The following is a 57,671-nucleotide window of genomic DNA, read 5'->3' on the forward strand; positions in this document are numbered from 1 at the left end:
CCCGCAGCGCCTCGGGTCCGTCGGCGGCACCCACGCGCCCACCGTTGCGGCGCACGCCCTCATCCGTGGCAAAGCCGAGCAGCGCCGCCCCCGGGGCGGTCGAGGTATTGATGACCGAGTGCCAGCGCGCGTGTTCCGGTCCGGGTCCGTCGTTGCGGCCGGTCCATGCAGGAGCGGGAGTAAACAAGGTGCCTCCTTGGTCGACGTCATGGCCAGCTTAAAGTGCGCGTGCGCTGCGCGCACCGCCTGCGGGATCTAATCGTCTGAAATTTCAGACTCTACCGCTAGACTTGCCTTCCATGTCGTCTTCCCGCGTTCCCGCAGCCCGCCACGCACTCGACATCCTGCGGCTGCTGTCCACCATCGACGTGCCCATTTCTGCGAGCCGCATTCGTCGTGAACTCGACTTACCCCGTTCGAGCACGTATCACCTACTCAATGAGATGGTCGCCGCCGGCTTTGTCGTGCACATTCCGGAAAATCAGACCTACGGATTGGGCATGGCGGCGTACGCAATGGCCTCGGCATATACGACACAGCAGCCGCTCGTGCGCGCAGCAACGAAGCCGCTCGAGAAGATCGCCGCGCTCGTGCACGGCTCGGGACACCTCTCCCGCATGGCTGGCTCCGAGATTGTCTATCTCCAGGAAGTTCGCTCCCCTGGTGCGGTCTCGCTCGTCACCGAAAAGGGCGTGCGCCTTCAAGCTCACCGCACCGCATCCGGCCGCGCAATGCTCGCCCAGCTTCCCGATGCCGAGGCGCGCGCCGCGTACTCCACCTCCAGCGACGCCGGAGCCTTCCGGCAATTCCACGACATGCTCGCCCAGACTCGCGAGCGCGGTTGGGCCGAGGAGGTTGAGGAGGTCTCCCGCGGCCAAGAGTCCGTAGCCACCGCCATCGTCGATCACTTAGGCCGCCCGGCCGGGGCACTCGCCGTGACATTCCCACACGGCCGCGTCGATGCCGCCACACGCGCTGACGCCATCGAACAGCTCCGCGTCTCGGCTAAAAATATTTCAGCGAAAATGTTCGGATCGTAAACTTCTCCCTTACGCTGCGACGACCCCGTCGAGCCCACGCCATTTTTATGCAGGCTGCCACCCAGACAAACCCACAGGCCTTTCAAAAATGTGATAGCCATTACATTACACCGTTCAATCACATATCGCTGATTGACGGCACATCAGTTCCATCGAGCGAAAGGTATTCGCGAATGTCCAGTACAGGAAGCATTTCTGCATCACCCGATGGCCTGCTCATGGCCCTCATCCAGTACCGAGTTCCCATCGTCAACACCCCAGAAGATGTTCAGAAGAACGTCGACGAAATTTGCCGCCGCGTCGCCAGCACGAAAGCTGGGTACCCAGATCTCGACCTCATCGTGTTTCCGGAGTACTCGACTTCGGGCCTGAATACGAAAATCTGGTCGTACGATGAGTTCCTCATCGGGCTCGATGATCCCAAGGTCGATCAGTTCAAGCAGGCATGCATCGACAACGATGTGTGGGGCGTGTTTTCCATCATGGAGCCCAACCACGAGGAGGGAAAGCCGCCGTTTAACACGGCCATCATCATCGACAACGAGGGCAACATCGCGCTGCACTACCGCAAGCTGCAGCCGTGGGTGCCGATCGAGCCGTGGTACCCGGGCGACCTAGGCATGCCCGTCTGCGACGGCCCGAAGGGTTCCAAGCTCGCGGTGAATATCTGCCACGACGGCATGTTCCCCGAGCTCGCGCGCGAGGCCGCGTACAAGGGCGCCAACGTCTACATCCGCATCTCCGGCTACTCCACGCAGACCAGCGACCAGTGGATCATGACGAACAAGACCAACGCCTTCCAGAACTTGATGTTCACGGCGTCAGTCAACCTCGCCGGCTACGACAACGTCTTCTACTACTTCGGCGAGGGAAACGTCTGCAACTACGACGGCAATCTTATCGCCGAAGGCCACCGCAACCCAGACGAGATTGTCACCGCCGAGGTATTCCCCGCGCTCGCTGACAAGGCGCGCATCAACTGGGGACTGGAAAACAACATTTTCAACCTGGGCCGTCGCGGCTACGTTGGTTATCCCGGTGGTAAGACAGAGAATTACCTCACGTGGGTGAAGGATCTCGCGGACGGAAACTACCACCTACCGTGGGGCGACGATGTCCGCATCCGTGACGGGTGGAAATACTATCCAGACGGACCGCAGCTCGGCCCACTGCCGGACGAGTTCAAGCAGTAACGCACGCGCCACACACCCCTGGTACCGCATGGTCGAGCCATGCGGTACCAGCACTTTTTCTAAAATCCTCACGTCCCGGCACGTCGTGTGTGTAAGATAAACCCAACTCGTATCGGGCTGTCATACGAGAAACTCACCTTCCGCGATTCCGTGCATCGATAGCGCGGGATCTTCATTCCGCACGCATGCCGTGCGCTTTCGACTTACCCAAGGTGGCACACAATGACCGCAGCCCAGCCCGTCCCTCGCGAAGAACCCGCGTTAACACCAAAGCCGTCTGCCACGCAGAGCGTGCGCGCTTGGCGTCTCGTCCTCTACAGCGCCATTGGCTTATTCGTCTTCTTCTTTCCCATGACCTACCAGGGAAAACAATCCATTCCGCTCGACCACATGGTCACGGTCCTTCGCACTCACCTGTCTGCTGTGGTGCCGTGGATCATCGTCGCCCTCGCCGTGTACGGAACCTTGCGCGGCATCGTCACGAAGACGTGGGCACAAGGACCAGTGCAATTCGTCTTCGCCATCCTCAATGTGGTGGGCACCATCGTAGGACTCCTCATGGTCCTCGACCGCTTGCCGTGGGTTTTAGGCGACGAGGACCTCGTGCCGTTCCTATGGAATTCCATCGCCGTCCCCGTGGGACTCATCGTTCCCATCGGTGGTGCTTTCTTAGCCTTCCTCATTGGTTTCGGGCTCATGGAATTCGTCGGTGTGCTCATGCAGCCCGTTATGCGCCCGCTGTGGAAGACACCTGGTCGCTCCGCGATCGATGCCGTGACCTCCTTCGTTGGGTCCTACTCGCTTGGCATCCTCGTCACAGACCGCGTGTACCAAAAGGGCGGATACACTGCCCGCGAGGCCGCCATCATCGCGACCGGATTTTCCACCGTGTCCGCCGCGTTCATGGTAATCGTCGCCAAGCAGCTCGATTTGATGAATGTCTGGGGTCTCTACTTCCTCGTTACGCTCATCGTCACCTTTGTTGTCACCGCCATGACGGTATACCTCCCGCCGCTGCGCACTCTTCCCGACGAGTACTACGAGGACGCCCACCCGTCACCCGAGCGCCCCGTGTCGGGCAATCGTCTCAAGGAAGCATGGGCGCAGGCCAAGGAAGCACTTGTCAACGCCCCTCCGCTGGGCAAGTCCATCGCAGAAAACTTCGCTGACGGTATCCGATTGTCCGCGGCCATCGTCCCTTCGATTCTCTCTGTCGGCTTGCTCGGTCTGCTCCTCGAGCGCTTCACTCCGGTCTTCGACTGGATTGGGTACCTGTTTTATCCCTTCGCGTGGGTCGTGCAGCTGCCCGACCCCCTCCTCGCAGGGCGCGCCGCCACGATGGGCATCGCCGAAATGTTCCTGCCAGCCACCGCAGTCGCGGGTTCGGACGACATGGTGCTCAAGTTCGTCATCGGCGTCGTCGCGGTCTCCGCGATTATCTTCTTCTCGGCGCTCGTGCCGTGCATCATGGCCACGAAGATTCCAGTGAAGCTCTCGCACCTCGTCATCATCTGGTTCGAACGCGTGGCCCTTACCATCCTCATCGCAACCCCCATCGCCCACCTGCTGTTCTAACGAAGCACACCCAGCACCCCTGCCCTGTGCAGGGGCGCTGTCGTTTTTCACGCGGACCACCGCCGCGTGCGAGGAATGTTGTGTACTATAAGCGCCAACGCGTCTGGCTGTCGCGCGAGAAATCCATCCATTCCCTGCCGGGGTGCACTGGAGTGCATTCACCGGTGGTGCGTCCACGCACATCATCCGCGATAAGGAGCCAGATATGTCCCACGCTGCTACTTCCCAGACCGTGTCCGTCGGCATCGGCGCACTGACCATTGACGAGGTCGTCGCCGTCGCCCGCTACGGCGCGAAGGTAGAAATCACTTCCGAGGCGCTTGCTGAAGTCGAGGCGACGCGTGAGCGCGTCGAGGAACTCGCCCAGGATCCCACGCCGGTCTACGGCATCTCCACTGGATTCGGCGCGCTGGCGCGTCGCCACATCCCGGAGGAGATGCGAGCCCAGCTGCAGCTGTCGCTCGTGCGCTCTCACGCCGCGGGCACCGGACCAGAGGTCGAGGAAGAAGTCATCCGCGCGCTCATGCTCCTGCGTCTGTCCACGCTGTGTACAGGCCGGACCGGCGTGCGTCCCGTCGTCGCGCAGACGTACGCGGACGTGCTGAACGCAGGCATCGTGCCGGTCGTGCGCGAGTACGGATCGCTGGGCTGCTCCGGCGACTTGGCGCCACTCGCCCACTGCGCCCTGGCGCTACTCGGCGAGGGCGAGGTCCGCGTGAACGGCGAACTCCAGGACGCGGGCGAGGCCCTCAAGGCCGCAGGCATCGAGCCGCTCGTCCTGCGCGAGAAGGAGGGCCTAGCGCTCATCAACGGCACGGACGGCATGCTGGGCATGCTGTGCCTGGCCATTACCGATCTGCGCCAGCTCGCCAAGACCGCGGACATCGCGACGGCGATGACGGTCGAGGGCCTGCTGGGCACGCTCGTCGTCTTTGCCGAAGACCTCCAGGAGCTGCGCCCGCATCCGGGTCAGGCGGCCGCGGCGGCGAACATCCTCAAGGTCGCAGAAGGCTCGGAGATCCTCGCCGCGGCGCTCGAAGAGTTCAAGAAGAACCAGGTTCAGGACGCCTACTCCGTGCGCTGCGCGCCGCAGGTCGCCGGCGGCTTCCGCGACACCATCGAACATGCCGCCACCGTCGCGGGCCACGAGCTCGCCGCTGCCGTGGATAACCCCGTCGTCGCCAAGGACGGCCGCGTGGTGTCCAACGGCAACTTCCATGGGGCGCCGGTCGCTTACGTGCTCGACTTCCTCGCGATCGTCACAGCGGATCTCGCCTCCATTTCTGAGCGCCGCACCGACCGCTTCCTCGATCCCGCGCGCAACCGCGGCCTCAACGCCTTCCTCGCGGACGACCCAGGCGTCGACTCCGGCCACATGATCGCGCAGTACGCCCAGGCCGGCATCGTCAGTGAACTCAAGCGCCTGGCCAACCCGTCCTCGGCGGATTCCATCCCGTCGTCAGCCATGCAAGAAGACCACGTCTCCATGGGCTGGTCCGCCGCGCGCAAGCTGCGCAAGTCCGTCGACGGACTGCAGCGCGTGCTGGCCATCGAGATCCTCACTGCTGCCCGCGCCATCGACATGCGCGACGGCGCGCCCGCGAAGGGAACCGGCGCGGTCATCGAAAAACTACGTGAGACTGTCCAGGGTGCAGGCACCGACCGCTTCCTCTCCCCCGAGATCGAGGAGACGGTACGTCTGGTCAAGGCAGGGACGCTGCTGGACGCGGTAGAAGGCGGCATCGGAAAGCTGCGCTAGGCAGGAGGGCCCATGTGGGCCCTTTTTTGCGGCCCTCTGGGAGTCTCGTATCCCAGACACCCAACCCTGCAAGCGCCTCGTGCATCAACATCACAGACGCTACCTTTGTGAGACATGCGCCACGGTAGAAGGGGACAGCCCCGGGTAACCGGCCCTGCAACCACGCGCAGCTTACCTGTCGAAGAAAGGAACTCCCATGTCTGCACCCCGTGAAGTCCGCGCCCCGCGCGGCACGACGCTCAACGCCAAGTCTTGGCAAACTGAAGCACCGCTGCGCATGCTCATGAACAACCTGGACCCTGAGGTCGCCGAGCGCCCCGAGGACCTCGTGGTCTACGGCGGCACTGGCCGCGCCGCACGCTCGTGGGAGGCTTTCGACTCCATCGTCGACGCGCTCAAGGACCTGGAATCCGATGAGACCCTGCTCGTCCAGTCCGGCAAGCCCGTGGGCATCTGGAAGACCAACGAATGGGCGCCGCGCGTGCTCATCGCCAACTCCAACCTCGTGGGCGACTGGGCCAACTGGGAGCACTTCCGCAAGCTCGAGGACGAGGGGCTCATGATGTACGGCCAGATGACGGCCGGGTCCTGGATTTACATCGCCACGCAGGGCATCCTCCAAGGCACCTTCGAGACCTTCGCCGCCGTCGCGCGCAAGCGCTTTGGCGGCACACTCGCCGGCACGCTGACTCTCACCGGCGGCTGTGGCGGCATGGGCGGCGCCCAGCCGCTCTCGGTCACGCTCAATGGAGGCGCGGTGCTCATCGTCGATGTGGACGAGACCCGCCTCAAGCGCCGTCAATCCAAGCGCTACCTCGACGAAGTGACGACGGATCTGGACGAGGCCCTGAAGCTCGTGCTCGCCGCGAAGGAAGAAAAGCGTGCGCTCTCGGTCGGTCTGGTGGGCAACGCCGCCGACGTTTTCCCGGAGATGCTGCGCCGCCAGCGCGCCGGCGAATTTACCGTCGACATCGTCACGGACCAGACGTCCGCGCACGATCCGCTCTCCTATCTACCCACGGAGATCCGCGTCGAGGATTGGCACGCCGAGGCCAAGGCAGACCCGACGACCTTTACGAAGAAGGCCCGCGAGTCCATGGCCGCCCAGGTGCAGGCCATGGTCGAGTTCCAGGACGAGGGCGCCGAGGTCTTCGACTACGGCAACTCCATCCGCGACGAGGCCCGCCACGCCGGCTACCAGCGCGCCTTCGAGTTCCCCGGCTTCGTGCCCGCCTACATCCGTCCGCTCTTCTGCGAGGGCTTGGGCCCGTTCCGCTGGGCCGCACTGTCGGGCGATCCGGAGGACATCAAGGTCACCGACCAAGCTTTGAAGGAGCTCTTCCCGGACAACGAGCACCTCCACAATTGGCTGGATGCCGCCGAGGAGTACGTCGAGTTCGAGGGCCTGCCCGCACGTATTTGCTGGCTCGGCTACAACGAGCGCCACAAGGCTGGCCTCAAGTTCAACGAGCTGGTCCGCGAGGGAAAAATCTCCGCGCCCATCGTCATCGGCCGCGACCACCTCGACTCCGGCTCTGTGGCCTCGCCCTACCGCGAGACCGAGTCCATGCTCGACGGCACCGATGCCGTCGCGGACTGGCCGCTGCTCAACGCCATGACGGCCGTGTCCTCCGGCGCGACCTGGGTGTCGATCCACCACGGCGGCGGCGTGGGCATGGGCCGCTCCATCCACGCTGGCCAGGTATCCGTCGCCGACGGCACGGAGCTCGCCGCGGCCAAGCTGCGCGCCGTGCTTACCAACGACCCGGGCATGGGCGTTATCCGCCACGTCGACGCGGGCTACACCCGCGCCAAGGAGGTTGCAGACGAGCGCGGTGTGCGCATCCCCATGGAATTCAAGGCGCGCGATTAATATGTCCACGCTCTTTACTGGAATCAGCGAACTGCGCACTGTCTCTTCCGCTGGCACGCTTGCCGATGCCGCCCTTACCGTCGCCGACGGCGTCATCACCTGGGTTGGCTCGGCTTCCGATGCCCCCGCGCAGGCTCCCGCCTGCGAGGAGACCATCGACCTCGGCGGCCGAGCCGTCCTGCCTGGCTGGGTCGACTCGCACACGCACATGGTCTTCGACGGCAACCGCGGCGCGGAGTTCGAAGCGCGCCTGGCCGGCTCGTCGTATGAGGCCGGCGGCATCGCGGTGACGATGGAGGCCACGCGCTCGGCCGGCGCTGACCGGCTCCGCGCGCTCGTCCGCGACCGCATCGCCGCCGGCCGCGCCGGTGGCACGACGACCTTTGAGACGAAGACCGGCTACGGGCTCAACACGGCCTCGGAGGTGGAATCCGCGCAGATTGCCGCCGAGTTCGCCGACGATGTGACGTTCTTAGGCGCCCACCTCGTCCCGCCGGGTGCCGACGCCGACGAGTACCTCGACGAGGTCGTCGGTCCGATGCTCGACGGCGTGGCACCGTACGTCCAGTGGATCGACGTCTTCTGTGAGCGCGGCGCCTTCAACGAGTCACAGTCCCGCCGCATCCTGGAGGCCGGCATCGCCCGCGGTCTGGGTGTGCGCGTCCACGGCAACCAGCTGGGCGACGGCCCGGGCGTCCAGCTCGCCGTCGACCTTGGCGCGGCGAGCGTCGACCACGTCAACTACGTTACGGACGCGGACATCGCGGCCCTTGCGAATTCTGATACCGTCGCAACACTCCTGCCCGCGTGCGATTTATCCACGCGCCAGCCGCTCGCTCCGGGCCGCCGGCTCCTCGACGCGGGCGCGACCATCGCCATCGCATCCAATCTCAACCCAGGCACCTCGTATACCTCGTCGATGAACTTCTGCGTGGCCACCGCGGTTCTGCAGCAACACCTCACGCTCGACGAGGCCATTGCCGCCGCGACGACCGGCGGTGCCAAGGCACTGCGCCGCCACGACGTGGGCGACGGCCGCGACTCCCAGGGCCGCCCGGCCAAGGGAACACTGGTGCCCGGCGCGGCCGCGGACCTCCACGTGCTCCAGGGTGCCTCCGCCATCGACTTGGCGTACCGCCCCGGCATGCCGCAGACGTACCAGACCTACGTCGCTGGAAAGCTGGTCTAGCGTTCATAACTCGTATGAGTTGCCGAAAATTTTCTGGTTTTCGCGCGACTCATACGAATTTCATTCTTTTCTTGACCGCACGCGCACCACCCGTCGCTAATTTTTCGCCTTGCACCTATAGCTGCCCGTCTTTAGCCAACTGCCGCGGCAATGGCCTCCGCCATCGCACGCTGCCCCGCCGCCGTGGGGTGCATGGGGTACGAGCCCGTCGCCTCGCCCGTGAAATCCACCCACGGCTCCGCCGAGCACCCAGTGTGCTCCCCCGCGCCCGCCGGCATCACGTACGTCGCGCCATGCCTCTCGGCGGCCGCGCGCACTTCCCCGTTGATGCGAGTGATCTGCTCCGCGAGCCACGCCGCGTCGGGCACGTCCGTACATGCGTCGTTGAGCAACGGCATGTACCCCGTGGCGACGACGCGCGCACCCGGTGCTCGTTGTTCAATCGCCACGTACACATCGTCCAGCCGCGCTGGCAGCTCTTCAAGCTCGCCCGCCACCTTCTCGCGCAGCCCCGCCGGGCACGCGTTCTCGAAGCACCGCGTCATGTCGATGAAGCTCACATCATTGCCACCGATGCTCAGCGTCACCAGGTCCGTCTCTTCCCCCAGCGCCGCCACCTGCGGCGAGCCTTCCGATGCCGCCGTCCCCAACGCCGTCTTCTCCCCCACGTCCGCGGTCACGGCGCCTTGGCACGACGCGTTGACGAAATCTTCCACTCCCAGCGCGTCCGCAAGGAGAACAGGGTACGAATCCGCCGCGACGGCACAGGGGTCGCCGGGATCCGTGACAGCGCGCGAGCCCATCGCGGCATAGGAATCCCCGAGAGCGACATAGTGCACCGGTTCCTCGACCGGCGTTGTCAACGTCATCTGCTCAGACGCGGTATCTGAGCTACATATCTGAGCTACATGCGGCAAGACACCCTGCAAGAATTAAGAAAGCGAGACCGATGAGCAGGCGATTCATAATTCTCCCGAGTTTAAGTACAAAGTGACCGCCTAGAACAGCGGAATCCCCGGTTGCTCTGCAAGCTCCGCTCGCAGCGACGGATTCGCCATGATGCACAGCCCCGCAGCAGTAAAGCGCACGCCGCCCAGTGGACTGGACGAGGTAAGGAACTTCGCGCACTGGTCCACCTTGCCGAAGGCTCCTGGGTAGGTGTCGCTCGGCGAGCCCATCGAATACACCGAGGCCACCGACATCGCGACCGGGTCACCGCGGAGCGCATTCGAACTACTCTTAATACCGGTCCACAGCACGGCGCCCAGCGGATCGGTGCGCCACTGGTCGCGTTCCTGTTGCGTCATATCGGACGATTGAGCAGAGGCGGCCACGGGTGCGAGCATACTCAAGCACAGCGCAGCCGCGGCGATGAGAGCGAGACGTTTCATGCTGCATAACCTAGCACTACAGAGCACGCTCTACGTCTGGTTTCAAGACGGCCGCGTACAAACACCCTTGGCGCGCCGCGCATTGTGCCTACGATGAGATAAACGACGTCTACCTTCTCTCACTCATGACCACATTCTCACTCAATTTCAAGCGCTGGGAGATCGACTCCAACTCCCCTGTCGCTCCTCTCGTCGGTACGAGGTTCCGGCGCGGAATTTATATTCTGGAATTCACTAACGGGGAACGCTACGTCGGCCTTACCGAAAAACATCGTCCAACGTTTCCGTACCCACGCACATGGTTCGAAGCATCACCCCCGCATGGACGGATATTTCTCCGCTCCGATTCGCCCGCGTTCCCCAGAAAGAGGCCCTCAGCCCGCTCGAGAAAGCCATGATTGCCGAGCAGCTCAACGAGCAGCAACGCCTTCGAAATCGCACGTTTAACTTTGACTCGAGCGAACACAGACCGCTGGATTTCACCATTAGCGTTGAGGAGCAAAAGCACTGGATTCAAGAAACCTGGGTCCGCGAAGCCTATAACTTTAGCCAGTTGCCCAATCTCGGGCCGCTCCCAAGCCCTAAAGTCCAACGTTCCACCGACGCAGAAACGTATGCCAAGATCCTGGCCGATCTCTCCTTCGCGCTGTCCGACATCATTCCGCTCGCGCCGGATACCGAGAAAGAGTTCTGGACGCTGACCGATCTCCCTTCGACGAATCGCAACAGCCGGTACGCCGCTATCAATACTGGCGTGGTGGAAATGCTCGTCCTGCTCAACGAGGAGTTCTATCCGATGGTCGGCGTCGACCATCTACCGGGGCCTTCCGGTTTCCTCAACGTCTCGCCCGGTGACGAGAACACCACCGATTTCATCACGGCCATGCGCAAGGCCAAGAAGCCCGGTCAGGTCCCCATCCAGTTCTCGATTCATCGTTACAAGCCGATTGAAGCGGTGCCCGTCTACTATCCCCTCGGCAGGCTCAGCGACGTTATGCACGAGCGCCCCGAGTTGCTGCAGGCGGCGCGCGAATTCGCCGTGAAAAATATGCGCTATCGCAACGGTGAGCTCTTCCGACGCTTCCATAGCCGCGCGCTTACGGACGCGGTGTACCAGCATCTCATCGATGTCGGAGGGACAACAAAGCGCGGCTAGAACGAGGATGCACCAGCGCCGGCAACGCCTAGCACCACCAGCTCCGCGACCGCGATGGGATCGTCGAAGTCAATCTCGAGAATCTCGGCGGCGTCAGCAATGCGCTTGCGCACGGTGTGTCGGTGGGTCTTAAGCGCATCAACGGTGCGCACATAGTGCCCGCCGTTGCGCAGATAGGCCTGCGGCGTCTGTGCATACTCGCTGCCGTGGGCCTCGTCGTACTCGCGCAACTTGCCCCAGGTTTCGGCGAAGCGGTGGGCGACGGCGACATCAACGCCTTCGTCGCCTAGCCAATTGAGCGTGCCAGGTTGCAAGCCAAAGGCGACCTTCTCCAAGTCACGGACAGTACATTCGCGCAGGCGCGACCACTCGAGGGGTGAGCCGACAACCATGCCGCACGATGGCGTCAAGCACGTCATTCGACGCGCGACCCGCATTGAGCATGTGCGAGACTTCCAAAATCTTCGTCGACATGCGCGCCACGTGCGGTTGGAATCAATGGTGTTTTCCAACAAGCGCAGCGCCGAAAGCTCGTCCTCCTGCAAAGGCGCGAGCAAATGATCAGGGATGGTTACCGAGCTGTTGAGTCTGCGCAGGATTTCGCTCAATGCTGACACAGCGTCCTCCTTTTCCTTCGCACACGACTGTGATGTGTGTCCATCTTGGCACACGCGGGGACGACGCACTGGCGCTTTCGGCACATTCCCACTCAATGTCGACTTCATTCCGGTCGTAAAAAGCTCATCGAGGTAGCGACGTGTGGCGGAATTTCCATCCCCTTCAATCGAAGCCGCAAAACTCCCCAGATACGAATAATGCTCCAGCACGGTCTACGACAGGCATTCCGCCGTGCTGAAGCATACTACCGGCGTCTAGTATCCAGCGTGCTAATGCTGTGTAGCGCACAGCATCAGCACGTCACGATGAGAATCACCGCCCCTCTCAGCGCTCCACTACTTCATGGAGGAAGCAGCCAAGACGTCCCTCACAATCTCCGCGATATGCTTCGCCTGCGCACCAGTACCCTGTTCGATCTGGGTGCGGCACGAGAAACCGTCAGCGATAACGATGGAGCCTTCCTTCGTAGCCTTACGAACTTTGGGGAAGAGCTCTCGCTCGCCGAGCGCCATGGAGACCTCCGCGTGACCCTTCTCGAAGCCCCAGTTGCCGGCAAGGCCGCAACACCCTGTGGCGATTGACTCGTCGCTGATACCGAGGGCATCGAGAAGCTGCTGCGATTGAGACGGATCACCCAGCGACTTCTCATGGCAATGGACCTGGGTAAGTGCCGAGACATCGCCCGGAACGATCTTTCCTTCAGCAACGAGCTCCTTGATGCGCGGGACGACAAACTCGGAGAACTGCGTGGTCGCTTGCGCGAGGCGCTTGATGTCAGGGTTCGGGGAAAGCTCGGTCGCCTCAGAGCGCAACATGACGGTGCACGAAGGTTCCACACCGATGACGGGTAGACCACGGTCAAGGTAAGGCTTCATTACCTTCGCGGTCTGCTCCAGCACACGCTTGGTCATATCGAGCTGTCCGGTGGAGTGCCACGTCAAGCCACAGCAGACAAACTCCTGAGGAATTTCCACCGTGTAGCCCAGCGCTTCGAGTACCTCAACTGCGGCCGTAGCCGGCGACGTGCCGAGCGAAGAGTTGAAGGAGTCCGGCCACAGCACGACCGTCATCGAGTCATCCCGCTGGGGTTGTACACGCTTGGCATGCCACGTGCGCAGCGAGGTATGCGCGAAATGGATGAGCGGACGGTTGGGGTCGAGCCCACCCACACGTGCGATGAGCTTATCCAAGCCCTTCGTGGACATCGCCTTATCGATGAGCGTTGGTACCAACGGAATCTTGTGCGCGACATAGCCCAACAGCGGCAGCCAGCCCATGACGTAGTGCGCACCCGGGCGCAGCTTGCCCTTGTAATGCTCGTGGAGGAACTCCGCCTTGTACGTCGCCATGTCGACGTTTACGGGGCACTCGGAAACGCAAGCCTTGCAGGACAGACACAGGTCAAGGGCCTCCTCGACTTCCTTGGATTGGAATCCATCCTTGATGGATTCACCACGGAACATCTCGGAAAACAAGCGGGCACGGCCGCGGGTTGAATGGATTTCATCGCCGGTGATCTGGAAGGACGGGCACATGGAGCCGGTCTCAGAGCGACAGGCGGACACGCCCACGCAGCGATTGATGGCGTTGACCATCGATCCCTTGTCGTGACTAAAAGCATGGACTGGGGTGAGCTCGAAGGTGCGCTGGCCGGGCGCCATGCGCAGGCCCTGATCCGTGGCATCCGCCCACACAAGCACGCCGGGATTAAAGAGCTTGTCGGGGTCGAAGATGAGCTTGAATTCCTCGAAGACGCGACGCATTTCCGCCGAGTACATACGGTCTAGGAGCGCAGAACGTGCGCGGCCATCGCCGTGCTCGCCCGACAGCGATCCACCGTGAGAAGACACGAGCTCCGCGGCGTCCTCCATGAACGCCTTGAACTGGCGCACACCTTCCTCGGTACCGAAGTCGAAAGAGATACGCACGTGCACGCAGCCCTCACCGAAGTGACCAAACGGAATGCCGCGCAGAGAGTATTTATCCATGAGAGCGTAGAGATCGCGTAGATATTCGGCGAGATTTTCCGGTGGCACGGCAGAGTCCTCCCAGTTCGGCCAAGCCTCACCGCCATCAGGTAGGCGCGTGACGATGCCCGCTGATGCCTCACGGATACGCCACAACCCGCGCATCTCCGCGTGTTCATGGACGATGACGTGGTCCACAGTCTCAACGGACGCCGCGACGTCTTCGGCCAGCGTCAACGCTTCCTCGAGAGTATCGCCACCGGTCTCGCAATAGAGCCAACCGCCAGCTTCGATGCCCTTACGGTTACCAGGCAGGTTTTCACCGGCATGCTCTTGGCCGACCTTGGAACGCAGCGCCCCGAGTAGGTCACCACCCATGCCCTCGATGGTCGCTACACCCGGCAGGCGCAGCTTCGCGGCCGCAGCCGCTGCATCGAAGACTGTCTCAAAGGCAAGCACGGCCAAGGCCTTGACCTTAGGAACCGGGACAAGCTTGACGGTGAGCTTGGTGATGATGCCCGTGGTTCCTTCAGAACCGGCAAGCGCCTTCGCCACGTCAAATCCCTTGCGGTCCAGCAGGTAGTGCAGGCCGTAGCCAGAGACCTGGCGAGGGAAACGGCCGAGTTCCGCCTCGATGAGCTCAGCGTTGTCGGCTACGAGCGCACGCAGTTTGGTCTCCAGTTCCGGATCGGAGCAGCCACCTTCGCTGAAAGTCACCTCACGCCCGTCGGCCAGCATGATGGTGACATCAATGAGGTTCTCCGCTGCAGTACCAAAGGCCACGGAGTGGGAGCCACACGCGTTGTTCGCAACCATGCCGCCTACAGTGCAGCGTGAGTGAGTTGAAGGATCTGGTCCATACGTCAGGCCGAACGGCACAGCAGCGTCACGCAGTGCGTCGCACACTACCCCCGGCTCGATGGTCGCTGTCCGTGCTTCCGGATCAATATCAAGGATGCGATTAAAGTAGCGAGAGGTGTCAATTATGAGTCCCTCGCCAATGGCATTGCCCGCCACCGAAGATCCGCCCCCACGGCCCACAACTTTCCATCCACGCTCGCGTGCAACCGAGATACCGTCGCGCACGTCATCAACGGTCTTAGGCTCGAGCACAGCCGCAGGAACGCGGCGGAAAATCGAGGCGTCCGAAGTGTACGCCGCGCGCGTGGTCATATCCATGCGCAACCCGGAACGCGCAATCTTCGCGTACACACTGGGTTCAAGGCGATCAAACTTGATGGTGCTAGTCATGGTCAGATGCTCCAAATCTTCACGAGGGCAACTCAACGCCGTATCTTGGGTAACATGTTACATGTTTCGTGGTTTCTGTAGGTAAAATTCTCCGAATGACCCCCTCTTCAAGCTCCCCCACTCCCCGAGTCACTGCGGCGCCCAACATGGCCACCCAGGTCATGAACCACGTCCGCGACTGCATTCACGACGGCACGATGTCGACCGGCAACTGGTACAGCGTGTATCAGCTCTCCGAGGAGTTAGGTATTTCCCGTTCCCCCGTGCGCGACGGCTTACTGCGTCTCGAAGAAGTTGGTCTCATCGAATTCGTCCGCAATCGTGGCTTCCGTATCGTCGAGTCTCAGCCTTCCGATGTCGCGGATATCTTCGACCTTCGATTAAGCATCGAGCCCAACGCCGCAGCTCGCGCTGCACGCGACCGCAGCGCGGACGAGCTCGCACACATGAAGGACATTATCGCGGCAATGAAGGTCAGCTGTACAGATGGCGACGAGAACGTTTTCTTCACGTGGGACCAAGAACTACACGACGCCATTTTGGCCGCCGGACATGCCCGCCGTGGCCGCGACATTCTATCGAAGCTGCGGACACATACGCGCCTGCTTTCGGATTCAACGGTGCGACGCTATCGGTCGCTCGAGCAAGTCCACTCCGAGCACCTCCCTATCATCGAGGCCATTGCCGTACGTGACAGCGAAGCAGCACACACAGCTATGACCGAGCACATCACCGCAACCGGCCGTCTGCTACTCGAGCAGGCGGTGAGCAAGAAGCATCCCGAATACTCAGAGGACGAATTATCGACCGCAATCGAAGAGATCTGGCAACAGCAAGTCGCACAGTTTTAAAGCAGGTCACACACTAGGACTGAGAGGGAAGTACATAAAGCGGGCGCCCGTGGATTGCTCCACGGGCGCCCGCTTCCAGCGTTAAGGACCTAGTGCTTGGTGCTCTGCGGCTTCGGGCGATAAGTCAGCACGAACGCGCAGACAGCACAGAGTGTGGCACAGCTGTAGGTAACCGGAGCAAGCCAATTCTCCACTCCGGAAACCACGTCGCCACTACCAATAACGATGCCGAAGGTCTGGGTGAGAATGATGCACACGCCGCCGATAAGAAACAGCGCCATGAATACGAAGAACAGCACTTGAAATGCGCTAAAGACCATTTTCATTTTTGGTTTCCCTTTCTTACTGAGCGACGTAGATGGGCAACCAACCCATTCCGATGAGCCAGGACAACGCGATCATCGGCAACACAAAATAAACAATGAGCGGCACGAACATCTTCGGCGGATTAGCATCCGCCATAGCTGCCGAGAGATAAATGGGTGCGCCAACCGGCGGGGAGGCTCCCTCAGTGGAGGTACACAGCAGGATGGCGACAATGGCAACAGTCGGGTCGAGCCCCACAGCTATTAAAGCCGCCATAGCTGGCGCACCGATAGCCGCCGCAGTTGCAGTCGAAGACAGTGGCGTGGCGACGAGGACTGCAAGGACGCCGACGACAATAAGCATGAGCCAGCGCGGCAGACTCATCGAGTCAAGTAGGCCAGACAGCTGCGGTCCGACGCCGAGTTCCTCCATAATCTTCGCTGCAGCCAAGGCAGCAAAGAGGGAAATTCCTACCGTGGCGAACTGATGCGCGTCCTGCTTAAGCTGAATACGGAAATGCTCGTTGTTGTTACGGATATGTTTCGCACCTTCGAGAAGCGCGATGAGCGTAATAAGAATCGGCACCCACACGATGATCGAGATCGACTTCACGGCATCCTTGCCCAATTGGGACGTGAGGTAACCGGCAACCGGGCCGATCGTGAGAATAACTGGGATGATGATTCCCAAGAAGATAGACGGCGAGCGCCAGCCTTCCTTCATCGCCTGCGCGAATGACTTGAGGTCTTCACGCGGAGTGGCCGCGATCTTATCGGTACGCGTCCACAAGAACACGACCGCCAAACGGTAAAGGACCGCGTAGGCGCCACCACATGCTAGAGCGACATAGACGCTTGAAGCCGATGCACCAGTAGCTGCTGGCAGCGCCAGGATGATAAACATCGTAGAGTTCGGCGGCAACGCGACGCCGAGTCCGGAGTTGCCAGCGACGAGCGTCGCGGCGCGTTCCGAAGACCACCCAGCACGCTTCATCCATGGGATAGTCACCGAGCCAACCGTTGCAGAGTTTCCAGCGGTTGAACCAGCAATAAGGCCAATCATCGCAGAACCCAGTGTCGAGACGTACGCAGCGCCGCCACGCAACCGACCGAAGATGGAGTTCAAAATTTCAATGAGACGGTCGATGAGACCCGTCGACTGCACGACAATGCCCATGAACACGAAAGCCATACCTGCGAACGTGACCTCTGATTGCGCCGCACCAAAAACTGCTTTGCCCAGCATCGCGGGGGCATGGGTGCCGCCCAGCAATGCCGTGGCAATGAGGGCTACGACCAGAGACTCCGAAATCTCGCGCTTAAGGGCGGTGTTCATAATCACCGTCACCGCGATAAAGACCACAAGGGCTGCGATGCCCATATGCGCCTCCTTATAGTGCTCCAATTAAGTGATACGAGTCACCGTAGCATGTTACACGTCACACGTTTAAAGTTTGCTAATTTTCAAACACCCCCGAATACCCCACTTCTTCGGTGCTAAACCACGAAGAATGCACGGGTTCCCCTCCATCAGTGACTGAAAACAAAGAAAGCCGGGGCGGTGCAACCACACCCCGGCACAATAGATACAGAAACTAAATCTGATGCTCCCCACTCAACAATTGCTCCACCGATTTGGCGCCACCGGCGGCGGCAAACTCGGCACGGGCGGCATCGAGAAGCTCCGGGTCTGCCAGAACGTCGAAGGCGGTCTGGGCGAGCCCCACGGCGGCATCGGCAGCGGCGGTGCGGGCGTTGTCGCTGATAGACCATTCGCGGAAGGCTTCGGTATGCAGGACGACATCGTCGGGCGAGACCTTGATAACGGGGTGGATACCGGGCACAAGGTGCGAGATGTTGCCAAAATCCGTGGACGCAGCGAGGGTCTCCGGAACGACGCCGGCAGGCAAGGCAACACGGCCGCGCAGGGACTGCGTGCGCGCCCACCGCTGTGCGAGGACCTCGTTGTTGCGCACCGGCAGTGACATGGGATTGAGGTCCCACTCGACGCGGTAGCCGCAGCCAGACATGAGTGCGGCACCCTGCATGATGTCGTCGACGCGGCGGGACAAATCGAGGAGGGTTTCCACCTCGCCCGAGCGCACGTAGAGGTTGAGCGAGGCATGTCGCGGGATGACGTTGGGTGAATCGCCGCCGTCCTCGATAATCGCGTGGAGCCTATCCCCCGGCGGCATCTGTTGGCGCAAAAGTCCCAGGCCCTGGTATGCGAGTGTTGCAGCATCGAGCGCGTTGCGCCCCATGAATGGGCTTGCGGAGGCGTGCGCGGGCACGCCCTCAAACGTGATGGTGGCGCTGCGACGTCCCAGCCACACGTGTGAGGCGATGTCATAGCCGAAGCCGTGGACCATCATCGCGCAATCGACGCCGTCAAGGGCGCCGCCGCGAATCATGTATTCCTTCCCCGTATGCCCCTCTTCGGCCGGGGTCCCCAGCACGACGATGCGCCCCGCGGGCACCGTCTCTATCCGCTGCAGCGCCGCAGTGAGCGCGAGAAACGCGCCCACGCCCGCGGCCGCAATGATGTTGTGGCCGCACGCATGACCGATGCCAGGCAGAGCATCGTACTCAGCGAGGATAGCGACGGTGGGGTGCTTACTTTCGTCGAAATCGGGGCTTTGCCAGGACGCTTCAAAGGCGGTCCCGACGCCGTAGGCACCGCGCGTGACGGTGAAGCCGCGTTCTTCGATAATGTCCGCGAGCAGGGCGGAGCTGCGGTATTCCTCGAAGGCGGTCTCAGGATGTGCGTGAAGATCCGCCACGATGTGGTTAAGGGTGTCCGTGAGGTCCTCCACGCACTTTTCGATGAGATCCCACGCTGCAGTGGGTGCGGTGGGGGCGACGGCGGCCTCAATGACGCGCTCGATATCGCCCTCAAGCTGGCGATGCATCGCGTCGAGGTACGCCGTCGACGGCACAGTGGGATGTTCTTCAGGTGAATCAGCCATGCATTATCCCTCGATCATAATTCCGTTGCCCGGCCCCAGCGGCAGGTCCGCGTAGAACCAGATGGCGAGCAGGATGACCCATGCCGTGAAGAACGGGATGACGAAAGGAATAAGACGCGACATCAGCGTGCCCAGGCCCGCCTTCGGTTCGTAGCGCTGGAGCAGGCCCAGCATAACAATCATGTACGGGTTAAGCGGGGTGATGATCTGCGTCGCGGAGTCACCCACGCGGAACGCGGCCTGAATGAAGGCCGGCTCATAGCCCAGCAGCGCAAACATCGGGACGAAGACCGAGGCCATGAGCGTCCACATGGACGAACCTGAGATGATGAGCAGGTTGAGCAGCGAGGCCAGCACGATGAACGCGAGGACTGCCGGGAAGCCGGTGAGCCCGATGGATTCGAGGAAGGCCGCGCCATGGACCGCCGTGAAGGTACCGATGCCGGTCCATGCGAAGAGCGCGACGAACTGGCCAAGGATGAACGCGAGGACGAGGAAGGACAACATGTCCTTGAGCGAGCCAATCATCATGTCCACGACGTCCTTGACGTTCTTCACCGTGCCCACGTTGCGGCCGTAGACGATGCCCATGACGAGGAAGTAGAGGAAGACGATGAAGACAATGGAGCTCAGCAGCGGCGACTTGGGCAAGTAACCGCCCGTCTCGTTGCGCCACGGGGAGTCCGGGATGAGCGCTGCGAAGAGGATAACCGCGGTGACGATGACGGCCGCGAGGACCGAGAAGATGAGGCCACGCATTTCCTTCTTGGACAGTTCGGCACTGAGCTCTTCGCCGTTCTCGTCGCGGTCGCCGCGCTTGGCGGCCTCCTCCAGGTTGATGTGCTCCTCGGTGGGGACCTCCTGCTGCCACATGCGCTTCTCAATGACCTTGTCGATGATGAAGCCGGCCACGATGCCGAGGACAATCGAGCTCGTGATGTTGAAGAAGTAGTTACTCACCGCGTTGACGTCCGCGAACTGAAAATTCGGCAGCGTCTGCATGACGGCGTTGGTGATTCCGGCGAAGAGGGCATCCAAACTCGTGGGCACGAGTGCTGTGGAGTAGCCCGCGCCGACGGCCGCAAAACCGCCGATGAGACCCGCGACCGGGTGGCGGCCCGCCGCCTTAAAGACCATCGCGGCGAGCGGCGGCACGACGACGAACGCGGCATCCGCCATGACGGACGCAGTGACGCCGATGACGCCGACCGCGTACGGCAGCAGCGTGGGATGCGCCGAGCCGAAGAGCTTGCGAATGAGCGCGGAGAGCATTCCGGAGCGCTCCGCCACGCCGACGGCCAGCAGGATGGGAAGCACCGTGAGCAGTGGCGGGAAACCAATGTAGTTCTCACCCAGCGTCGTGGTGAACCACGCCATGCCTTCGCCCGTAAACAGGCCCTTGATGGCCAGTTCCTCATCGCTGCCCGGAACCATGACTTTCGTGCCATTCCACGCGAGGATAGACGAGGCTACCGCCGTGATGACGTAGAGAATGAGGAAGATAGTAAACGGCTCGGGCAGCTTGTTGCCTACTGCTTCCACGCCGTTGAGGAATGTATCGAGCCAGCCGCCCGATTGTCGTTGCGCGGCGGCCTTCTTCTAGGAACGGTCCTCGGCGCGCGGCGCACCTTCGGATGTCGGTGTTGCCATGGCTGGCTCCTTACATTCAGAGTCAATGACGTGACGGTAGAGACGAACTTCTTTCAGTGTGATACAAGTTACTCACTATGTGCGTGACTATAACCGACATCGCGCCGAAGTGCGCGAGTTCTGCGAAGTTCCTCTCCCCCATCACATCGCCCAATCCTCCCTGCCCGCACGTCAGTAGTTCCACGAAGGAAGGAGAACACTTCAGTAGAAGGAGTACGTCATGACATTTCAGTGGGGCACCAAGGATAAGGTCGCGTTGCTGGATTATGCGGAGGATGCGGTGACGGGGGCATCGGAAAGCTTGAGCGACGTGGAGCGTGGACAGCGTCGCGCCATCGGGAAACTCCATATCCCGATAGATAGTTTGGGTGAAAGGTGTGCCCCAGTGTGGAGAGGCATCCGTGTCGAGGGCAATGCGCAGCGCGTACGACATGGCTACACATTGTGCGGTAGATGGCCCCTCAAAAAGGCCATAGCCGCAGGTCGCGCTCTTCGCGGAGAAAAGCGCAACCTGCGGCTATGTCCAACCTCAATGGGCCAAGTAGCGACTAGGAACTACCGGCTCGCGACTTCCAGCAGCTCCAGCACATGCTGGTACTCGTGTCCAGTCGCACGCGACAGACCGAGCTCGCAGGTGCGGTTGAGCGAGGCGTGGTGCGCGGAGTCGATCTCCGCGACCTCCTTCGCCTCATCGCGCGTCGCCGAGGCGGTGAGCTCCGGGTGGAGCATGCCGCGGTCGCCGGCGTAGCCACAGCAGTTCCAGTCGGCGGGGATGTGGACCTCACGGGCGGCGGCCTTGGCGACGGTCTCGAGGTCACCGATGATGTCGAGGTGCTTCGAGGAGCACGTCGGGTGCAGCGTAATCGAGGAGACCTTGTGCTTGACCTCGAGGGTGGGCAGGATGTGCTCCACGGTGAAGGCCACGGCATCGATGACGGTAAGGCCCGCGGCTTCGGCCATGGCCTTGAAGCCTTCGGAGCAGGAGGAGGCATCGGAAAGCACGGGCAAACGGCCGTGATCCGTGGCGGCCATGAGGGAGGCTTGGACGCGCTTTTCCATGATCGCGTGGCCCTTCTTCATACCCTTCGAGGTCCACGGGGTGCCACAGCAGAGTGCATCGATGTCCTTGGGCACGCGGAGGCTCACGCCGGCGCGCTCGGCGAGGGCCACAAAGGCATCGGTAGCGCCGACGCCCGAGCCAGACGGGCCGAACATGGTGTTGACGCAGGCCGGAACGTAGACGGCAATGGGCTCGCCCGGCGCGCCGACATGCTCACCCAGACGCGAGCGCAGCTTGCCGCCCTTGCCCAGCTCCGGCTGGTACTCGGGCATGATGTCCTCGCCCACCAAGGCACGTGCGACATCGGTGACCTTTTGTACCAGGCCAGTAGGCAGGACGTTGACGCCGGTCAAGGCTGCCGATGCCACCGTGGGCACCGCCGGCCACGCCTTCGCCGCCCCAGCCCACACGGCACGGGTAACTTCTTGCTTGGCGCCGGTGCGCTGGGAGCGCAGCTTCTTCACGAACTTGCCGGTGTCGATGCCCACGGGGCAGGCGGTAACGCACATGGAGTCGACCGCACAGGTGTCGATGCCCTGGTACTCGTAGGCCTCGGCGAGCTCCTTGGCATCCTCTTCGCGGCCTTCGGCGCGGGCCTTGGCCATGGCGCGGCGCACGACGATGCGCTGGCGCGGAGTCATGGTGAGGTTGCGCGACGGACAGACCGGCTCGCAGTAGCCGCACTCGACGCAACGGTCGATGTCGATTTCGACCTCATGGTTGAGCTTGATGTTGCGGATGTGGGCCTCCGGGTCATCGTCGATGATGACGCCCGGGTTCATGGTGCCGCGCGGGTCAGCGGCGCGCTTGAGCTCCAGGTGGACGTCGTAGAGTTCGTCACCGTACTGGCGGCGCACATACGGTGCCATGGCGCGGCCGGTGCCGTGCTCGGCCTTGAGGTTGCCGCCAGCGGCGAGGATGAGGTCGACCATGCCCTCGTTGAAGTTGTTGTAGCGGCCCAGTGCCTCGTCGCCCTCAAAGCGGTCCGTGAGCAGGAAGTGGATATTGCCGTCCTTGGCGTGGCCGAAGATGACGGCATCGTCGTAGCCGTACTTTTTGAACAGCTCTTGGAGAGACTCACACGTCGGCGCAAGATCTGGAACTGGCACCACGACGTCCTCGAGCAGCGCCGTCGTGCCGGACTTACGAGCGCCGGCGACGGAGGCGTAGAGGCCGTTGCGGAAGGCCCATGCCACCGCGCGGTCCACGCGGTCCTGGGAGAACTCCGCCGGTGCGCGCAGCGGCAGCTCACGCAGGAGCGCCGAGCCCTTGTCCTGGAGGCAGCGTAGTTCCTCTTCCTCGTTGGCGTGATACTCGATGAGCAGCGCGGCCTGCTTGTCCACGTCGAAGCCCGTGATCGCCGCAGGCACGCCCTTCAATTCCTGGCCCACGCGGATAGACGAGGAGTCCATGAGCTCCAGCGTCGCAGCGCCAGAATCCAGCAGGTCCGGCAGTGCGCGCGTCGCGGAATCCAGGTCGTCGAAGACCGCGACCGTGGTGGTGGCGAATTTGGAAATGGGCACGGTGCGGAAGACAGCCTCGGCGACGAAGGCGAGGGTTCCCTCGGAGCCGATGAGCAGGTGTTCGAAGAGCTTGACCGGATCCTCAAAGTCGAGGAAGGAGTTGAGACCGTAGCCCATCGTGTTCTTCAGCCCGAAGTGGCGGCGGATGATGTCCACGGACTCCGGGTTGTCGTTGACCCGGCGGCGCAGGCGCTCCAGCGTCTCCACGAGCTCCGGCTCCTGGGCCTTGAACTGCGCGTTGGCGTCCTTGTCCGCGGTATTGATCATCGTGCCGGACGGCAATATGAACGTCATGGATTCGAGCGTGCGGTACGTGTTGAATTCGGTGCCACACGCCATGCCGGACGAGTTATTCGCGACGACGCCGCCAATGGTCGCAGCCGAGCTCGAGGCCGGGTCCGGTCCAAGCTTGTAGCCCCACAGCTGCAGGCGCGCATTGACTTGGCGGACTGTCGCACCCGGCTGCACGCGCACGCGCTTGCCTTGGTCGAGGACCTCCACGTCCTTGAAGTGGCGGCGGGTATCGACCAGAATGCCGTCACCCGAGGCCTGGCCGGCCAGCGAAGTGCCGCCGGAGCGCAGCGTCACCGGCTTGCCATCGCGCGCGGCGGCTTTGAACACCGCGGCGACCTCGGCCGCATCTTTCGCGACGACGACGGCCTCCGGCATTTGATAGTAGTGGGACGCATCCGAGGCGTACTTCACGCGCTCCACGAGCTGCGTGCGAACATCCTGGGCGGGCAGGGACTTATCCAAAACAGGCGTGGTCATGTGCTTCATCGTAGGAGCTCAAACCTACTTGAACGATGAAGTATTGCCTTAGTTTTACCCCGCTTAGGGGGCTGCCACAGGGCCGCTTGTGGCCTTCTGGGTCTAGCCCAGCCCCTGCAGCGCGGCTGTATCGTGTGCACCGCCAAGCTAACCATCACTGTGGTCGAACACCGACCACATCTGGGTGCGCTCCCGGATCATGACCATGACCGGAAACCTCGCGGCCGCGTGGGGAACACCTCGACGATTTCGAAGGCACCGAATACTCCCGCGTCGAGGTCACCGCCCGCACGGAGCACGACCCAGTGGCACCATGGGAATATGCACTCGCCTAGCCTTATTGCCCTCGCCACCTTCGCTGCCCCGCTTACCGATGCCCCCGGCCAAGCCTTTAGCCGTTGCTACAACCCCGCCCCGGCCTATCCGGCTAACCGCCGAGCCGCACTGACCGGGCAATATCCGCAGCGAGAAGCGACGAAGCGAATCACCGATGTATTCGCCGAGGCTGGCTGGACCGTCACCGAGGATCCCACCGCGCAACACGCTGGGCCCACATTCCTCTTGTTGGAAGAACCCGACCCCGCGATTCTCACAGACCTGCTCGACACGAACCCACAGTGCGTGCTGGCAGCCGTGACGCTCACAGGCGACCACACGACGATGTCGTTGCACTGGCCTGGCGTTGCCGAGGATGGCGACTGCGCCGAGCTCGTCTCGCCTCTTGATCTGGCGCCGACGCTCGCGGCTATCGCCGGACTCGACGTGCGCCCTAACGCGCGCCTGTCCTTCGACGGGCTCAACCTCGTGCCCGTCCTGCGCTACGGCGCGGCGGGACACGCGGCCCTGTTCTTTGACAACGGCATCCGCACCATCGACGCCTCTCTCATCGACGGCGAGGCCCACCCCGAAAGCCTGCGCGCGGCGCTCCAGGACGAATGGGACACCTGGCGCGGCTTTATGGGGTTCGGACCGCTGCAGTAGCGAGATGACAGTGCCTAGATGGCCGGGCCCTCGGGGATGATCCACCACATGAGGGCGGGGTGGTTTTGTTACCTGCGACTTGGTTGTTTCTGCTGGTCATGGCTGTTCACCTTGTCCGGGTAGTCCGGCTTTTCCAGCGGTTCCGGGGTGAGGTGCGGGATCCTTGCGGGATTTTCCCCGCCCGACATGCGCCCTCTCCCAACCCGTTTTAGAATCAGGGGTGCCCGTTGAGCTCAGCTCCGGGGCGAGGCCCTGCCACACACCCCCGAGGTGGCAGGGCTTTCGCTTTGCCATAAACATTCTTTGCAACCCAGGTTGCATTATCTACCGCGCTTGCATATACTAGAGATGTAAGCAAGGAAGCCCGCAAAAGGAAAAGAAAATGCGCAAGTTCATCGCCGTAGCAACCAAGGTCCAGGAAGCAACCCCCCACTTCACCATCTTCCACACCACCGAAACCTCCAAGGCCAATGATGGAATGCGGGGGCAGCGTGAGCCGGGCTACTACATCGTCAACGGCCACATCGAAAGCGCCCCGGAATACTGCCCCAAGCGCTTCGAGACGATTGAGGAAGCGATTACCCGCGCCGAGCTTGAAGAAGAGCGCATCGCAGAGCGCGCCGCCGCCCGTAAGGCCACCAAGGCGGCCACCGCCAAGGCTCCCACCAAAACTGCCACCGCCCCCACTGCCGTCAACCTTGCCACCCCGCGCCAGGTCGAATACATCATGGCTCTTATCGACCGTGGTGCGCACGAGGAAGGCGGCTTTTACAGCGGCCCCACGACCCGCGAGAAGGTCGCGATGATGGACCGCAAGTCCGCTTCTCTTTACATCGACTCCCTCAAGGGCAACTACTAGAGATGTCATCCCCAGAATATTATTTGTAACCCCGGTTGACGCAGTAACCGAGGTTGCATATACTAGGGGTATAGGCAAGAGAGAGGAAAAGAAAATGACCACCTACTACCGCATCCAGTCCCAGAACCGACCCAACATCCTCAACCCGGAAAACCAGTACTCCTACTCCTGGAACGACCAGGGCGCAGACCCCCGGCACGGCATCAGCGTCATGGACGACCGCGAAGCCCTCGCTGAGTACATCGCCCAGACCGGAATCCAGTGGGACGAAACCTGGGAGCTTCTCGAGGTCGAAGGCACCACCTCCGAGGATGAGGACGAGGACGCTCACATGGGCGCTCGTCTCATTATCCCCACCGCCATCGTCTCCCGTGAGCCCATCGAGGAGTCCTTTATGGAGGAGATCTTCGACGCTTTCGAGCAGCTCGCCGCCTAACCACCACCACCATCTGAAAGGAACCCCATGTACACCCTCATCACCCCCAACGCAGACCGCACCATCACCGGCGGCACCCTAGAAGATCTCCGCTACAAGCTCATCGAGTATCACGAGAGCAACCGCCGCGACCCCCAATACGGCGACTACACCGACCAATTCCACGCAGTCTACCCCCTCGACGAATCCGAGCTTGATGACGGCGAGACCCCAGAGCAGCCCCGGCCACTCACCCCAGAAATCCTAAAAGGACTCGCCAAGCACATCTGGGACACCCCCGCCGTCTCCCTCACTGAGGAAAAAGGCACCGACATTACCCGCCTCGCTGAGACCCTGCACTACATGCTCGATATGAACACCGATGCCGCCGAAGATGCCCTCCGCACCTACATCACTCAGATTGAGGAACTGGAAAGCCGCAGCATTGACGAGGATGAAATCGCAGAGGTAGACGCGGACTTCCTTATCGGCGCGGTGAAATCCGCACGCCGCACCGGAGACCTTGGGCTCCACGAGCTAGACCTGATTTCCGATGCCACGCGTGAAATGGAATCGCAGGAGGATAGGCTCCGCGCCGCCCGCGCTGAGCGTGACGCCGCTATCCGCGCCGCAGTACACGCCGGGGCACGCATCCAGGACGTGGCCACCGCTGCCGGAATTTCTCGCCAAGCGGTAGACAAGATCATTCGCGCATGAAACCCGGCGATAGGGACGGGTATGGCCGGTACGGCTACCTCGATGGTGATGATGAGCGCATCGTCTGCCATGAGTGCGGGAAGCTGTACCGGGCGCTTGGCACACACCTGATTAAAGCCCACGACATGATCGCAGCAGAGTACAAGCAGGCGCACGGCTTGCCTCGCGGCATGGGCCTAGTAGCCCCTGAGACGCGACGCGCCCAATCACTCCACGCTCTAAGCCAGGTGGGCACGCCGGAGTGGGAGCGGATGGTGGAAAAGCGTAATCCCGCAGCTGCGTCGCATGCCCGTACAGAAGAGTCTTTCACCTCCCGTGGCGTGGTTGCTGAGCGGAAAGCCGCGACGGCGCGAGCAAATATCAAAGGTGTGAGAAAGCCTGTCACACGGCGCTGCGTAGTCTGCGGCGAGCTGCTTACCGGGGTGCGCGGGCGCGCTACGTGTAGTGACCGGTGCTCCCACATCAATCGGTATGAGCGGGCCGCGAAGCCAGGCGCGAGGGTATGGATGGAGCGTCGAGACGCAGGAGAATCACTATCGGCAATTGGGCGTAGCGCGGGCGTATCTCATGTAGCGGTGAGAGTGCGGATTGAGAAATTCCGGGCCTATCTCAACTTGTGCGAAGAGCTCGGGCGCACACCTATAGAGTAAAACGCAGAAAAAGACCCCGCACTCTCCAATCGGAAAGTGCGGGGTCATTTGGGCTATTCGCCGAATACGTCCTCGTGGACGTCCTTGGGGAGGGCTGCGGTCTCCACCGTGTGCGGGTGGGTGGTGAAAACCCGGCGGAGTGCCTGGACGGCGCGCCAGTACTTTTGCGCGAGCGAGTCGAACTTCTCACGCAGCGCGTTCATCTCCTTCTTAAGGCCGTCGATTTCCGCCTGCTGCGCATCCATTCGATCCATGATGAGCTGCGAGAATGCCTGCCACTGTGGGCCAACCGTTTCGACCTTCTTCGCGTCGACTTGCGAGCTGCCTGTGGCTTTCGCGGCGAGCCAGCCGAACAGGCCTGTGAGCAGGGCAACCACCCCGCCGCTAAGAATGGTTGTCAGCATCTAGACCTCCTTCGGCGGGAATGTGGGCACGAGCTCCGGCTCACGGCGGCCGCGTGCGAACGCCCAGAACGCCAGGCCAAACACCGCCAGATAGGCAATCGCAGTCACCCAGCCGCGGCCACCACCGAAGATGAAGCTGACGGCCCAGAGGAAGTGCATGCCGACCATCACGCCGACCGCGAGCGGCTGCGTACGCCGCCACGCCATAGCAACGAAACAGCCAATACCGGCAAGCATCCACAAAGTCCCCCACACAGGCGGCGGGAAGAAATGCTCGAGCAGGTGCGCGGGCGAACGGCCTGGGTCGACCATCGGCGGGAAGTAGGAGATTCCGCGCGCCAGGCCCAGGACGCCGAGGATGAACAGGCCCATCTCGTCCGACAGCAGGCGGCGTTTCCACCGGGCCTTCGTGCATGGGTCGATTCCAATCATGCTGCGCTTGTGGGGCCGGTGTAGACCGGCAAGGTTGGGGCGGCGGTGGTCGTGGTGTCCTTTGCTGCGTGCTTGCCTACAGAGATGAGGGCGTCGGCGGTGGCCTGGTCTACGCCGAGGGCGGCGAGGATGCCGTTAGCGCGGCCTACCGTCGCGGCTTTCTCCACATCATCGGTGGTGACTTTCTCATCCGAGTGCTGGCCCGTGAAAAGCGCGGCGATAAGCGGGGCCACCGCGCCCGCCGCAGTACCGATAGCGATAGCCACCTGCTCCCCCGTCTGCTCGTCGACGAGTCCGAGGGCGGCGAGGACTGCCAGGCCGATAGACGCCAGCAGGTAGCAGATTTTGCGGATGAACCAAGGTTGGGTGAGATTGCGCATTAGTTTTCCTCCACGTGCTTGTCGAATTCGGCGCGGAACTCGGCGAGCTCCACTCGGAGAGCTGCGATGGCGTCCACGACGGTGAGGTTGCGTCCCTGCGAGTCCTTGCCGAGTTGGGGCCATCCGCGGTAGTCGCCCGCGTCACGTCCGCCTGTGAGCTGTTGGCGTACGTCTTTGGTGTCGGAGCCGATGGGGCCGACGAAGCCTGAGATGTAGTCGGTGATGTGCTTGATGATGCGGTCTGCTTCGGACACGGTGAGTTCCTCCTGAGGTTGGGTGTCGCCGTTGAAGATTGCGGCGATTTGTTCGCGGGTTCCGCGAAATGCGTTGATGTCTACGATGCGGCCTGCTACGTGGGCGTTGGAGCCGTATTGGAGCAGGTCGGGTTTGCGGTTTCCGAGCGGATAGGACCAGCCTGCGTGCCCGTCGCCGCCGTCGCCTTGGTAGAGGTCGCGGGGCACGCCAGTGCGATTCCGCCCATAGGAGGACACCCAGAGGTAGCCGAGACCATCCATGGACGGCTCGCCGCCTGGCATTTGCTCCCAGTACCACGCGCCGGAGTAGATACCGGGGACGTGGTAGCCGCGCTTCTCTAGCTCACGCTTCGCGGCCCACACATCCGCGCCGGTGAGTAGCTTGCGGCTGCCCGATACAGACTCCACGTCGATCCACACGCCGAGGTCGCGACGCCCACCCATCTGCTGGTCGATGACATCCACCTGCTGGGCGATGGTGCTGCCCTCGGACGGGGCACGGAGATACCAGTAGGTGCTCACGAGCAGGCCCGCACTTTCCGCGTCGGCAAGGTGTGAGCGGAACGTGCGGTCACGGTACGTGCCATCGCACAGACGGAGGATGGCGAAATCCATGCCCTGAGCCTTAGCCGCCGCGAGCGACATGCCGTCCTGGTGCTCGGACACGTCAACTCCGAAGATGGTGGTCATAGGTTCCTCCTTTGTGCTGTCGCCTACCCACTTCGCCCCGGCGAGGACATTCTGCATGGGGTCGAGTCGGTCAGGGCCAGGCTGCGACCACACATAGCGGTGGTGCTCGAAATGCAGGTGCGGGGCCACACCACCATTGGTGGAGCTGTCGGGGTTGATGTGGCCGATGCGCTGGCCCTCGATGACGCGCTGACCCACGGTGACCTCCGGGATGATGTGGCCGTAGACGTAGAGTCCACCACCGTGCTGCGCGTCCACGTCGAGTGTGATCCACTGCCCGAAACCAGACGCGGAACCGGCGCGGGTGATAAGACCGTCACGGACGGCGTAGATGGGCTGGCCGCCGGAGCCGCCAGCTAGGCCGAAGTCGGTGCCCCAGTGGGTCCTGCCCCAACGTGGGCCAAAGCCGGACGTGACCACGAACCCCTTGGGGACTGGCATAGTTGTCATGCGTGCCCTCCTTTGGGCATGAGTAAACCGGCTCTTCCGGTTTTAGAGTGCATTGATTTTGTGTCGGATGTTGGCGGCGTGAATCAGGCACCGCAATATGTAGTGGTCGAGGTTGCGGAATCCCAGGGCGATGCCGCGTAGGAATTCCAACCGACCGTTAATCGCTTCGACAGGTCCGTTGGATACTCCGTGGTCGAAGTAGGCGAGGATGTCCTTGCGGCGTTTGTTCATGGTCCTGCCTAGCTGCGCGATCTCAGCGATCCCGGCGTCTTTGATGTCAACAAGCGTGTCAATGAGCGTGCTCATGGCTTTCTTGGCTGCTTGCTTGTTGGGATTGTTGTAGCAGCTTATGACTTGTTGGTAGTAGGTCCAGGTCTCTTGTAGCGGCGCGTAGTCGTCGTCGAAGTCAAACAGTTCCTCAAGCCTCCCGCGCTGCTTGTCGGTGAGCAAGCCCTCGGTGGTCAACAGAGTTTTCCGGTTGCGGTAGAGCGGGTCTTTGCTGCGGCCACGTCGGCCTGTTGTTTCTAACTGGAGCCTGGCGCGGCACTTGGTGAGCTTGTCACCGGCCAGGCGTACAACGTGGAACGGGTCCATGACTTGGGTGGCGTTGGGAATGACTTCGCCAGCGGCGGTGGCATAGCCTTGGAAGCCGTCCATGCTGATGATCTTGACCTGATCGCGGAACTGCTCGCTGTGATTATTCAGCCATGTTCGTAACGCGTCAGCGCTTCTGCCTGGGACAACGTCAAGAAGCCGAGCGGGGCGGATGACGTTTCCATCCTTGTCGTGGTGGTCGGTCATATCAACGATGACGGTGACGTATCCGTCGCGCCATGTGCGTCGGTTGTGCGACCAGCGATGCTCATCAACACCGATGACCTTGACCCCGTCGAGGTAGTGCTCGTCGTTGTAGATCAAGTCCTGGACAGCGGCTAAGGCCAAGGCGTTGGTGGTATCCCACCCCAGGCCTAATGACTTGGCTGCAGCGGCAACGCTCATCCGATCTAGGCAGAGTCGTTGCAGTATCCAGCGGGTCACCCTGTCCGTGGTCTTTGAATTGTCGGGCGCGCAGGTAAGGCCCGCGCGGAAGATCTTCTGCAAGCAGCGCTTGTTGGTGCACCGGTAGCGTGGAAGGCGCACATGAAGGCGTGTTGGGTGGCCGACGATGGGCAGATCGACCAGGCTGCGGATGACGTGGTCGCGGAATACTCCAGGCTGACCGCACGTGGGGCATTCATTGATGGGCTCGACGGGCTCGGCTTCGATGACGGTGACATCGCCGTGTTCTGCGGCCCCGGTGATAGTAACTCCTAGTTCTGCGGTGCGGCAGATGGTATCGACGATGACATTTCCGTTAGGCTGCACAGTAGGTCCTTGGTTTGTACGGATGGATTAGACACCCTTATTCCTACAAAGCCAAGGACCCCAATATCTTGTGCCACGCCCGAACCCCCGGCGAACTAATCAATGCACTCTAAAACCGGAAGAGCCAGTAAACCCCTGCCGCATGCGCGGTCAGGGGCTTGGTTTTTGGTGGGTGCGGGGTGGTCATGCGGCCACCTCCCCGATGGCTACTCCTTGAGCAGCGCGGTCATCTACACCGCCGCCCGGCGGGCAGCAGCTATAGCAGCTTCTGCCTGCTTGACGGCGTTCTGCGCGGCGGCTAGCGCGTCTTTAGCTTGGTCGTATGCGGTGCGGGTATCCGCGAGAGCCTGCTCGGCAGTCTGCACGGCTTGCTGAATGCTATCCATTGGCTTTCACCTGCTTCCAGCCTGCGGGGTATGCGGACGGGCTATAAGCATTGGCGTCGAGCAGTGATTCGTACACCTTGCCCTCAAAGGACACCCGGGCACCCTTGGCATAAGCATCATGCGCGCCCGTCGGTTGCACGAACAGCTTAGGGGTGTCCACGGTGGGGGTTTCCTCCGGCACGTCTGCCTGTGCCACGTAGCGGTCGGTGACATCGAGAACATAACGGGAGTCAATGCCGGGCACGGTGGGTTCCCAGTTATACCCGTCAATTTGGGCTTCCCAAATACGCCCATCGAATACGAATTTTGCGCCCTTGGGGTATGAATTATGCACCCCCGTGGGCTGCTTAAACGGCTCGATGCCTGCTTGTTTTGCTGCTTCATCCACAGTTGGGGCGATAGGCTCAGCCGGGGTTTCCTCCACCGCCGGTTTAAGCTCGGGGTGTTCTTCCCACAGGGCTTGCGCGTCTTCGGCACGCTGCTGGCGGCTCGCGTCCTCGGCTTCACGCCGGGTGCGTTCGCGTGCGCCCTCAAGGCCGAGTAGGCGTAGCCTGTCCTCGGGCACCTGCACGATTTGTGCGATCCATTCGTCGTAATCGAACATGATTTCCTTTCTCATGAGTATTTACAGCTTGAGCATGGCTGTGGGCAGTATCTTGAGTGTGCCGCGTAGCTTCGAGTCAGACGCGGGAAAAGTGGAAGCGCCCGTGATGGTGAGCATGTCGCCGTCCCTGGCACCCAGCGTGTACCGGATGATCTTTTTGCCAGTGGCGAGCGTGCGCCGCGAGCCGTCCGAGGTGACGAGGACGAGAACCATTTCCGTCTCTCCCTCCCACGTCACGTAAATATCGACCGGTCCGGCGACGCCGATCGGAATGTTTGTGCCGACCGCAGGGTCTGTGAGCACCCAGTCTGCGGTGCGGACGAGCGTGTAGCCGCGAGGCATAATGCTCTTAAGGTCCAGGTTTTCAATAGGTGTAGTCATTCTTCCTCTTTTCTCCTTCTACTTCAGCCCAGCCAGCCCGCGCTGGTAGAAACGATTTTTCGTCGCTTTATCCGGCCACAAAGGAAAAATCTCGAACACGTACCGCTCAGCCCATGAATTCTGATAGTTTTCATTCAGCCGAATATCTTTCGCAGACCAGCCGAGAACGTCCTCAACGGTGATTCCGAGTTTCGAATCGGCTGACATTATCGTGGTCTTTAAATATCCCTCCCATGAGCCGTCCACATGGATCACCATGCCTGACGAGTCCGCGTCAAAAGTAAGGGCCGTCGTCCGGTCATCCCACAGGATCTTGACTCCAGTCACAGAATCGGAATCAGTTTTACGCTCATAGATGAAAACTCGGGTGCGCCGGAAATGCGTCAACCGCGCCATGTCGTTCGTGTCGTTGACCGTCGCCTGTTGAGCATTGACCGCCTTGGTGGCCGCGTCGCTTGCGGCTTTAGCGTCCTGCGCCACTTTCTCTGCCGTGGTTGCTTGACGTGATGTTTCTTTCTGCACCTCAGTCAACGTCTCCACGGCCAGGTTCGTCGCGGCGTTGGCTTTCCGGTTCTCATCCGCCGCCAAAAGCGCAGACTGAGACGCAGCGGAGTTAGCTGCGACACCCGCCGCGAGGATCTTCACTGCCTGCGCAAGCAGCTCACCCGCTTTACGCGTCTCATCAATCTGTGCCTGTAGCTTCCGGTCTGCTTCTTTTAGCTTTTCGTCCGCCTGGCCTAGAGTGACAATCGCCGCCGCATTCTCCTCCGCAGCACGATTAGCATGCCCCGCAGCCGTCGCCGCATCATCCGCCGCTTTAGCCGCTTCCGATGATGCACGCAAAGCGTCCTGCGCCGCCTGAGACGCAGACTGAGCCGCCGTCGATGCCTGAGACGCAGCCATAGCAGCCCACCGAATCGCCTGCCCGTGCTTCTCCAGCACGTCACGGTGAGCGTCCAGAATGTCGGTATGCGTCTCCAACACTTCTTGGTGCATAGACACAATCTGCGTCAACGCTTGTGGCAAAGAAGTGCCCTTACCATCCACATCATTAAGCAGCTTGCCTGCATCTTCCAGCGCTTTCTTAGCGGCCTGCGCGTCCGCATTCGTACCATCCAACACAGCCTGCGCGTCACCCACAATCTGCTGCGCCCGAGACGCATACTCCTGCGCCGCCGTGGCCTGCACACCAGCATCCGCCACATGCTGCTCACCAGCCTGCGCCTGCTCCAAAGCCTTAGCCGCATAAGCCTTAGCCGTTTCAACATACTGCTTACCCAAAGCCGCTTCCTCAGCCGCCTGCTTCGCATGACCAGCCGCCAACAACCCCAAGCGCGACACCTCAGCATGAATACTTTCCACATCATCACGAAGCGGATCCATATTCGCGTAAATCTGCTCAGCCTGCGTAGCCATCTCGCCTGCTTGCTGCGCCATAGCCGCCGCAGACTCCGCATGCTGCCTACCCTCAGCAACATAAGCCTTGACGTTCTCGAGATAGACACCCGAATCCGCGATAGAACTACGCACATCCGCGAGCTGGTCATCCACGTATGCGCGGGTGTCACCGGCGGCTTCCAGAGCGGAGTCGGCAGTGCTTTTTGCAGACTCCGCCGACTCCACCGCTTTCGAAACCTGGGACTTAAGCCCAGCCAAATCACGGCGGTCCTCCACCAAAGCACGACGAATAGTCTCATTCTCGGCCAGCCGCGCATCCTCATCAGACACCAGCTGGCCACCCACATGGACCCGAAAGTCCACCACGGAATGGTCCGACACCACCGGCTCGATACGAGTCACCGGCAGCTGAACAACCCGCCCCCAAATATCAACATTGGCCGTGTCCCCCACCTGGAAGTCCACAAACGGTACCCACGGTCCGAGGCCCGCCAGCGTGATGTCAGACTCGAGGAAAAAGTCGCCGCTGACCCGCTGTTCAGCCTCACGCAGCACCTGGTCCACGTTAGAATCTGGCACCCAACTTGGGTCCGACTCATTAGCCGCGGTGACTGACACGTCGGCGCGGACGAAGCGGCGCATCATGCCACCTACTCGTTCCCCTGTCAGTCCGGCTACGTAGCCGAGCTCATTACCCGGCGCCGCGAAGCTATGAATGTCCTCCAGGTCGATGCCCTCCGGCACCTGCAGCTCATACTTACCGAAAGCAGTAGAAGCCACGGAGCGCAACACCGTCACATTCGCCGCATCAGCCACGAAATACGGGGTAGTCACTAGCTACACCTCCTTTACGGTGAGCACAATCATGGCGTGCGGGAACTCCCGCTCCCCGACTGTGCGGTGAGATTCGCCCTTCGATGGGCTGATATCTACCTCGGCGGGTTTCATCGTCGACCTAGCTTGAGACCAGCACCGCACCGGCCTATCCCCCGGCCACCAGATATAAGCACCCAAAATCACGCCGGCGTTCTTCGCCTGCGCGAGCACCGTCTCCCACAAGAACCCATCACGGGCTTCCAGTGAAATCTCCGGCGTCGTGTCCTTCTCGGGGACCTCAACTACGTGGTAGGGGTCATCGACCCAGCGTGTCCCGTCGGGGTCGGACTGTGTCATCATCGCCGCATCCAAAGACTCTTGCGCTAGGCGCCGAATCACGAAACCAGCCTGGCCGTGCTTCCAGGTGAATGTGGTGCGGGTGGCGAGCTCCACGCGGGCCATATGGTGCGGCCTGTCGTACGGAATCTTCGATTCATCCGTGGTCTTCTCGTACGGTGTGGCTGCCCACCACGCGGCAGGCCACGACACCGCAGGAATCGTATTCCACACATCCATCGCATTAAGTGCATGCAGCGTGATGATGTTGGGTAGCCCATCGTTTTCAGGGTCATCCGCATCCGCATGCGTGATAGCCCCACCGCGGCGCTCCACCTGACCGTCCTTACCGGGGAATGCGACGAGGAGCATGTACTCTCCCGGCGCTACCGGCAGCTGCCCGGACGGGTCGAACTTATCGAGGGCGTCAAGGATGAAGGTTTCCGCCAGGCGGTTCGGTTGGCCTTCGGGGGTGAGTGCTGGGAATGAGATTTCTAGGTCGGGGGATTCCATCCACTGCTCCGGGGTGTCCGAGGACAGCGGGGCTGGAAGGGTGAATATTGGTACTCCGTCACCGTTTCCGATTCCGTACCAGCGCCCCTGGGTGGCTACCACGTAGTCGACGGTCTTTTTCCACGATGCCCAATCAGTCATCCGCTAGCCCCTCCATTAAATTTTCATATTTGAAACTGGGCGAGGTGGGCCAGCCTCGCAAAAATTTTTAGGCCCAGGGGTCAACCACTAGTAGCGTCCACTCAAGGGACGCCCCGGCGGGCAGAACCCATGTCCCCGACTTTCCTGGGGGTACCGACTCGGGGAATGCGCCAGGCAGGCGCAAGCGACGTGGGTCAGTGTCAACCACCGTCGCCGTCGTCGACTTCGGGAGTGTGAATCTTGCGCCGGATGGTGTGGTGACTACTCCCCCGGCGCCCAGATTCCGAATTTTGGGGTATATAGGAACATCCCCGACATTCGTCACTGTGACGCTTCCGGTTCCCGTCTTCAACGCCGAGCGAAACATCCCACCCGAATTGAAAACCGGAACCGTCACCACCGCCGACGTTCGCCGACTCATGTCCACCGGCACGCCACCCAGATGACGGTCCAGTACCAAGTCCACGAAGTACGGCCCGCCGGGCCGGTCGGCCTCCACCTGCATCACGCACGGCTTCGACCGCGACCAGCCCTGGCGGAACTCGCGGTACAGGGCCTCCATCTTCTCCCCCGTGTCCGCATTCAGCATGAACGGGAGTTCTGTCTGGATAGCCCCGTACCGGGCTTGACCGGCAACCACGCCGGGCGCTCCCGGCACGGCCACATCAGTACGGCTCTCCTCGGCGACGAGACCAACGAGAGCCTCCTCGGGGCACACCACAGGACTCGACTGCTGCGTGCCCGTAAGCAGGTATTTCTTGCCGATGACACTGGTCAGAGTGACTTTCAGCACTAGATACGCTCCTTCCTACGAGCAGCCGCAACCTTCGTCGACGACTTATCCCACTTGTAGGTCACATTCGACCCGGCAGTGATTTCACGCAGCAGAGCATCCACCTCGTCCGCGGTGTACGTACGATTGCCCTCCATATGGATCGTCACCTCCTTGGTGACCTGGTCACGCACGCCTGGGGTGGCGTACTTAGAATCCAGCTTCCAGTCCACGCCCGCGGACTGAGCCGCCGCATGATTCGCCCTAGCCGCAGCCAGGTACTCGCCGCGCAGCTTCTCATTACCGTCCGCGAACGCGGCCGAGGCCTGCTCCAAGGACTGAATCGTGTAATCCAGCCCCTTGAGCGTGCGCTCCAGCGGGGAGGTCTTCTCATACAGACCAATCTCCGCAGTGAAATCCTCCACCTGGCGAGCCAGGTCTGCCTGCTGGTCACGCGCCTCCTGCACCGGCTTCAACGCCTCGTTGACACGCAACGCGGTCTCCGCCTGCGCGAGCTCCGGCATCTGGGCGCGCAGCACCGCCATGGCGTCACCCCCACGGAACGCTGCTCTGCCCATGAGCTTGAGCGTGCGGTCAAGGCTCCCACGGTCAATCTTGACCCCAGTCTCCGCAAGCACCGCATCCAAAGCCCGCTGCAGCGACTCATACTGCGCCTGCTGGCCACGGTACTCATTCGCATAAGAACCATTAGCCCCAAGGCCAACTCCCCAACGTCCGAGGACGTTTTTGTCCATGGCCTGCTTGACTTCCGCCATCTCAGCCATGAGCTTCGCCACCTGAGCGGTACCGGTGGCCTCTACGAGGTCCACACCGGCCACCTTAGCGGACATACGAATCAAACGCTCCTGCGCCACCAACAGGTCCTGCTGGTTCCGCACGTTCTGGCGCTGCGCCTCAGCCAAGGCGGCCTCGGCCTTTATCTGCTCAAGACGAGCAGTGACCTCACCCTTAAGCGCCTCAGCACGCGCCTTCTCATACGTAAACAGCGCGGAGATAGCCGAATCTGACCACTCCTTGAGCACGCCCTGGGCCTCCAGGGCCTGATAGGCCATGTAAGAATCCCAGTCCTCATGCAAGCCCAGCAGCTTCAGCTGCGCCGCAACCGCCCCACGACGAATCTCTTCATCCAAGGCTAGGCGCGCCTCAGCTACCCGCAAAGCCCCGTCGGCTTCGGCTATATAGCGGTCATGCTGCGCCAACATGAGGTTGTACTCCGCCTCCCGCTGAGCGTTAGCACCACGAATCAGCGCCTGCTGCAAGGAGGTCACCCTACCCTGCAGTTCGACGACAAGATTCGCATAGTCAGCGATGACTGCCCACCCGTCAGCAAGCGCCTTCAGCGCCTCCAGCCGGGCCTTGCGAATCCGATTCACCAGCTCCACAATCGCTTCGACGATGGACTTGATGATGCTGATACCGACCTTGAGCATGTCCATAGCCATGCCCAGGGTCAGGCCTGTCGGGCCTGCCAGCCCCGCGAGGCTAGCGAGCTTGCCGACCACCATGCCCAGTCCAGCATTAACCGCCTGAGCCGGAGCACCCATACCAATCAGCTTCGAGGCCAACCCCTCAGCCTGAGGAATCAGCCCCTCAATCTGACGCTGCGAGAGCAATACAACGTTGTCGAGGTCCTCGGCCTGCTTCTTGCGTGCCGCAACGAGGTCACCCTCCGCCTTGGTCACAGCCTCGTTAGCCTTCTCGATTTCCTCGGCGCGCTTCGCCTCATCCTCCTCCTGCTTAATCCCCAAATCCTCACGGACACGGGACAGCTTCTCCTCAGCCTTGGCAACCTTATCGTTTGCCTTCTCCGAGGACGCGGTGGACTTCTCACGAGCGCGGCTGAGCTTCTCCTCGGCCTTGGCGACCTTCTCAGCGTCACCGCTCTCACGGGCCTTCGCCAGTGCATCTTCGGCATCAGCGACCCGGTCAGCAGCGGTGGCTGAGCTGCTGGTGGACTCACCTGCCTCTGCCTGGGCCTCAGCCAGAGCTTTCTCCGCATCGGCGAGCTTGCGCTTGTCCTTGACAGACAGCTCTACCTCGCCAGTCTCCAGCTCGTGCAGCTTCTTCTTCGCGTCCGCGAGGGCCTGTTCCTTCTCAGCCAGTGCCTCCGTATGACCGACGGCACGAGCTCGGGAATCCCATAGGGCTTTCTCCCCATCAAGAATGACACGAATCTGCTCTGAGCCGGGCAGGTCCAGACCGAGGTCGAGGACACGCCGCACAGTCTGACGAGCATTAATACCCTCCGTCGAGTTGTAGTCTCCTGTCTTCGCCATCCACGCCTGTGCATTGTCGGCGAACTTGGCGACGGCTTCGGCCTGGTCCTGCAGGGCGGGGACGAGGCGCCCGAGCTCGCGGGCTACATCGCCCATGGACGCACCGGAGCGGATCATCTGGGTGATTATCGTCCACTGGTCGTGGTTGAGCACCGGTTCCGGCTTGCCGCTCATGTTGAACGCGGCCTTACCGTGCTCCAGCCAGCCACCCTGGTCGTACAGCTTCATCAGGTCGACGATGCCGCCCAGGGCGTAGCCACCTGCACGGTCATACGCCGCAGGCAGCGAACCGTAGGTCGCCACCGCGTAGTTCATCGACGCACGCAGGTTCGCCTCAGGGTCCCAAATATTGTCATACCCAGGGTCCTTATGCGCCTGGAACGTTGGGTCAATAACCTGCATCAAACCCTTCGACGGGGTGCCACGCTGCGCGTTGATATCCCAGTCGTTGATAGCCCGAGCGTTACCGCCGGACTCCTGATTCATACGACGCAGCACGCTATTGGCGAGGGACAGCGGGAAGCCTTTGTCCTTAAGGACGGCTTCGACCATGGGGCGCCACTGCTCCACACCAGCGCCCGGGTCGCCCTGGAATGCGGCCTCTTCCTTCGCGGCTTTACCAGACACGAATTCCCAGGCTGCATCAATGAGCTTTTTCGCCATCGCCCCAGGCAGCTTGCCCCACTCGCCAAACTTCTCGGCGCCGGGGAATTCACCAATCTTGGAGACGATACCGTCCCACAGGCGCTTAACCATATTGATGGGGTTCCACCCGCCGCCACCTTCGCCGGCAACGTCGTCCAGGACGATGTCATCACCGTCGAAACGCAGAGGCGAGTTAGTACCCCAGTGCACGTGGTTACCGTGCTGAGAGTTAGTACCCGGCCCGTAATCAAAAGGCGCGCCGTTCAGCAAGTTCTGCCACCCGTCCAGCGGGTGGTGAATCAACTGGGTGGTGTTCGGGAAATTCTTATGAATCGCCCTCGCCAGCGCTTTCGACGCCGGGGTCGGCATCTGAGTCGCGTACTGGCCATCAGCCGCCTGCCAGTCCGTCGCCGCAGCACGTGAGAAGTCGTGCATCGAGCCGGGCTCGCTACGTGACGCCGAGGTCAGCGTAAACATCCCCGGGAAGAACCTCGAGACGAATTTCGCGTGTGACTGCTGAATCGCAGACAAAGCACCGGCCAGGTTGGTGAAACCGCCCTTGGCGAAGTTGCCGAGGTCGATGATTCCGCCATTCGCGAAGTGGGAGTGCTTCAGGCGCTCACGGACAGCGGACACCCCGCCCTTGCGAGCAGCAGCATTAACGTTGTCCAGCCAGTCCTTGCCCAGGGCGCGGGTGGCCTCCGGGCGCAGGATACCTTCGCCGCCAGACAGGCCGATACGCATACCGGTGCGCGGCTCGATGAAGGTGTACGGGTCGCGGCCCGGGGTGTAGCCAGGTAGGATGCCGCCGGTGGCGAACTTAATCTCCTGCAGCTTATCCAGACCGACGAGGCCAGCAACAGCGTTCCACGCCTTACGGATACCGTTGTTGTAGACCACATCCACAACGAACTGCACCGGGGCTTTAGTCTTTTCCTTGATGCCATCCCAAATACGGCCAATGGCATCCACAGTGGTACGGAACCAGCTCTGCATGGTATCCAGCGCCCCCTTGAAGGGCTGGAACACGTACTGGTTGACGAATTGCCAACCAGCCTGCAGCAAGTTTTGGAATCCTTGCCAGATAGCCAGCATGTCGTCCACACGAGCACGGAACCAGTCGGCCACAACCTGCAGGCCAAAGCGCAGCGGCGCAAGGACATAGCTGTCGATGAACTGCCAGCCTGTCTGCATCAGCCCCTGGAACCACTGCCACGCGGCGACCATGTCATCCACGCGGGCCTGGAACCACTCCGCCAGGGCGGACAAACCGTCCATGAACGGGGTGAAGATATTGTCTCGAAGCCATCCCCACACCACACCCATGAGGTCTGCGAACTGCTGCCACTTCTCGCCCATCCACCCAAAGACAGATTCCATAATCGGCCACAGGGTGTTTTGCGCGAAGTCAGCAATCGCCTCCCATACCGGCTTAATGACGGTCTCCCACGCGGCCTGGATACCCGCTGATAGAACGTTCCAGGCAATGAGGAAGGGAGCGAGCACCAGCGTGCCAATCACACCGACAGTGGCCTTTGCTACCTGCAGAATGGCGTTGAATACCGGCTGGATGACGTTCTCCCATACCCAGGAAATCCCCTCAGACAGCAGGTTCCATGCGCCCATGAAAACCCCACCGATGAAACCGGCAACAGCTTGCAGTGCGGGGATAACACCGGAGAGGAATCCGCCAACCAGATTGCCGATAATGTCTATCAGCGGCACCAGGGCATTGTCTATGAGCCACTGCACAGCGGTCAGCAGTACATTAAACAGCTTCGCTGCGTACTCGATGACCTTTACCGCGGCCATGATGGAGCCGACGATGACGCCGCCGATAATGGCGCCGAGCACTTTCAAGGTGGGTACGAGGAGTGGGCCGATAAGGTCCCACAATCCCTTCAGCACGTTGAGGAGTGCGCCGCCGACGGACTTGCCAAGGCTGACGAGTATTTCCACCAGCTTGCCAGCGGACTCGCGCAAAGCCGCGAAGGATTCGGCTAGGGAGCCGGTGATGAAGTCCTTCAGCCACACAAGGCCCTTAAACAGGCTCGAGTCAGTGTCCATGCCGAACATGTTCTCCAGCAGGCCCTTGAAGTCGCCGGTGGACAGGTAGCCCCACAGTTCACTGAGAGTGTCTTTCAGCCACTCGATGCCCTTGGTGACCTTTTCCACGGCCTTGTCCCACGCGTCGGACAGGAAGGTGGTAAAAGTCTCCCAAATCTCCCGACCTGTTTCGGTCTTCGTAAAGAACGCCCACAGGGCTACCCCCAACGCAGCTACTGCAGCAATCACCGCGACCACCGGGGCAATCGCAGCAATAGTGGACGCAGCCAGCCCCATCATCGAGGTGTTCGCTGCCGTTGCCGCCGCAGACCAAGCCGTCAGCACTGGCGCAATCATCGCAGCGCCCACAATCGCAGCCGACAACGTCCCCACAGCACCAGCAACCGCAATAAAAATCGCCGGATGCTCACCAATGACCTGCGCCACAGACGCAGCCTTATCAGCCAGCTCAGACATGATAGGCAGCAGTGCAGTACCGATAGCTTCCTTCGCATCGTTGTACTTCGCGGTCGCCACCTGCTGCTTATGCGCAGCGGTATCAGTCTCACGGGCGAACTGCCCCTGGGCGCTAGCTGTCTGCTCGGTCAGCAGCTTCAGCAGGGTCTGTGCCTTCGCTTGCTTCTCAGCCTCACCAGACAGATTATCCAGACCGTCAGCGGCCATACGCGCCTCAATGTCAGCCTGCTTAATCGAGACACCGTACTTCTCGATGGGGTCAGTCTCACCGCGCAGCAGCGAGGTCACCGACTCCACTGCCTCCTTGGTGGTACCGCCGAAGGTTGCGGCCAGGTCAGCGGCCACGCCTACGAGGTTCTGGGACTTGTCCGCGACCTCGTCCATGGGCATGCCCATGTTTTTGAGCATTGCGCCCATATTGGCGGACAGCTCACGGTACTCACGACCGGAGACACCGACCTCGGTCGCGGCCTGCTTCGACTTGTCGATGATGCCCTGGGCATGGTCAGCGAAGATGGATTCGACTGCGCCGTAGGACTGCTCAGCCTCAGCCGCGTAGGCCATCGACTCCTTCGCGATGAGACCGATACCGCCAAGGGCGGCGGTGGCGTGAATCTTGTACTTCTCCGCGAACTCGCCGAACTTCGCCGCACCATTCTTAGCCGAATCGGCCATGGACTGGATCTTGTCCTTCGCCCCGCCGAAAGCCCCGCCGGACTTCTCTAGCTCACGGTTCAGCTCGGACTGAGAGTCCTGCAGCTTCGCCAAGGTGTTGTTGAGGTCTTCGAGCTGGTTCTTGTGTTTCTCCTCAGCCACACGAACATCAATCTCGGCCTGCTCGAGCTTCTCTGTCTCCCCAATGACCGAGGCCTTCGCCGCCTTTACCTTCGCCAGCTCAGCAGTGCCCTTACCGCCTTTTTCGAGGGCTTTCTGGTACTTCTCCTCAGCATCTTGCAGGCGCAGGGTGACAGCCTCCAGCTTCTCCTGCTGTGCGGCACGCTTGCCGACGGATACCTCGTAGGCATGGTCCAAGTCCTTCAGCTTCGAAGAGGAGGCCTTCACCTGGCGCTCGATGTTCTCGACCGCGCTCTCGAGGCCCTTAGTCATGGCTTCGCCGGCACGCTTACCCGACTCCTGAGCAGGCTTCTCTAGGCGCTGCGAAAACTCCTTGCTCATCCCCTTGAACGTGGGAACGACGGGAACCGACACGAAACCAGCAGACATTAAAGCCTCCTCAAAAACTAAAACCGCCCTCACTGGGCGGCAGCAATCTCTTCCAACATGCGCAAAGACTCAGACTTCGACGACTCAAACGACCCACCAGAACCATCCGTGAGCACTGTCTTACGGTCACGACTCATACGCTCACGCTTCTCAGCCGCGATACGCGCATCCTCCAACTCCTGGGCGAGCTTCTTCGGCGACTTAAGGAAACTATGCTCATCCCCCGACTCATTGAAGCTGGAATGAAACAGCGCAACCGCTAGGGCGGCTTTATCCGCCGGTTTAATATCCCAGCGCTTCGCCCCCACCAACGTCTCAGGTCGCTCCAACAGGTCCTCGTAGAGCGCCACCACGCGCCGCGTGGATAGTCCACCTTCGGGGTCGAGCCAGTCACGCACATCAAGACCGATACGCAGCAAATCAACCTCAAGCAGGTCAATGTTCTCTACCGCGAGCGCAGCCAAAGCCACCTTGTACACTGACAGGCCGGTCGCCTCAAAGTAGGCGTCCATCTGCTCATACAGGCCACCCTGCGCGTAGGCGGCGGTCATGGCCCGAATCTGCGAAGACTCATCAAACAGCCTCCAAATGAGACGCGGGTTTTCCGGCAGTTGGGTCACGAATTCGTGCCCGAGGTCCATGGGGTCGCGGCGTGCGCGGTACCGCGTCCCGGCGTGGATGAATTCGACCCAGGTGCCCGGCTCATCCTCGAGAATCAGCCGGGCGGACATTACTTATCAGCCAGCTCCGTGCCGCGCTGAACAACCGGAGAAATCACCTCATGCAGGTCCTTGCGGGTTGCGCCGGTCAGGTCGAGCAGCTTGCGGGTCAACGGGGTGACCTGCGCAAGAATCATGCCCTCCAGGTTCCCCTCGAACATCAACGACGCCATGGAGGCCGGCAGCTGGTCCTTGTCGACGATGACCTCAATCTTGAGGGCTACACCGTTGGTGAGGGTGGCCTCTTCGGTGTAGATGCCGTCCACGATGGCAGGCTTCTCAGTGTTGGTGTCAGCGTCGAGGACTTCAACCTCCTCGGCCTTCGTGGTGGACTTGCGGGTGGTTTTGTTGTTGGCGGTTGCCATGGCGATTCCTCCTTATGGAATTGGAAAGTGAAAGGTGTGGCGGTTCCTAGACTTCGATAAAGCCTGGGTGGGCTGTGCGCGGAACCGCCAAGAAAACACACAGCCCGGTCAGTCAGTGACTACTGGTCGGAAGCGCCAGGAACACCGCCGGAGGCACGGACACCCGCGTTGGAGCCCTCAGCGACCTTGCCGGTCTTCGGGTCCTCGTACTCGTGCAGGGTCACGTCACCGGACTCATCGTCCTTGACCACCATCGCGGTCAGGCCACTTGCCGAGGCCTGCGGGTGGAACGCGGTACCGGCCTTAATCTGGGCCTCCACATCCGAGATGTCCTTAAAGATCTTCTCCTCGACGCGGGTCACGGAGCCGTCCTTTCCGACGATGTAGAACCGCTCCTCGTAGTAGCGCTCATCGTCACCATTGTTGAAAGTGATCTGAACCGGGCGGGCCTGCGGGTCCTTCGCGGTCACACGCTCATTAATCACCAGGTCAGCCTTCTCACGAGACACCCAAATATGCACCAGGCCAGAGGTGAACTTATGAACGAAGGCGACGTAGCCCTTGGCGACCTCGTCGGAGTGCTTGCCGTAGGTGGTGCCCTCCTGGACCACAGCGCCCGGGTTTTCGATATACCGCATCACCGGGGAGCCAGCGATACCGTCCACCGCGCCGGTGATAGCGCCAGCGGTGTAGGAAGTAGCAGTCTGGCCACCGGTCAGGTTGGTGGTGTTGGAAGACACCTCTCGGGTGTGGCCATGCTGGGAGTCGGTGGGCTCCAGGCCGAGGGATTCCCACTCACCGACGAAAGCGCCGGTCTTCTTATCAATGATTGCAGTGTCAGAGAAGTTGACCAGGACCTCGCGGTCCTCAAGGACGCGCAGGTCAAGGCCAACGCTACGATTCTTAGCCATTGTTATCCCCTTTCAAAAGGACATAGAAAAGGCCACCCCGCAGGGTGGCCAAAAAGGAAAAATTGGTTGATGAGGGTTTACGTCGACGGCTGGAAGAAGAGCTTGGCGATACCGACCGACAAACTCATCGTCGATACGAACCCCGTGGGCTTATATGAAGGCCCCGACCCGAAGAACTGGGAAGCAGACCGGGAAACACCCAGCCCTATTCCGGTCATTCCCTGGGTTAGGGCGGTGTAAAGGTTCCTGCCGAGGCGGCGCACCTGGTCATGGTCAGGACCATAAACACTGATTTTGACGAGGTCACGCGAGTGCGCCGACTCATCCACCTGCGCCACATCGCTCGAGACCACGACCCCTACACCGTCGTTGTGGCAGTTATAGCCGTCGGGTAGGAAGTGCAAATGAACCATGTCCTGGTCCGCCTCAGGAAACAGCTTCAGGACATGCTTATGGACAAGGACGACAGGGTCAGGGGTAAGACCGAACTCAGGAGACATCCTTCACCGCCTTCGTCACGAAACCGTCCTTCGCCTGCTTCGCCACCGCACCAGGATGACGCACCGTCACCACATGCGTAGGGCGATTCGTGCCTTGCGTGGCGTGAGTGACCTGCACGACGTCCCCGCCACCCTCCAGATAGGCGCGGTCACGGTCAGAGAGCTCATTGACATCAGGCCAGCGAAGCTCAATGAGCTTCTTCACCTGGTCCGCCTTCTTCTTCGTCGCCGCCTTCACCTGCGGTGTAGCCGCCATCTGCTTAAACAACTCGTTGTAGTTAAGAGACACTTCCGCTGACCTCCCCACGCTCCACGATGAAGACGACCTTGGGCTGGTGCCAGGACACCACCGGGCGCCGGCCGACGCTGTAGTCGAAGGACTGCAGCTGGTCGACTCGGTACTCGACGCCGCGAATCATGACGGTGTCGCCGTCCTGGACGCGAGTGCCAGCCGGGGCAAGCACCTGCAGGCGGCTAATGTCGCCGTGCACGAAGTCCTTGCCCTTGATGACCTGGTCTCCGGCCGGGGACACGATGCAATGTTCCACGACCGTGTCCGCACCAAAGATGGGGCGGCCACGGTGGTCACGGCCGGTCATCTCACCACGAATGGTGATTGGCTCGCCGAATTCATCAGGGCGCCATGCCATTAGAATCGCCCCCGCTCACTGAACTCAGCGCCGCTGACCAACACATGAGCCCCGAAGGGGACTACTGGCCCGCCACGGCCGAGAGGAACCGCAGCAACGACCAGCCCCAGCAGCTTCAGCACCTCCGGGGTGATGCCGACGCCTCCCCATTGGATGCCGATGCCTTGCGACCAGGTGATGGTGTCAGACTGCGGGCCGGTGGTGGAGGATGCGGACGCTCGGCCCACGTTCTCCCCCACGATGACCGCCTTAGACACCATTTCCCGCACGGCCTGCTTCACGGCAACGCTTAGCCATGACATGGCTGTGAGCTCATGGTCGAGGTTTCGCCCGCGGCGGGCGAACTCCATCCCGATGAGCTCGAGCGACTGGACGATGAGATTTTCGGCGAGCGTCATCTCGAATTCAGTCAGCGGACGGGGAAAAATCTCCACCACATCATCAACGGTGGCGGTCATGGTGAATCACTCCCCTTTCCTAGCTGGCGGCGCCGGCCGCCTTCGTAACAAATCCGATGATTTCGTTTCGCTTGGTCAGCCCGGTGAGCTTGATGCCGTTGAGCCGGGCGTATTCGCGCCACTCGGCGACTGGCGCGGTCTTTTCCGGAAGCGGTACCCGCGGGGCGGGCTTCACCGTCGGCTCCGCTGGCGCGGGCACCTCCGGTTCCAGCTCCTGGTCCTCGCCCGTGGTCTCCTGCTCGTGGTCATCCGACTCCGGCTCGACAACATCACCGGGAGCAATCGCCCCCAGCTGCTCGAGCCGGGTGTAGGTCGCGTCATCGACACTGACCATCTGGCCTGCGCGTGCGATAGGCCTGTCCGCAGCCAGACGGACAGACTTCGTCAGCACGACCTCACGCATTAGGCAGAGGCCAGGCCAGTGATGTGGACGACGGACTTCGGATGGTCAATGTAGAACGCGCGGCGGTGGCTGTAGTTGGCGCGTGCGGTCTGGCGCTTGCCCAGACGCAGGTCAACCGCGCCACCATCCTCGGCGTAGAACGGCGAGGTGTACTCATCCTCGCGCTGCGCAAGCTTGCCCGGCTTCTGAGTAGAAGCCATCCACAGCTCACCACGAGGCACCGCGTAGTCCTTGAGGACGATGAGAGAATCGCCCAGCAGGGAGGTGAGCTGGCCAGCGCCCGCAAAGAGCGGGTGCTCGGAGCGCATGTCACCGTTGAAGAGGTCATCCATGGACTTGGAGCGCTGGATGTCCATGACAGTCAGCGGGTTAGCCCACACGGTCTTCGGCTCATAGTTGAACGGGTCGCCGTTCTCGTCGACGGCGCCCAGGATGAGGCCCATGGCGTCCATGAGGTCTCCCTTGACGTCACCGTCGGCATCCCACGGCGTAGTGACCGCGAGCTGATTGACCGGAGCAGCCTTGAGCGCCGCCAGCGCTTCGCGCTTCTTCTTGCGGGTCACGGAGTTAGCCTTGGCGAGCAGCTCTTCGGCGACAGCGTCACGCTTATCGTCGACAATCTGCTCCCAGGACACACGCAGACCAATCGCCTGCTTGCGAATGTCCGCGTAGTGAAGCTCGGAGGCCAAGACCGGGTCAGAGACCGGAATCTCGCCGCCCTCGGCGACGAAATCCGGCTCATCCTCGAGGTAGGAGGCGGTCGCATGACGGTAAGCGACAACGTCGCCAGGAACGTTGCGAATGTCGAAGAGAGCATCGAAGGCCGCGAATTCGTCAACCTTCTCGCCGAAAGCGGTAGACAGCAGGGTCGGATCCGCGAGCATCTCTTCGACGGAGAGGTACTGCAAGGAGTCCCACACGCTGTTAATAGTGTCAGCCATTGTGATTCAGATTCCTTTCTTAGCCTGCTGCCGGTGCAGCCACCGGAAGGCCGTTGAGAATAGTGAGGACTGCGTCCCCCTTGCCTGCGCGGGCTGCGACGCCCACCTGGACGGTGCCGGTGGCAGCAACCTCGCCGTTAGCGGCCGCGAAGATAGCGGCACCTGCCTTGATGGCGGTGGCGTCACCGCCTGCGAACTTGAGCTTCACCGCGACGTCGCCGTAGTGGACGGCAACGTCGTTGGGGCGGTGATTGTCCGCCGGGTCGGCGATTTCAGTGACGGCGCCGAAGATAGCGCCGGCAGCGTCGGAGTGCTTGACCTTGCCGTCAGCGTCGACGGTGACGAGGTGGCCCTTCTCGACGCGCGCGGACGCGTCGAAGGAAATCGGGCCGCCGGTAAATACCGGATTGGACATGGTTTACTTTCCTTCCTTCTTGGCGGCGCGCGCCTTTGCGCGCTCCATCAGCTCTTCACGGGTGGTGTGACCCTTGCGCGGGTCATTAGCTGCGGCCATTGCAGTCTTGACCGCGGCGGTGCCGGCATTACCAAGCTCGGCCACCGGGATGGTGCCCTTCGGCAGCGCACCCCAGGTCGCGGCGTACTGGGAGGGGTCGCGTGCCAGGTCCGCCAGCGCCTTAGCGCGGTTCGCTGCTGCGAAGCGTCCCTCTGCGATGGCCTGGTCGACGGTCTTCTCGTGCTCCTGGGCTTCGAGCTTCGCCTGCGCCTCCGCAAAATTAGCGGCCACGCGGTTGAGGTAGTCGAAGTGCGCGCGCGGCACGGTCACCACATCAGCAGTGTCCGCGGTGTTGCCCGGCGCGGCCGGGGCCTCCGTCGGCGCCGGGCCCGTGGTCTGCTCGCCATCATCGGACAGCGAACGGACAGCGAATCCCGCAGCAACGTCAACCGTGCCGTTAACCGACACAGTCACCTCGGCGGTCGCACCGACCTCCACGCCGGACGGCGCGGTCACTGTCAGCACACCGGTGGCCTCGTCGACCGTGACTGTCCAGCCGTCAGGTGCGGTCTTCACGGCGAAGGTCAGGCCGAGCGCGCCGGCGTTCGCGGCCGTCGGCTCGCCATTCTCGCCGCCGATGACCGGCTCGACAACAACCTTCTCGGTCGGCGCAATGGCAGTGGCCTCCGGGTAGGTCACATCAACCTCGCTCGAGACCTGAACGACCTCATTAAAAAAGCCGGAGAGTGCGTCGCGCACATCCTCCGGCTTCTTGCCCAGCTCCTGGGCAAGCTGGTCCAAGATATTCATCTTTTCCCCTTTCTGCCCATTGCTGGGCGTCGTTGATTTCTCCCCCGATTCCGACCGGGTGGAGGGCGGTGGCGGTGCCGCCGCCCGGTTCGCGTACTTGAATCGTGCGACCATCCGCGACTGCAGGTTGGTCGCAGCAGCGGGTGCCTTGGCGTCCTCGATGGCGTCGACCAGGCCGGCGTCAAGTGCTTCCTGCGCCGTGTACCACGTCTCGGCGCGCATGCGCTCGAGCCATTCATCTGCAGTGCCGCCGGCGCGGCCGGCGTAGATGTTGGCGATTTTCACGTCCTGGCGCTCGAGGTCAACGCGGGCCTTCTCGAGGTCGTCCGCGTTTCCCCACCAGTCGGCGGAGGCCTTGTGAATCATCAGCTCCGCATTAGGCCGCATGATGACGCGGCCGCCGCAGCCCACGGCGATGAAAGACGCAGCCGAGCAGGCCCGCGACTCCACCACGACAGTCACCTCACCGGCGTAGCCGCGCAGTGCGTTGAGAATAGCGATGCCCTCATAGACCTGCCCTCCGTCGGAGTTGATGCGGACGCGGATTGGCTCGCCGTTGAAGCTGGCGAGCTGCTTTTCAATACCGGCGGCGGTATTGTCGCCACCGATGTCGCCGTAAATCATTAGGTCATTCATTTGTCACCTCCGTGACCGTGTCAGGCTCAGGGCCAAGCGTCACGCCCTCACGGGCCTCGGCCTCCTTGAGCTTCTTCTTCGCCTTCAGCGCCTCCACCAACGGGCGCGGCGCCGGGATACGGAATGTGGACCGCAGCCAGCCCTCAAGGTTCGGCTCCTTCGTCAGCGCCCCCTGTGCGACAAGCTGCGACACATCACCCGGCGTCAGGTCCTTCTGAACCTGGATCCGCGTCGACGTAATCAACGGCAGCGGCCCGTCATAATCTGGGAAGCCATACCGCACCATATCGGTCACAAGATGCTGCGACGCGGTGTCCGCAATCGTCTCCGCGTAGGACTGCAGCCCCTGGATGAATTCGCCGAGCTGGACGTTAGCCAGCGCGTACGAGCCACCGGAGCCGGTCAGGTTCAGGTGTGTCGCGTTGCACGCGATGGCGATTTGATTCGCGTGATACTCGACCGCCGCGCCGATATCAGGAAGGGAACCGGATACACCCTCGACAGGCATCTCCGCACCCGGCGGCAGCGAATAGCCCGCGACCTCGCCGGCGGCGAAAGCCTCCGCCAGCTCCTGGCCGACCTCCATCTCCGCCGTCACATCCTCTTTCGCCGTCAACGGCGAAGCCTTGTACTTCGGGATGCCCATGCCGTTGCGCTGCAGCACCAAAGAATGCAGCTGCTGCATCTTCATCAGCTCAAGCCAATTCTCATACGCCGGAGCGAACACCGACGTGCCCTGCCACGTCTCATCACGGCGCCCATTCCGATACACGACGAGGCGCTGGACTGGGATGAACACGTCCGCGCCACCGTCCACACCGGCCTGCGTGATTCCCTCAAGACCACCGTCATCAGCGACGTGAATCTTTCGGATGGACGCGTTCGGGCGGAGTGCAAGCTTGCGCAAGTGGGTGCGTCCATCCTTGCCGGTGTAATACACCTGCTCGAAGAAAGCGACGCCCATGAATACCGACTCGAGAGCCTGCTTCAGGTGCTCGCCCCAGGACACGCGCCCCAGGCTGCGCGCCGTCTGACCTTCCTCGCCCTTGACCGGTAGGCGCAGGTCTTCACAGATGAAGTCCACAATCTCGCCCGGCGCGCCGTTCGGCTCCACCGACCACGACGCCTGCTCCACAGGCTTACGAATCGCGTTCTCAACCTGGGCGACCTTCGCCGTCGACCGCATACGGGACAGTTCAACCTGCATGCGCTTCCACGACATACCCGCGGGTATGCCGACGCGCGGCGTCCACTTCGGCACCTGCGCGTGACCTACCTCGGTTACCACCGGCGTCACATCATTACTAGGCGGCACGGCTTACACCTCCCTTCCAGTCTTGCTTTGTCTTAAACCGCGGCAACGTGCCGCGGGGATTCACCGGAGCTTCCTCGACCGCCTTCCGTGCGCCAAGCTCCGATTCAGCTGCGTAGCGTCCAAGGCCCCACACGGCAAGCGTCATCGCCACGAGCGCTGGCACTCGGCCGGAGTACCGGTCAATGCACTCGAATTTCTTGCCCTCGTCGCGCAGCGTTGCAAGCTGCAGCTCCTGACCCCACGACCCGGACACGTCATGGGTGAGCGTGCCGTCGCGCACTGCCTGGCGCGTAACCGCGTACGCGGACGCGACGTTCGCACCAGTGGCGAGCACCGGCTCAATGTTGACGAGCATGAGCTCCGGGGCGAGCACGTTTCCATGCCAGTCCCTATCCAGCACTACCGCGGCCAGGCCGAAGCCGTCGCCGCGCAGCTGGTCACGCAGCCGGACAATCTTGCCCACCACATCCGCGACAGTAAATCCCGCCATCTCATCGACCAGCTGCACATGTATACCACGTGTGGTGCGTCCCGCGACCACCATGGCGATATCCTCGCCGTCGGCGGACACCTCTACGGCGAGGACAGCCTCGCCGACCGCGACATCACGCTCAACCGCACCGGCGGCCCACCGGTCAAGCGGCAGCACCGGCACAAAATCGGACCGGTCATTATCGCGCGGGTACCAGTCCCCCGCAGCCAGCGTCTCAACCATGAAAACCTTGCGCAGGACTTCCGAGTTTTTTGCCGACTCCGCGTCGGACTCAATGTCGACGAGCTGCGCGCCGGGGCCCTCATCGACGAGCGACGGGTTGCATCGCGCCCACGTCTCCTGAAGAAAAGGATCATCACCCTCGGCGGGCGACCATTCTTTGAAGAGCGTGCGCTTCGCACCGTCAATCGCGGCCCACCGCTTCGCCGAGAACACCGCGCCGTGCGCGTGCTCGGAGCGGTTCACCGGCGACGAGATGAAGATGATTTGCGCGGACTCACGAGCACGAATCAACTTGCCCAGCGCGGCAAAGATTTCATTCGGAAGGTCAAAGCACTCGTCAAGAATCAACGTGTCAACCGACAAGCCGCGGCCAGTCTTCGCCGTGCGCGTGCGAAAAAGCACCGTCGCATCATTCGGGAAGGTGATGTTCTCCTTGCCGTTGGTCTTCCCCTTGTGAGGAATACCCAGGCCCTCATCCTCCCACCAATACAACAGGTCAGGATTGGACTCGATGACCTCCCACAGGCGACTCTGCGCGTCAATGGCGGTGTCCATGAAGTGGGCTGTGTGAAGAATCGTCTTCTCTTCGAAGAGGTAGATGCCGGCAAGCTCACGCGCGACGAGCACCTCGCCCTTGCCGTTCTGGCGGGCCACAACGGTGACCACCTCGCGCGCGGCCCAGCGGCCTTTCGCATCGGTGCGGCACATATCCCGCAGCAGGTCTTCCTGCCAGGGGTACAGGGTCAGGCCGCACCAGCGGGCGAATTCCACCGCCTGGTCACCGCGCGCCGTATCCCCATCGGGAATGAGAGAGAGTCGTGGCTCCTGGACTCCGAGCAAAGTCACAGCCACTCACCTCCACTAGACGGCCTTAAATCCGCCAAACTTCTCACGCCGCGGGCGCTCAGCACCCTTATGCTCGCCAAAAAGGTCAGGCCGATCCTTCACCCAGCCACGCAGCTCCGCCGAGGCGCGCTTCTCGATTAACAACGCCGGGTGCTCCACCGGAAAGCCCTTACCGTCGTCGATGATGGTGCCCTCGCGCTCAATCGCTTCGCGGGCGTCCTGCAGGCGAAGAGTTAGGCCGGCCACTGTCTCCACGACCGACAGATCAAATTCCGAGAGCTCGCGCCCGGCGCGGATACGGTCAACCTCCACAGCAAGTCGAGCCATCACAATCACCTCCCCAAATTTTGGGCATGAAAAAAGCCCCACCCAAAAGCGAGGCAAAAATCAACCAAAAACTAGCCAGCATCCAACATGACAGACCCCATACGAATCGGAGCCGTATTTCGCTCAACACCCGGCAACCCAACAACCGAACGCGACGGGTCAACCGACCGCAAACCAGGCATCACACGCCCGAAGCTGCGGGATGCCGGAGCCTCCTCAAAAGCGGCCCGCACAAAGTCCTCAAACATCTCGCACCGCTCCACATCATCCGTCATCTCAAACTGCTCGCAACGAATATTTTTGTTCAAGTTCATCGAGCTGGTGATGCACACATCCCACTCCTCATTCCGAATAAGCACGAATTTTGCGTGCGTACGAATCTGGATGAAAGAATCAGGGCCGAAAATCTCCCCGACCTCATGAACACCAGCCTGCCCCTTCTTCGCGCGGCCGGAGTCCATGACGAAACGAATAGAGCGAATCATGCCGCAGTCCCGAAAATTCTCCGCAGCCTCAAGGTCATAAAAACCAGCAGACCACGTAGCAATAGTCACATCAGCCGGACCCGTAATCTCCAGCGTCGCCTGCACGAGGTCAATCAAAGAGAACTGACCATAAGTCAGACCGAGGATGTCCATGCCATGGTCGAACCCGGCGATCGTCTGCCGCGCGGCGCCAGCGCGAGAAAAACGCGCCTGTACGCGACGATTAGTCCGCGCATCAGCCGGCCGCAGCTCCGAAAAGCCAACAGCTTCGGTCGCCAAGTGCTTCGCCTGAGCCTTCGTCAACTCCACACCATGCGCAGCAGCCAACTTCTCGAGCTCACGCTGGAAAGTACTAAGATTACTCATATCAATCACTCCGTTTTAGTGGTTGGTCACGCCACCGGATAGCGCCAACTATCGCGGTGGCCTTTCACCCTATCTTACCAGCTCAAAGCGTGTTTTCATAGCCCAAAAGGCCACAAATTCCATAACATTCAAGTGCATATATCAGCCCATGCGACTTAACCCACAGGAATAAATGCAGGTCGCGGGGAGAGAGACCATGAGAGCAAGCCGAGGGGGGAGTCATCTACCCATGAGCCAAATATTATAGCCACCCCCTAGTCTGCAACTAGACCAATCACCCGGCCTCCCGGCCAGTCAATCGGCGACGCTACCCCGACCTGCAACTGGTACCAGCCGGGACCGTGTTTCACCCACTCATTGGCGATGGCACGGTTGCACCGGCGATGCAGCAGGCGATTCGCAAGGCGTGTCTTATCCCCTTCTTCGTGGTCGGCTTCCAGGGCCGCGCCGTCGAAGTTCCGCCCGGCCTCGCGATACATCGGCTGGCCGCAGTATTCGCAGGGTGTGCCGTCGATGAGGTTGTAGATGAGCTGCTCGCGGGCCTTGGCGTGATTCCCGCCGTATCCGCGCTGGGCGGTGGTGAGCTTCGTGTCCATGGTCACCCCCATAAAACGCGAAATACCCCGGCGCGTGCCAGGGTATAAGTTGTCGTCGCGTCGATTATATCACGTTTGTGGGGAACCGCTAGTCACAGCGTTATACGGAATCCCATGCACTGTGTTCCATTACGGCTGCCCTACCAAGCTGGCTAGGCATTCGGACAGTAGGTAGCCGCCTCTCCCGTTGGGCATGATCTCGCGGGTAATGTAGCCAGCTCTCGCCCAGCCACGGACCATGTCTGCGGTGACGTGATGGCGGCGGGCGCGGAGTTGGCGGGCGATGGCCTCGGCGCCGAGGCGGCGTTCTTCCGCGTCGGCTACCTCGCGGGCGGTGCGTGGCCGGCAGTGACGTCCGATGACGCGCACCTGGTGCTCGAGCTCGTCGACGAGATCGCTTGCCCAGTCGAGCTCCGAGATGGCTTGGGCGTGGAAGGCAAGCTTCCGGCACAGGTCGATGGGTCCGGTTTCATCGTCTCGGATGTGGACGCCGGTATCGCCGAGGGCGTTGAAAGCGACCTCGCGCAGGAGCGTGGATTGTTCAAGCCAACAGGCGACGTAGAGCCAATTGCCGGGTGATTGCGGTCCCGGCGCAGGCTTCATGGTGCGGACCTCGGGCGGTGCGGGACGTGAGTATTTGAGGCTGTCGAGTTCGCGGTAGAGGTTGGCGAGGTCACGCGCCAGATGGCGCAGATGTTGCTCGTCTACTTGGCTCATGGTTCTCCTATGAGTTCGGGCAGGTGGTTGAGGGTTGTGATTGTGCGCCAGGTGGCGGGGTTGGCGCTCCCCCGTGTCTTCCAGATGAGGACGCCTCCGATGACTGGTTTGGTGGTGTTGGCGCGTAGCGTCTGTACTTGGTCTTCGAGTTGGGCGAACCAGGTTTTCCATTGGGGTGTGGCGACGTCTTTGACTTGGATGCAGAGAAGACCTCGGGGTGTGTCTGCTATGACGTCTCCGAGGTCTTCGTCCCATCCTGCGCGTGTGCGGCGTGTGTGGGGCCAGATGGTTTGTAGGTAGTCGCGGACGGCGCGTTCTGCGCGGTCGCCTTTGGCTTTGTTCTTATTCAATGCCGCTGCTTCCGAATCCTTGAGCGCTGCGTTCTGCGGTGCCTTCGCCGAAGTACTGCACGCCGAGGTGCGGCATGATGAGTAGCTGCGCGATCCGGTCGCCGGGGTCTACTCGGAAGGCGGAGAACCCCTGGTTTTTGATAATCACCTGGATCACGCCCGTATAGCCCGCGTCCACAACACCGGGGGAGTTAGCCACCGTGATGCCCCTCGCGGCGAGCCCGCTGCGGGGGCAGACGAGGGCGACATGGTGGGCATCGAGGTTCAGCATTTCGCCGGTGATTTCAGTGGGGATTATGCGGATTGCCCCTGCCGGGATGTGGCGTGGGGCGTCGCCTGCGGCTCGTAGGTCGAGGCCCGCGTCACCGGACCGGCGGTCGTGGGCGTAGCCAGTGGGGAGATTAGCTTGCATCGTGTTCCTTGTTTGTCATTGGTTCTCCTTGAGGGGCCATAGGGTGTCTGGGGTCCATTCTTTGGGTGCGTGGTCGCGGCAGTATTGCCAGGCGCGGTGCCAGTCGGGATCGTCCACGCGGGAAAGGCTGCTACGGTCGGTTGTTTCCCGCCAGTACATTTCTTCCTGCAGGTCACGCAGGATAACGACCTGGTCGTGGGGGTGAATGTGCTCCCACTCCGTTATGAGCAGGTCTACGGTCATGCCGACAATGTAGGTGGCGCGGCCCCGTGCGTAACGCACAGCAGACGTAATCACCCAGCCGGGAACCTGGCAGGCGGATTGGTAGCGGTCGATAGGTTTCACTGGCCCATCCTTTCTGCGTGTGCGAGTAGTGCCAGGGCGACTTCTTCCGCAACTTCGGGGTACATGATGATCACTTCATCCTCGCCAGGTTTGTCAAAATTTGGCTGCGCGATGCCGATGCCGTTATCGACGCTTACTACCATGATGTCCAGGTCGTTTTCGTCAATGAATGTGGTGTCATTGACTCGCGGCAGCACGACCTCCCGCGTCCTTGCCCGCTTGTCTGCGTAGGCCATGGCCTCGGCGTGGGTGGGGAATCCTCGGCATTTTGTCCAGCCCCCTTTGGGCCAGGCCACCCATTCAAGGTGGCCTGGGGAGAAGAAGTCATCACAGAATTTCTTGACTTTCCATTTACTCATGGCTTCACTTCTTCGGGTTGGGAGACCAGGCGGCGGATGATGCGTTCTTCTCGTCCTAGTCGTTTCCCCGGGCGGAATGGATTTGGGTCTGTGCTCCATTCGGTGACTTGATGCCATGTGGTGATTTGTCGGTGTTTATCGCCGGAGTCCCAGCGCACTTGCACCGCGTACTCGTAGGTCATTCCTGCGATGGTTTCAAGCATGGCGATTATCGCTTCGT

The 57,671-nt window shown here is 61.6% G+C and carries 55 protein-coding genes and 1 pseudogene (1 of these 56 cut by a window edge); 13 read left to right on the forward strand and 43 right to left on the reverse strand.

Annotated features, from left to right (window positions below):
* A pseudogene (locus tag BN9444_RS15275) lies at positions 1-187 on the reverse strand (formimidoylglutamase); the annotation flags it as partial.
* 112 nt (positions 188-299) lie between these two features.
* Here BN9444_RS15275 and BN9444_RS12455 point away from each other — a divergent pair.
* The 6 genes from BN9444_RS12455 (at position 300) to hutI (ending at position 8,629) form a co-directional block, all read left to right on the forward strand.
* A complete protein-coding gene (locus tag BN9444_RS12455; protein ID WP_068802036.1) occupies positions 300-1,040 on the forward strand; it encodes an IclR family transcriptional regulator in 741 nt (246 codons plus the stop codon).
* Positions 1,041-1,213: 173 nt separating this feature from the next.
* The gene (locus BN9444_RS12460) at positions 1,214-2,233 is read left to right on the forward strand and encodes a formamidase (RefSeq protein ID WP_068802037.1); all 1,020 of its coding nucleotides are present in this window, start codon (positions 1,214-1,216) and stop codon (positions 2,231-2,233) included.
* A gap of 222 nt (positions 2,234-2,455) precedes the next feature.
* On the forward strand, positions 2,456-3,808 hold the full coding sequence (locus BN9444_RS12465) for a YjiH family protein (RefSeq protein ID WP_084759316.1): 1,353 nt from the start codon (positions 2,456-2,458) through the stop codon (positions 3,806-3,808).
* A gap of 205 nt (positions 3,809-4,013) precedes the next feature.
* A complete protein-coding gene (gene hutH / locus BN9444_RS12470; protein ID WP_068802038.1) occupies positions 4,014-5,567 on the forward strand; it encodes a histidine ammonia-lyase in 1,554 nt (517 codons plus the stop codon).
* A gap of 196 nt (positions 5,568-5,763) precedes the next feature.
* On the forward strand, positions 5,764-7,440 hold the full coding sequence (locus BN9444_RS12475) for a urocanate hydratase (RefSeq protein WP_068802039.1): 1,677 nt from the start codon (positions 5,764-5,766) through the stop codon (positions 7,438-7,440).
* A 1-nt stretch (position 7,441) separates the two neighbouring features.
* Entirely contained in the window at positions 7,442-8,629 is a 1,188-nt protein-coding gene (gene hutI, locus BN9444_RS12480; RefSeq protein ID WP_068802040.1) for an imidazolonepropionase, read from the forward strand.
* Positions 8,630-8,760: 131 nt separating this feature from the next.
* Here the strand turns inward: hutI and BN9444_RS12485 are convergent, their stop codons facing one another.
* Together BN9444_RS12485 and BN9444_RS12490 are read right to left on the reverse strand one after the other, a co-directional pair.
* The gene (locus BN9444_RS12485; protein WP_084759317.1) at positions 8,761-9,498 is read right to left on the reverse strand and encodes an SGNH/GDSL hydrolase family protein; all 738 of its coding nucleotides are present in this window, start codon (positions 9,496-9,498) and stop codon (positions 8,761-8,763) included.
* A gap of 129 nt (positions 9,499-9,627) precedes the next feature.
* On the reverse strand, positions 9,628-10,020 hold the full coding sequence (locus BN9444_RS12490; RefSeq protein ID WP_068802042.1) for a hypothetical protein: 393 nt from the start codon (positions 10,018-10,020) through the stop codon (positions 9,628-9,630).
* Between the two features lie 298 nt (positions 10,021-10,318).
* Between BN9444_RS12490 and BN9444_RS12495 the strand changes: the two genes are divergently transcribed.
* Complete coding sequence (locus BN9444_RS12495; RefSeq protein WP_141681554.1) at positions 10,319-11,176, forward strand: hypothetical protein; 858 nt, start codon at positions 10,319-10,321, stop codon at positions 11,174-11,176.
* Here BN9444_RS12495 and BN9444_RS12500 read toward each other — a convergent pair.
* Together BN9444_RS12500 and BN9444_RS12505 are read right to left on the reverse strand one after the other, a co-directional pair.
* Positions 11,173-11,586 carry a helix-turn-helix domain-containing protein gene (locus BN9444_RS12500; protein ID WP_230384216.1) on the reverse strand — a complete coding sequence of 138 codons (414 nt, stop codon included), beginning with the start codon at positions 11,584-11,586 and terminating at the stop codon, positions 11,173-11,175. The two genes, BN9444_RS12495 and BN9444_RS12500, sit on opposite strands and share 4 nt — an antisense overlap.
* 543 nt (positions 11,587-12,129) lie before the next feature.
* Positions 12,130-15,012 (reverse strand): FAD-binding and (Fe-S)-binding domain-containing protein, encoded by a 2,883-nt coding sequence (locus BN9444_RS12505; RefSeq protein ID WP_068802045.1) that lies wholly within the window; start codon positions 15,010-15,012, stop codon positions 12,130-12,132.
* Between the two features lie 95 nt (positions 15,013-15,107).
* Here BN9444_RS12505 and BN9444_RS12510 point away from each other — a divergent pair, with 95 nt between their 5' ends.
* Positions 15,108-15,863, forward strand: coding sequence for a GntR family transcriptional regulator (locus BN9444_RS12510; RefSeq protein WP_068802046.1), 756 nt, complete (start codon positions 15,108-15,110; stop codon positions 15,861-15,863).
* 89 nt (positions 15,864-15,952) lie between these two features.
* Here BN9444_RS12510 and BN9444_RS12515 read toward each other — a convergent pair whose 3' ends face one another.
* The 5 genes from BN9444_RS12515 to BN9444_RS12535 all read right to left on the reverse strand — a co-directional run bounded on the left by BN9444_RS12515 (position 15,953) and on the right by BN9444_RS12535 (position 24,138).
* On the reverse strand, positions 15,953-16,189 hold the full coding sequence (locus tag BN9444_RS12515; RefSeq protein ID WP_066491671.1) for a hypothetical protein: 237 nt from the start codon (positions 16,187-16,189) through the stop codon (positions 15,953-15,955).
* A 16-nt stretch (positions 16,190-16,205) separates the two neighbouring features.
* Positions 16,206-17,549 carry a TRAP transporter large permease subunit gene (locus BN9444_RS12520; protein WP_068802047.1) on the reverse strand — a complete coding sequence of 448 codons (1,344 nt, stop codon included), beginning with the start codon at positions 17,547-17,549 and terminating at the stop codon, positions 16,206-16,208.
* Between the two features lie 214 nt (positions 17,550-17,763).
* Positions 17,764-19,134 carry a M20 family metallopeptidase gene (locus BN9444_RS12525; RefSeq protein ID WP_068802048.1) on the reverse strand — a complete coding sequence of 457 codons (1,371 nt, stop codon included), beginning with the start codon at positions 19,132-19,134 and terminating at the stop codon, positions 17,764-17,766.
* A gap of 3 nt (positions 19,135-19,137) precedes the next feature.
* Positions 19,138-20,676 (reverse strand): AbgT family transporter, encoded by a 1,539-nt coding sequence (locus tag BN9444_RS12530; RefSeq protein WP_068802049.1) that lies wholly within the window; start codon positions 20,674-20,676, stop codon positions 19,138-19,140.
* A 663-nt stretch (positions 20,677-21,339) separates the two neighbouring features.
* Entirely contained in the window at positions 21,340-24,138 is a 2,799-nt protein-coding gene (locus BN9444_RS12535; protein WP_068802211.1) for an FAD-binding and (Fe-S)-binding domain-containing protein, read from the reverse strand.
* Positions 24,139-24,459: 321 nt separating this feature from the next.
* Here BN9444_RS12535 and BN9444_RS12540 point away from each other — a divergent pair, with 321 nt between their 5' ends.
* The 5 genes from BN9444_RS12540 to BN9444_RS15610 all read left to right on the forward strand — a co-directional run bounded on the left by BN9444_RS12540 (position 24,460) and on the right by BN9444_RS15610 (position 27,760).
* Complete coding sequence (locus BN9444_RS12540; RefSeq protein WP_068802050.1) at positions 24,460-25,119, forward strand: alkaline phosphatase family protein; 660 nt, start codon at positions 24,460-24,462, stop codon at positions 25,117-25,119.
* Positions 25,120-25,501: 382 nt separating this feature from the next.
* Entirely contained in the window at positions 25,502-25,978 is a 477-nt protein-coding gene (locus BN9444_RS12545) for a hypothetical protein (RefSeq protein ID WP_068802051.1), read from the forward strand.
* 94 nt (positions 25,979-26,072) lie between these two features.
* Positions 26,073-26,414, forward strand: coding sequence for a hypothetical protein (locus BN9444_RS12550; protein ID WP_068802052.1), 342 nt, complete (start codon positions 26,073-26,075; stop codon positions 26,412-26,414).
* 27 nt (positions 26,415-26,441) lie between these two features.
* Positions 26,442-27,110, forward strand: coding sequence for a hypothetical protein (locus tag BN9444_RS14570; protein WP_068802053.1), 669 nt, complete (start codon positions 26,442-26,444; stop codon positions 27,108-27,110).
* Positions 27,107-27,760, forward strand: a complete 654-nt coding sequence (locus tag BN9444_RS15610; protein WP_068802054.1) for a MucR family transcriptional regulator — start codon at positions 27,107-27,109, stop codon at positions 27,758-27,760. The genes BN9444_RS14570 and BN9444_RS15610 overlap by 4 nt, the downstream gene beginning before the upstream one ends.
* Positions 27,761-27,813: 53 nt before the next feature.
* On the opposite strand, the gene BN9444_RS12565 is transcribed toward BN9444_RS15610, so the two are convergent.
* From BN9444_RS12565 to BN9444_RS12720, 33 genes are all read right to left on the reverse strand, one after another.
* The gene (locus tag BN9444_RS12565; RefSeq protein ID WP_068802055.1) at positions 27,814-28,164 is read right to left on the reverse strand and encodes a hypothetical protein; all 351 of its coding nucleotides are present in this window, start codon (positions 28,162-28,164) and stop codon (positions 27,814-27,816) included.
* A complete protein-coding gene (locus tag BN9444_RS12570) occupies positions 28,165-28,596 on the reverse strand; it encodes a hypothetical protein (protein ID WP_141681556.1) in 432 nt (143 codons plus the stop codon).
* Positions 28,593-28,976 carry a hypothetical protein gene (locus BN9444_RS12575; protein WP_068802057.1) on the reverse strand — a complete coding sequence of 128 codons (384 nt, stop codon included), beginning with the start codon at positions 28,974-28,976 and terminating at the stop codon, positions 28,593-28,595. Before BN9444_RS12575 ends, BN9444_RS12570 begins: the two co-directional genes overlap by 4 nt.
* The gene (locus tag BN9444_RS12580) at positions 28,976-30,370 is read right to left on the reverse strand and encodes a GH25 family lysozyme (protein WP_068802058.1); all 1,395 of its coding nucleotides are present in this window, start codon (positions 30,368-30,370) and stop codon (positions 28,976-28,978) included. The genes BN9444_RS12575 and BN9444_RS12580 overlap by 1 nt, the downstream gene beginning before the upstream one ends.
* Before the next feature lie 42 nt (positions 30,371-30,412).
* Positions 30,413-31,735 carry an ISL3 family transposase gene (locus BN9444_RS12585; protein ID WP_066509688.1) on the reverse strand — a complete coding sequence of 441 codons (1,323 nt, stop codon included), beginning with the start codon at positions 31,733-31,735 and terminating at the stop codon, positions 30,413-30,415.
* Between the two features lie 230 nt (positions 31,736-31,965).
* A complete protein-coding gene (locus BN9444_RS14575) occupies positions 31,966-32,121 on the reverse strand; it encodes a hypothetical protein (protein WP_154666919.1) in 156 nt (51 codons plus the stop codon).
* Positions 32,114-32,725: a hypothetical protein gene (locus BN9444_RS12590; protein ID WP_068802059.1), complete on the reverse strand. Its 612-nt coding sequence runs from the start codon at positions 32,723-32,725 to the stop codon at positions 32,114-32,116. Before BN9444_RS12590 ends, BN9444_RS14575 begins: the two co-directional genes overlap by 8 nt.
* A 21-nt stretch (positions 32,726-32,746) precedes the next feature.
* Entirely contained in the window at positions 32,747-33,106 is a 360-nt protein-coding gene (locus tag BN9444_RS12595) for a hypothetical protein (RefSeq protein ID WP_068802060.1), read from the reverse strand.
* 18 nt (positions 33,107-33,124) lie between these two features.
* The gene (locus tag BN9444_RS12600) at positions 33,125-35,338 is read right to left on the reverse strand and encodes a hypothetical protein (protein ID WP_068802061.1); all 2,214 of its coding nucleotides are present in this window, start codon (positions 35,336-35,338) and stop codon (positions 33,125-33,127) included.
* Positions 35,339-35,341: 3 nt separating this feature from the next.
* Positions 35,342-36,310 (reverse strand): hypothetical protein, encoded by a 969-nt coding sequence (locus tag BN9444_RS12605; RefSeq protein WP_068802062.1) that lies wholly within the window; start codon positions 36,308-36,310, stop codon positions 35,342-35,344.
* 67 nt (positions 36,311-36,377) lie between these two features.
* Positions 36,378-37,103, reverse strand: a complete 726-nt coding sequence (locus BN9444_RS12610) for a hypothetical protein (protein WP_068802063.1) — start codon at positions 37,101-37,103, stop codon at positions 36,378-36,380.
* Positions 37,103-43,771, reverse strand: a complete 6,669-nt coding sequence (locus BN9444_RS12615) for a transglycosylase SLT domain-containing protein (protein ID WP_068802064.1) — start codon at positions 43,769-43,771, stop codon at positions 37,103-37,105. Before BN9444_RS12615 ends, BN9444_RS12610 begins: the two co-directional genes overlap by 1 nt.
* 29 nt (positions 43,772-43,800) lie before the next feature.
* Positions 43,801-44,502 (reverse strand): hypothetical protein, encoded by a 702-nt coding sequence (locus tag BN9444_RS12620; protein WP_068802065.1) that lies wholly within the window; start codon positions 44,500-44,502, stop codon positions 43,801-43,803.
* The gene (locus BN9444_RS12625) at positions 44,502-44,855 is read right to left on the reverse strand and encodes a hypothetical protein (RefSeq protein WP_068802066.1); all 354 of its coding nucleotides are present in this window, start codon (positions 44,853-44,855) and stop codon (positions 44,502-44,504) included. Before BN9444_RS12625 ends, BN9444_RS12620 begins: the two co-directional genes overlap by 1 nt.
* Before the next feature lie 119 nt (positions 44,856-44,974).
* Positions 44,975-45,766: a hypothetical protein gene (locus BN9444_RS12630; RefSeq protein WP_068802067.1), complete on the reverse strand. Its 792-nt coding sequence runs from the start codon at positions 45,764-45,766 to the stop codon at positions 44,975-44,977.
* 77 nt (positions 45,767-45,843) lie between these two features.
* Positions 45,844-46,266 carry a hypothetical protein gene (locus tag BN9444_RS12635; protein ID WP_068802068.1) on the reverse strand — a complete coding sequence of 141 codons (423 nt, stop codon included), beginning with the start codon at positions 46,264-46,266 and terminating at the stop codon, positions 45,844-45,846.
* Positions 46,256-46,555, reverse strand: coding sequence for a hypothetical protein (locus BN9444_RS12640; protein ID WP_068802069.1), 300 nt, complete (start codon positions 46,553-46,555; stop codon positions 46,256-46,258). The genes BN9444_RS12635 and BN9444_RS12640 overlap by 11 nt, the downstream gene beginning before the upstream one ends.
* Positions 46,545-46,916, reverse strand: coding sequence for a hypothetical protein (locus tag BN9444_RS12645; protein ID WP_068802070.1), 372 nt, complete (start codon positions 46,914-46,916; stop codon positions 46,545-46,547). The genes BN9444_RS12640 and BN9444_RS12645 overlap by 11 nt, the downstream gene beginning before the upstream one ends.
* Positions 46,916-47,374, reverse strand: a complete 459-nt coding sequence (locus tag BN9444_RS12650) for a Gp19/Gp15/Gp42 family protein (RefSeq protein ID WP_068802071.1) — start codon at positions 47,372-47,374, stop codon at positions 46,916-46,918. Before BN9444_RS12650 ends, BN9444_RS12645 begins: the two co-directional genes overlap by 1 nt.
* A 19-nt stretch (positions 47,375-47,393) precedes the next feature.
* Positions 47,394-47,777 carry a hypothetical protein gene (locus BN9444_RS12655; protein WP_068802072.1) on the reverse strand — a complete coding sequence of 128 codons (384 nt, stop codon included), beginning with the start codon at positions 47,775-47,777 and terminating at the stop codon, positions 47,394-47,396.
* Positions 47,777-48,718, reverse strand: a complete 942-nt coding sequence (locus tag BN9444_RS12660) for a phage major capsid protein (RefSeq protein ID WP_068802073.1) — start codon at positions 48,716-48,718, stop codon at positions 47,777-47,779. Before BN9444_RS12660 ends, BN9444_RS12655 begins: the two co-directional genes overlap by 1 nt.
* 19 nt (positions 48,719-48,737) lie before the next feature.
* A complete protein-coding gene (locus BN9444_RS12665; RefSeq protein ID WP_068802074.1) occupies positions 48,738-49,133 on the reverse strand; it encodes a hypothetical protein in 396 nt (131 codons plus the stop codon).
* 3 nt (positions 49,134-49,136) lie between these two features.
* Positions 49,137-50,618, reverse strand: coding sequence for a head maturation protease, ClpP-related (locus BN9444_RS12670; protein ID WP_084759319.1), 1,482 nt, complete (start codon positions 50,616-50,618; stop codon positions 49,137-49,139).
* Positions 50,611-51,933: a phage portal protein family protein gene (locus BN9444_RS12675; protein ID WP_141681557.1), complete on the reverse strand. Its 1,323-nt coding sequence runs from the start codon at positions 51,931-51,933 to the stop codon at positions 50,611-50,613. The genes BN9444_RS12670 and BN9444_RS12675 overlap by 8 nt, the downstream gene beginning before the upstream one ends.
* Positions 51,923-53,494 carry a terminase large subunit gene (locus tag BN9444_RS12680; RefSeq protein WP_068802077.1) on the reverse strand — a complete coding sequence of 524 codons (1,572 nt, stop codon included), beginning with the start codon at positions 53,492-53,494 and terminating at the stop codon, positions 51,923-51,925. The genes BN9444_RS12675 and BN9444_RS12680 overlap by 11 nt, the downstream gene beginning before the upstream one ends.
* Before the next feature lie 15 nt (positions 53,495-53,509).
* Positions 53,510-53,821, reverse strand: a complete 312-nt coding sequence (locus BN9444_RS12685; RefSeq protein ID WP_068802078.1) for a terminase — start codon at positions 53,819-53,821, stop codon at positions 53,510-53,512.
* 71 nt (positions 53,822-53,892) lie between these two features.
* Complete coding sequence (locus tag BN9444_RS12690; protein WP_068802079.1) at positions 53,893-54,672, reverse strand: hypothetical protein; 780 nt, start codon at positions 54,670-54,672, stop codon at positions 53,893-53,895.
* Positions 54,673-54,926: 254 nt separating this feature from the next.
* Positions 54,927-55,268 carry an HNH endonuclease gene (locus tag BN9444_RS12695; protein WP_068802080.1) on the reverse strand — a complete coding sequence of 114 codons (342 nt, stop codon included), beginning with the start codon at positions 55,266-55,268 and terminating at the stop codon, positions 54,927-54,929.
* A gap of 129 nt (positions 55,269-55,397) precedes the next feature.
* On the reverse strand, positions 55,398-55,985 hold the full coding sequence (locus tag BN9444_RS14400; protein WP_141681559.1) for a hypothetical protein: 588 nt from the start codon (positions 55,983-55,985) through the stop codon (positions 55,398-55,400).
* Positions 55,986-56,327: 342 nt separating this feature from the next.
* Positions 56,328-56,747 (reverse strand): dUTP diphosphatase, encoded by a 420-nt coding sequence (gene dut, locus BN9444_RS12705; RefSeq protein ID WP_068802082.1) that lies wholly within the window; start codon positions 56,745-56,747, stop codon positions 56,328-56,330.
* A gap of 15 nt (positions 56,748-56,762) precedes the next feature.
* Positions 56,763-57,092, reverse strand: a complete 330-nt coding sequence (locus BN9444_RS12710) for a hypothetical protein (RefSeq protein ID WP_068802083.1) — start codon at positions 57,090-57,092, stop codon at positions 56,763-56,765.
* Complete coding sequence (locus BN9444_RS12715; protein WP_068802084.1) at positions 57,089-57,451, reverse strand: hypothetical protein; 363 nt, start codon at positions 57,449-57,451, stop codon at positions 57,089-57,091. The genes BN9444_RS12710 and BN9444_RS12715 overlap by 4 nt, the downstream gene beginning before the upstream one ends.
* Positions 57,448-57,671, reverse strand: the 3' portion of a protein-coding gene (locus BN9444_RS12720; protein WP_068802085.1) for a hypothetical protein. It continues 91 nt past the right edge of the window; only the last 224 of its 315 coding nucleotides appear in the window; the start codon falls outside the window, past its right edge — the gene reads right to left on this strand; it ends in the stop codon at positions 57,448-57,450. Before BN9444_RS12720 ends, BN9444_RS12715 begins: the two co-directional genes overlap by 4 nt.

The sequence above is a fragment of the Corynebacterium phoceense genome, assembly GCF_900092335.1.
GTDB classification, from domain to species: Bacteria; Actinomycetota; Actinomycetes; order Mycobacteriales; family Mycobacteriaceae; genus Corynebacterium; species Corynebacterium phoceense.

Bases quoted from the DNA above. Each gene is read 5' to 3' on its own strand.
- BN9444_RS12455 (WP_068802036.1), top strand. From the start codon at position 300: ATGTCGTCTTCCCGCGTTCCCGCAGCCCGCCACGCACTCGACATCCTG.
- BN9444_RS12460 (WP_068802037.1), top strand. From the start codon at position 1,214: ATGTCCAGTACAGGAAGCATTTCTGCATCACCCGATGGCCTGCTCATG.
- BN9444_RS12465 (WP_084759316.1), top strand. From the start codon at position 2,456: ATGACCGCAGCCCAGCCCGTCCCTCGCGAAGAACCCGCGTTAACACCA.
- hutH (WP_068802038.1), top strand. From the start codon at position 4,014: ATGTCCCACGCTGCTACTTCCCAGACCGTGTCCGTCGGCATCGGCGCA.
- BN9444_RS12475 (WP_068802039.1), top strand. From the start codon at position 5,764: ATGTCTGCACCCCGTGAAGTCCGCGCCCCGCGCGGCACGACGCTCAAC.
- hutI (WP_068802040.1), top strand. From the start codon at position 7,442: ATGTCCACGCTCTTTACTGGAATCAGCGAACTGCGCACTGTCTCTTCC.
- BN9444_RS12485 (WP_084759317.1), bottom strand. From the start codon at position 9,498: ATGACGTTGACAACGCCGGTCGAGGAACCGGTGCACTATGTCGCTCTC.
- BN9444_RS12490 (WP_068802042.1), bottom strand. From the start codon at position 10,020: ATGAAACGTCTCGCTCTCATCGCCGCGGCTGCGCTGTGCTTGAGTATG.
- BN9444_RS12495 (WP_141681554.1), top strand. From the start codon at position 10,319: ATGGTTCGAAGCATCACCCCCGCATGGACGGATATTTCTCCGCTCCGA.
- BN9444_RS12505 (WP_068802045.1), bottom strand. From the start codon at position 15,012: ATGACTAGCACCATCAAGTTTGATCGCCTTGAACCCAGTGTGTACGCG.
- BN9444_RS12510 (WP_068802046.1), top strand. From the start codon at position 15,108: ATGACCCCCTCTTCAAGCTCCCCCACTCCCCGAGTCACTGCGGCGCCC.
- BN9444_RS12515 (WP_066491671.1), bottom strand. From the start codon at position 16,189: ATGAAAATGGTCTTTAGCGCATTTCAAGTGCTGTTCTTCGTATTCATG.
- BN9444_RS12520 (WP_068802047.1), bottom strand. From the start codon at position 17,549: ATGGGCATCGCAGCCCTTGTGGTCTTTATCGCGGTGACGGTGATTATG.
- BN9444_RS12525 (WP_068802048.1), bottom strand. From the start codon at position 19,134: ATGGCTGATTCACCTGAAGAACATCCCACTGTGCCGTCGACGGCGTAC.
- BN9444_RS12535 (WP_068802211.1), bottom strand. From the start codon at position 24,138: ATGACCACGCCTGTTTTGGATAAGTCCCTGCCCGCCCAGGATGTTCGC.
- BN9444_RS12540 (WP_068802050.1), top strand. From the start codon at position 24,460: ATGCACTCGCCTAGCCTTATTGCCCTCGCCACCTTCGCTGCCCCGCTT.
- BN9444_RS12545 (WP_068802051.1), top strand. From the start codon at position 25,502: ATGCGCAAGTTCATCGCCGTAGCAACCAAGGTCCAGGAAGCAACCCCC.
- BN9444_RS12550 (WP_068802052.1), top strand. From the start codon at position 26,073: ATGACCACCTACTACCGCATCCAGTCCCAGAACCGACCCAACATCCTC.
- BN9444_RS14570 (WP_068802053.1), top strand. From the start codon at position 26,442: ATGTACACCCTCATCACCCCCAACGCAGACCGCACCATCACCGGCGGC.
- BN9444_RS15610 (WP_068802054.1), top strand. From the start codon at position 27,107: ATGAAACCCGGCGATAGGGACGGGTATGGCCGGTACGGCTACCTCGAT.
- BN9444_RS12565 (WP_068802055.1), bottom strand. From the start codon at position 28,164: ATGCTGACAACCATTCTTAGCGGCGGGGTGGTTGCCCTGCTCACAGGC.
- BN9444_RS12570 (WP_141681556.1), bottom strand. From the start codon at position 28,596: ATGATTGGAATCGACCCATGCACGAAGGCCCGGTGGAAACGCCGCCTG.
- BN9444_RS12575 (WP_068802057.1), bottom strand. From the start codon at position 28,976: ATGCGCAATCTCACCCAACCTTGGTTCATCCGCAAAATCTGCTACCTG.
- BN9444_RS12580 (WP_068802058.1), bottom strand. From the start codon at position 30,370: ATGACAACTATGCCAGTCCCCAAGGGGTTCGTGGTCACGTCCGGCTTT.
- BN9444_RS14575 (WP_154666919.1), bottom strand. From the start codon at position 32,121: ATGGATAGCATTCAGCAAGCCGTGCAGACTGCCGAGCAGGCTCTCGCG.
- BN9444_RS12590 (WP_068802059.1), bottom strand. From the start codon at position 32,725: ATGTTCGATTACGACGAATGGATCGCACAAATCGTGCAGGTGCCCGAG.
- BN9444_RS12595 (WP_068802060.1), bottom strand. From the start codon at position 33,106: ATGACTACACCTATTGAAAACCTGGACCTTAAGAGCATTATGCCTCGC.
- BN9444_RS12605 (WP_068802062.1), bottom strand. From the start codon at position 36,310: ATGACTGATTGGGCATCGTGGAAAAAGACCGTCGACTACGTGGTAGCC.
- BN9444_RS12615 (WP_068802064.1), bottom strand. From the start codon at position 43,771: ATGTCTGCTGGTTTCGTGTCGGTTCCCGTCGTTCCCACGTTCAAGGGG.
- BN9444_RS12620 (WP_068802065.1), bottom strand. From the start codon at position 44,502: ATGTCCGCCCGGCTGATTCTCGAGGATGAGCCGGGCACCTGGGTCGAA.
- BN9444_RS12625 (WP_068802066.1), bottom strand. From the start codon at position 44,855: ATGGCAACCGCCAACAACAAAACCACCCGCAAGTCCACCACGAAGGCC.
- BN9444_RS12630 (WP_068802067.1), bottom strand. From the start codon at position 45,766: ATGGCTAAGAATCGTAGCGTTGGCCTTGACCTGCGCGTCCTTGAGGAC.
- BN9444_RS12635 (WP_068802068.1), bottom strand. From the start codon at position 46,266: ATGTCTCCTGAGTTCGGTCTTACCCCTGACCCTGTCGTCCTTGTCCAT.
- BN9444_RS12645 (WP_068802070.1), bottom strand. From the start codon at position 46,916: ATGGCATGGCGCCCTGATGAATTCGGCGAGCCAATCACCATTCGTGGT.
- BN9444_RS12650 (WP_068802071.1), bottom strand. From the start codon at position 47,374: ATGACCGCCACCGTTGATGATGTGGTGGAGATTTTTCCCCGTCCGCTG.
- BN9444_RS12655 (WP_068802072.1), bottom strand. From the start codon at position 47,777: ATGCGTGAGGTCGTGCTGACGAAGTCTGTCCGTCTGGCTGCGGACAGG.
- BN9444_RS12660 (WP_068802073.1), bottom strand. From the start codon at position 48,718: ATGGCTGACACTATTAACAGCGTGTGGGACTCCTTGCAGTACCTCTCC.
- BN9444_RS12665 (WP_068802074.1), bottom strand. From the start codon at position 49,133: ATGTCCAATCCGGTATTTACCGGCGGCCCGATTTCCTTCGACGCGTCC.
- BN9444_RS12670 (WP_084759319.1), bottom strand. From the start codon at position 50,618: ATGAATGACCTAATGATTTACGGCGACATCGGTGGCGACAATACCGCC.
- BN9444_RS12685 (WP_068802078.1), bottom strand. From the start codon at position 53,821: ATGGCTCGACTTGCTGTGGAGGTTGACCGTATCCGCGCCGGGCGCGAG.
- BN9444_RS12690 (WP_068802079.1), bottom strand. From the start codon at position 54,672: ATGAGTAATCTTAGTACTTTCCAGCGTGAGCTCGAGAAGTTGGCTGCT.
- BN9444_RS12695 (WP_068802080.1), bottom strand. From the start codon at position 55,268: ATGGACACGAAGCTCACCACCGCCCAGCGCGGATACGGCGGGAATCAC.
- BN9444_RS14400 (WP_141681559.1), bottom strand. From the start codon at position 55,985: ATGAGCCAAGTAGACGAGCAACATCTGCGCCATCTGGCGCGTGACCTC.
- dut (WP_068802082.1), bottom strand. From the start codon at position 56,747: ATGCAAGCTAATCTCCCCACTGGCTACGCCCACGACCGCCGGTCCGGT.
- BN9444_RS12715 (WP_068802084.1), bottom strand. From the start codon at position 57,451: ATGAGTAAATGGAAAGTCAAGAAATTCTGTGATGACTTCTTCTCCCCA.